The 43,039-nt window shown below is 42.0% G+C and carries 41 protein-coding genes and 1 pseudogene (1 of these 42 cut by a window edge); 24 read left to right on the top strand and 18 right to left on the bottom strand.

All coding sequences use genetic code 11. From position 1 onward, the window contains the following. The 4 genes from PROVRUST_RS08350 to PROVRUST_RS08335 all read left to right on the top strand — a co-directional run. On the top strand, positions 1-534 hold a 534-nt coding region (locus PROVRUST_RS08350), incomplete at its 5' end, for an FxsA family protein (protein ID WP_248696630.1). Between the two features lie 159 nt (positions 535-693). Continuing rightward, on the top strand, positions 694-984 hold the full coding sequence (locus PROVRUST_RS08345) for a co-chaperone GroES (protein WP_006814338.1): 291 nt from the start codon (positions 694-696) through the stop codon (positions 982-984). Positions 985-1,037: 53 nt separating this feature from the next. After that, entirely contained in the window at positions 1,038-2,681 is a 1,644-nt protein-coding gene (groL, locus tag PROVRUST_RS08340; protein WP_006814337.1) for a chaperonin GroEL, read from the top strand. 399 nt (positions 2,682-3,080) lie between these two features. Next, positions 3,081-3,425, top strand: a complete 345-nt coding sequence (locus tag PROVRUST_RS08335; protein ID WP_039854784.1) for a DUF4156 domain-containing protein — start codon at positions 3,081-3,083, stop codon at positions 3,423-3,425. Between the two features lie 51 nt (positions 3,426-3,476). On the opposite strand, the gene epmB is transcribed toward PROVRUST_RS08335, so the two are convergent. Then, complete coding sequence (gene epmB, locus PROVRUST_RS08330) at positions 3,477-4,505, bottom strand: EF-P beta-lysylation protein EpmB (protein WP_006814334.1); 1,029 nt, start codon at positions 4,503-4,505, stop codon at positions 3,477-3,479. Positions 4,506-4,547: 42 nt separating this feature from the next. Between epmB and efp the strand changes: the two genes are divergently transcribed. Then, entirely contained in the window at positions 4,548-5,114 is a 567-nt protein-coding gene (gene efp, locus PROVRUST_RS08325; RefSeq protein WP_006814333.1) for an elongation factor P, read from the top strand. A 100-nt stretch (positions 5,115-5,214) separates the two neighbouring features. Here the strand turns inward: efp and PROVRUST_RS08320 are convergent, their stop codons facing one another. From PROVRUST_RS08320 to PROVRUST_RS08310, 3 genes are all read right to left on the bottom strand, one after another. Continuing rightward, a complete protein-coding gene (locus PROVRUST_RS08320) occupies positions 5,215-5,418 on the bottom strand; it encodes a YbdD/YjiX family protein (protein ID WP_006814332.1) in 204 nt (67 codons plus the stop codon). Between the two features lie 232 nt (positions 5,419-5,650). Further along, positions 5,651-7,744 (bottom strand): pyruvate/proton symporter CstA, encoded by a 2,094-nt coding sequence (gene cstA / locus PROVRUST_RS08315; protein WP_392397985.1) that lies wholly within the window; start codon positions 7,742-7,744, stop codon positions 5,651-5,653. Positions 7,745-8,085: 341 nt separating this feature from the next. Next, positions 8,086-8,994, bottom strand: coding sequence for an EamA family transporter (locus PROVRUST_RS08310; RefSeq protein WP_006814330.1), 909 nt, complete (start codon positions 8,992-8,994; stop codon positions 8,086-8,088). Between the two features lie 266 nt (positions 8,995-9,260). On the opposite strand from PROVRUST_RS08310, the gene sugE reads away from it, so the two are divergent. Continuing rightward, the gene (gene sugE, locus PROVRUST_RS08305) at positions 9,261-9,575 is read left to right on the top strand and encodes a quaternary ammonium compound efflux SMR transporter SugE (RefSeq protein ID WP_039854780.1); all 315 of its coding nucleotides are present in this window, start codon (positions 9,261-9,263) and stop codon (positions 9,573-9,575) included. 86 nt (positions 9,576-9,661) lie between these two features. On the opposite strand, the gene PROVRUST_RS08300 is transcribed toward sugE, so the two are convergent. Further along, positions 9,662-9,913 carry a helix-turn-helix domain-containing protein gene (locus PROVRUST_RS08300; protein WP_006814328.1) on the bottom strand — a complete coding sequence of 84 codons (252 nt, stop codon included), beginning with the start codon at positions 9,911-9,913 and terminating at the stop codon, positions 9,662-9,664. Positions 9,914-10,131: 218 nt separating this feature from the next. Here PROVRUST_RS08300 and PROVRUST_RS08295 point away from each other — a divergent pair, with 218 nt between their 5' ends. Beyond that, positions 10,132-10,908: a hypothetical protein gene (locus PROVRUST_RS08295; RefSeq protein WP_006814327.1), complete on the top strand. Its 777-nt coding sequence runs from the start codon at positions 10,132-10,134 to the stop codon at positions 10,906-10,908. Positions 10,909-10,960: 52 nt separating this feature from the next. After that, positions 10,961-12,154 carry an MFS transporter gene (locus tag PROVRUST_RS08290; protein WP_006814326.1) on the top strand — a complete coding sequence of 398 codons (1,194 nt, stop codon included), beginning with the start codon at positions 10,961-10,963 and terminating at the stop codon, positions 12,152-12,154. 35 nt (positions 12,155-12,189) lie between these two features. Here the strand turns inward: PROVRUST_RS08290 and PROVRUST_RS08285 are convergent, their stop codons facing one another. The 5 genes from PROVRUST_RS08285 to frdA all read right to left on the bottom strand — a co-directional run bounded on the left by PROVRUST_RS08285 (position 12,190) and on the right by frdA (position 16,237). Then, a complete protein-coding gene (locus tag PROVRUST_RS08285; RefSeq protein WP_006814325.1) occupies positions 12,190-12,774 on the bottom strand; it encodes a TetR/AcrR family transcriptional regulator in 585 nt (194 codons plus the stop codon). A gap of 160 nt (positions 12,775-12,934) precedes the next feature. Further along, a complete protein-coding gene (frdD, locus tag PROVRUST_RS08280) occupies positions 12,935-13,288 on the bottom strand; it encodes a fumarate reductase subunit FrdD (protein ID WP_006814323.1) in 354 nt (117 codons plus the stop codon). Between the two features lie 15 nt (positions 13,289-13,303). Continuing rightward, a complete protein-coding gene (gene frdC / locus PROVRUST_RS08275) occupies positions 13,304-13,699 on the bottom strand; it encodes a fumarate reductase subunit FrdC (RefSeq protein WP_006814322.1) in 396 nt (131 codons plus the stop codon). Positions 13,700-13,713: 14 nt separating this feature from the next. Continuing rightward, positions 13,714-14,448 carry a succinate dehydrogenase/fumarate reductase iron-sulfur subunit gene (locus tag PROVRUST_RS08270; protein WP_006814321.1) on the bottom strand — a complete coding sequence of 245 codons (735 nt, stop codon included), beginning with the start codon at positions 14,446-14,448 and terminating at the stop codon, positions 13,714-13,716. After that, the gene (gene frdA, locus PROVRUST_RS08265; RefSeq protein ID WP_006814320.1) at positions 14,441-16,237 is read right to left on the bottom strand and encodes a fumarate reductase (quinol) flavoprotein subunit; all 1,797 of its coding nucleotides are present in this window, start codon (positions 16,235-16,237) and stop codon (positions 14,441-14,443) included. Before frdA ends, PROVRUST_RS08270 begins: the two co-directional genes overlap by 8 nt. 785 nt (positions 16,238-17,022) lie before the next feature. On the opposite strand from frdA, the gene epmA reads away from it, so the two are divergent. From epmA to PROVRUST_RS08225, 8 genes and pseudogenes are all read left to right on the top strand, one after another. Further along, complete coding sequence (gene epmA / locus PROVRUST_RS08260; protein ID WP_006814319.1) at positions 17,023-18,000, top strand: elongation factor P--(R)-beta-lysine ligase; 978 nt, start codon at positions 17,023-17,025, stop codon at positions 17,998-18,000. Between the two features lie 279 nt (positions 18,001-18,279). Beyond that, positions 18,280-19,650, top strand: a pseudogene (locus PROVRUST_RS08255) (type VI secretion system Vgr family protein); the annotation flags it as partial. A gap of 35 nt (positions 19,651-19,685) precedes the next feature. Beyond that, positions 19,686-20,225 carry a phospholipase D-like domain-containing protein gene (locus PROVRUST_RS08250; RefSeq protein WP_006814317.1) on the top strand — a complete coding sequence of 180 codons (540 nt, stop codon included), beginning with the start codon at positions 19,686-19,688 and terminating at the stop codon, positions 20,223-20,225. Positions 20,226-20,228: 3 nt separating this feature from the next. Then, positions 20,229-21,194, top strand: a complete 966-nt coding sequence (locus PROVRUST_RS08245) for an SEL1-like repeat protein (RefSeq protein WP_006814316.1) — start codon at positions 20,229-20,231, stop codon at positions 21,192-21,194. 107 nt (positions 21,195-21,301) lie between these two features. Then, a complete protein-coding gene (locus PROVRUST_RS08240) occupies positions 21,302-22,183 on the top strand; it encodes an SEL1-like repeat protein (protein ID WP_006814315.1) in 882 nt (293 codons plus the stop codon). A gap of 142 nt (positions 22,184-22,325) precedes the next feature. Next, entirely contained in the window at positions 22,326-23,744 is a 1,419-nt protein-coding gene (locus PROVRUST_RS08235; protein ID WP_006814314.1) for a hypothetical protein, read from the top strand. A gap of 23 nt (positions 23,745-23,767) precedes the next feature. Then, positions 23,768-24,031: a PAAR domain-containing protein gene (locus PROVRUST_RS08230; protein WP_006814313.1), complete on the top strand. Its 264-nt coding sequence runs from the start codon at positions 23,768-23,770 to the stop codon at positions 24,029-24,031. Next, a complete protein-coding gene (locus tag PROVRUST_RS08225) occupies positions 24,028-25,152 on the top strand; it encodes a hypothetical protein (protein ID WP_006814312.1) in 1,125 nt (374 codons plus the stop codon). Before PROVRUST_RS08230 ends, PROVRUST_RS08225 begins: the two co-directional genes overlap by 4 nt. Before the next feature lie 130 nt (positions 25,153-25,282). On the opposite strand, the gene glpQ is transcribed toward PROVRUST_RS08225, so the two are convergent. Both glpQ and glpT read right to left on the bottom strand, forming a co-directional pair. Continuing rightward, positions 25,283-26,356, bottom strand: coding sequence for a glycerophosphodiester phosphodiesterase (gene glpQ, locus PROVRUST_RS08220; RefSeq protein WP_006814311.1), 1,074 nt, complete (start codon positions 26,354-26,356; stop codon positions 25,283-25,285). A 166-nt stretch (positions 26,357-26,522) separates the two neighbouring features. Next, complete coding sequence (gene glpT, locus PROVRUST_RS08215) at positions 26,523-27,872, bottom strand: glycerol-3-phosphate transporter (RefSeq protein WP_006814310.1); 1,350 nt, start codon at positions 27,870-27,872, stop codon at positions 26,523-26,525. Between the two features lie 436 nt (positions 27,873-28,308). Here glpT and glpA point away from each other — a divergent pair, with 436 nt between their 5' ends. From glpA to glpC, 3 genes are read left to right on the top strand one after another with little or no spacing between them, the layout of a single operon-like run. Beyond that, entirely contained in the window at positions 28,309-29,964 is a 1,656-nt protein-coding gene (gene glpA / locus PROVRUST_RS08210; protein WP_006814309.1) for an anaerobic glycerol-3-phosphate dehydrogenase subunit A, read from the top strand. Beyond that, positions 29,954-31,249 carry a glycerol-3-phosphate dehydrogenase subunit GlpB gene (glpB, locus tag PROVRUST_RS08205; RefSeq protein WP_006814308.1) on the top strand — a complete coding sequence of 432 codons (1,296 nt, stop codon included), beginning with the start codon at positions 29,954-29,956 and terminating at the stop codon, positions 31,247-31,249. The genes glpA and glpB overlap by 11 nt, the downstream gene beginning before the upstream one ends. Beyond that, positions 31,246-32,442, top strand: a complete 1,197-nt coding sequence (gene glpC, locus PROVRUST_RS08200) for an anaerobic glycerol-3-phosphate dehydrogenase subunit GlpC (RefSeq protein ID WP_006814307.1) — start codon at positions 31,246-31,248, stop codon at positions 32,440-32,442. The genes glpB and glpC overlap by 4 nt, the downstream gene beginning before the upstream one ends. A gap of 96 nt (positions 32,443-32,538) precedes the next feature. Here the strand turns inward: glpC and PROVRUST_RS08195 are convergent, their stop codons facing one another. Then, a complete protein-coding gene (locus PROVRUST_RS08195) occupies positions 32,539-33,207 on the bottom strand; it encodes a 7-cyano-7-deazaguanine/7-aminomethyl-7-deazaguanine transporter (protein WP_039854962.1) in 669 nt (222 codons plus the stop codon). Between the two features lie 167 nt (positions 33,208-33,374). On the opposite strand from PROVRUST_RS08195, the gene tusA reads away from it, so the two are divergent. After that, complete coding sequence (gene tusA / locus PROVRUST_RS08190; RefSeq protein ID WP_006814305.1) at positions 33,375-33,629, top strand: sulfurtransferase TusA; 255 nt, start codon at positions 33,375-33,377, stop codon at positions 33,627-33,629. 311 nt (positions 33,630-33,940) lie between these two features. Here tusA and PROVRUST_RS08185 read toward each other — a convergent pair whose 3' ends face one another. From PROVRUST_RS08185 to PROVRUST_RS08175, 3 genes are all read right to left on the bottom strand, one after another. Then, a complete protein-coding gene (locus tag PROVRUST_RS08185; protein WP_006814303.1) occupies positions 33,941-34,843 on the bottom strand; it encodes an Rpn family recombination-promoting nuclease/putative transposase in 903 nt (300 codons plus the stop codon). A 195-nt stretch (positions 34,844-35,038) separates the two neighbouring features. After that, the gene (locus PROVRUST_RS08180) at positions 35,039-37,375 is read right to left on the bottom strand and encodes a zinc/cadmium/mercury/lead-transporting ATPase (protein ID WP_039854777.1); all 2,337 of its coding nucleotides are present in this window, start codon (positions 37,373-37,375) and stop codon (positions 35,039-35,041) included. A gap of 141 nt (positions 37,376-37,516) precedes the next feature. Next, positions 37,517-38,146 carry a lysoplasmalogenase gene (locus PROVRUST_RS08175; protein WP_006814300.1) on the bottom strand — a complete coding sequence of 210 codons (630 nt, stop codon included), beginning with the start codon at positions 38,144-38,146 and terminating at the stop codon, positions 37,517-37,519. Positions 38,147-38,306: 160 nt separating this feature from the next. Between PROVRUST_RS08175 and PROVRUST_RS08170 the strand changes: the two genes are divergently transcribed. Then, positions 38,307-38,660, top strand: a complete 354-nt coding sequence (locus tag PROVRUST_RS08170) for a DUF2500 domain-containing protein (RefSeq protein ID WP_006814299.1) — start codon at positions 38,307-38,309, stop codon at positions 38,658-38,660. A 3-nt stretch (positions 38,661-38,663) separates the two neighbouring features. Here PROVRUST_RS08170 and PROVRUST_RS08165 read toward each other — a convergent pair whose 3' ends face one another. Continuing rightward, a complete protein-coding gene (locus PROVRUST_RS08165) occupies positions 38,664-38,954 on the bottom strand; it encodes a DUF1145 family protein (RefSeq protein ID WP_006814298.1) in 291 nt (96 codons plus the stop codon). Positions 38,955-38,962: 8 nt separating this feature from the next. Next, entirely contained in the window at positions 38,963-39,544 is a 582-nt protein-coding gene (gene rsmD, locus PROVRUST_RS08160; protein ID WP_006814297.1) for a 16S rRNA (guanine(966)-N(2))-methyltransferase, read from the bottom strand. A gap of 216 nt (positions 39,545-39,760) precedes the next feature. Between rsmD and ftsY the strand changes: the two genes are divergently transcribed. The 3 genes in view from ftsY to ftsX are tightly spaced (at most 6 nt apart) and all read left to right on the top strand, a layout consistent with a single transcriptional unit that may run on beyond the window. After that, positions 39,761-41,866 carry a signal recognition particle-docking protein FtsY gene (ftsY, locus tag PROVRUST_RS08155; RefSeq protein ID WP_006814296.1) on the top strand — a complete coding sequence of 702 codons (2,106 nt, stop codon included), beginning with the start codon at positions 39,761-39,763 and terminating at the stop codon, positions 41,864-41,866. 6 nt (positions 41,867-41,872) lie between these two features. Continuing rightward, positions 41,873-42,538 carry a cell division ATP-binding protein FtsE gene (ftsE, locus tag PROVRUST_RS08150; protein WP_006814295.1) on the top strand — a complete coding sequence of 222 codons (666 nt, stop codon included), beginning with the start codon at positions 41,873-41,875 and terminating at the stop codon, positions 42,536-42,538. Further along, positions 42,531-43,039: the 5' portion of a permease-like cell division protein FtsX gene (gene ftsX / locus PROVRUST_RS08145; protein WP_006814294.1), read on the top strand. 469 nt of this gene lie beyond the right edge of the window; only the first 509 of its 978 coding nucleotides appear in the window; the start codon lies at positions 42,531-42,533; the stop codon falls past the right edge of the window. Before ftsE ends, ftsX begins: the two co-directional genes overlap by 8 nt.

Genomic DNA, 43,039 nt, shown 5'->3' with positions numbered 1-43,039 from the left:
GTGCGCTGGTTACCACTAATTTTGATAGGTGTTTTGGTCTATATAGAGTCGGTAATTTTTGTCCGAGTCGCTGATGAAATCGGTGTATTAATGACACTTATTTTAGTGGTGCTCACATCCTGTTTAGGGGTTTCACTTGTGAAAAACCAAGGGATGAAAAATGTAATGCAAATACAACAAAAATTAATGAATGGTGAAAGTCCCGCCGCTGAAATGATTAAAAGTGTGGCGTTGGTGTTAGCTGGATTTTTACTAATTGTTCCAGGATTCTTTACTGACTTTATTGGTCTACTTTTATTATTACCGCCAGTACAAAAATTATTTGTCATGCGTTTAATCCCGCATATTAAATTTTATCAACCGGGTAATGGCTTTCATGGTACAGGCCGTAATGGTTTTCAAGATGGCAATACTTTTGAAGGTGAATTTCAACGTAAGCAAGATGATGCATCTTATACGATAGATAGCCCTAATCAGGGTGATAAAGAGGATAAATCTGCCGAGTCTGATAAAGATGAGCGTCCGAAGTACTAATTCCATTGTTTTTGTAGGGAGATAAATAATGAAAAAATTTATCTCCCACCCCTTGAAGTCTGATAAACCAACCCCAATCTCCTGAATCATGGTACTGGTGAAGATCATCTTGGTATCGTCCTTTTACTCGTATGGACTTTATTTGTAGGAGAACTATTAATGAACATTCGTCCATTGCATGACCGCGTTATCGTTAAGCGTAAAGAAATCGAATCAAAATCTGCTGGTGGTATCGTTTTAACTGGCAGTGCTGCGGGCAAATCAACTCGTGGTGAAGTTATCGCTGTAGGCCAAGGCCGCATCCTGGAAAATGGTGAAATCAAAGCGCTGGATGTGAAAGTTGGCGACATCGTGATTTTTAACGACGGTTATGGCGTAAAAGCTGAAAAAATCGACAATGAAGAAGTGTTAATCATGTCCGAAAGCGACATCTTAGCAATTGTTGAATAATCATTTTCACTTAAAACTTTCATCAAACGAAAAGAATTTAAAGGAAAGAAATAATGGCAGCTAAAGACGTTAAATTTGGTAATGATGCACGAGTAAAAATGCTTCGTGGTGTCAATGTTCTTGCTGATGCAGTTAAAGTGACTTTAGGCCCTAAAGGTCGTAACGTTGTTTTAGACAAATCTTTTGGCTCACCAGTTATCACTAAAGACGGTGTTTCTGTAGCACGTGAAATCGAATTAGAAGATAAATTCGAGAACATGGGTGCTCAAATGGTGAAAGAAGTTGCTTCTAAAGCTAACGATGCTGCGGGTGACGGTACAACTACCGCAACAGTTCTGGCTCAATCTATCATCACTGAAGGTCTGAAAGCCGTTGCTGCGGGTATGAACCCAATGGATCTGAAACGTGGTATCGACAAAGCGGTTATCGCAGCTGTTGAAGAACTGAAAACACTGTCAGTTCCATGTTCAGACACTAAATCAATCGCACAGGTTGGTACTATTTCTGCAAACTCTGACGAAACTGTGGGTCGTTTAATCGCAGAAGCAATGGATAAAGTCGGTAAAGAAGGCGTTATCACCGTTGAAGAAGGTACTGGTCTGGAAGACGAATTAGACGTGGTTGAAGGTATGCAGTTTGACCGCGGTTATTTATCGCCTTACTTCATTAACAAACCAGAAACTGGTGTTATTGAACTGGAAAACCCATTCATTCTGTTAGTTGACAAAAAAGTTTCTAACATTCGTGAATTACTCCCAGTATTAGAAGGTGTTGCTAAAGCAAACAAACCACTGCTGATTATCGCGGAAGATGTTGAAGGTGAAGCACTGGCGACATTAGTGGTTAACACTATGCGCGGTATCGTGAAAGTGGCTGCGGTTAAAGCGCCTGGTTTCGGTGACCGTCGTAAAGCAATGCTGCAAGACATCGCTATCCTGACTAACGGTACTGTTATCTCTGAAGAGATCGGTATGGAGCTGGAAAAAGCAACGTTAGAAGATTTAGGTCAAGCAAAACGTATCGTGATCAACAAAGACACCACTATCATCATTGATGGTGTTGGTGACGAAGCCGCTATCGCGGGTCGTGTTGCTCAAATTCGTCAGCAAATCGAAGAATCTTCTTCAGATTATGACCGTGAAAAACTGCAAGAGCGCGTTGCTAAATTAGCTGGCGGTGTTGCAGTAATTAAAGTCGGTGCTGCGACAGAAGTTGAAATGAAAGAAAAACGTGCTCGTGTTGACGATGCTCTGCATGCAACTCGCGCTGCGGTTGAAGAAGGTGTGGTTGCTGGTGGTGGTACTGCTCTGGTTCGCGTTGCTGCGAAACTGGAAGGTATGAAAGGCGACAACGAAGATCAAACCGTTGGTATCCGTGTTGCACTGCGTGCAATGGAATCTCCAATGCGTCAAATCGTCACCAACGCAGGTGAAGAAGCTTCTGTAGTTGTTAACAAAGTTAAAGCGGTTAATGGTAACGAAGGTTACAACGCGGCAACGGATACTTATGGCGATATGATCGAAATGGGTATCTTGGATCCAACTAAAGTGACTCGTTCTGCACTGCAATTCGCTGCATCTATCGCAGGCCTGATGATCACTACTGAAGCAATGATCACTGATGCTCCTAAATCAGATGCACCAGACTTAGGTGGCGCTGGCATGGGCGGCATGGGTGGAATGGGCGGCATGATGTAAGCCATTCGGCAAACATCTTGCTCAAGTAGCCGTTAACTAAGTTAGCCGCTACCAGCCAATATAGACCGGCATTGTTAGTTTCTCTAGCAGTGCCGGTTTTTTATATGTATTAAATTGATATTTTTGCGATCTGCATTCATTGGGACTATCACTTATTTTTGCGTTTGCATGGCTCATCGGGTTATATTTAACGTAAGGTAAAAAATGGTTTAAATAAGTAAAGAACATCACGAGCGTCTTGATAGTTTTGTGATAAACTCTGAGCGATTGGTAGTTTTTAAAAAGTTTACCGCTGCATCTAGTAAGCGAATTCACTGCCATAAAACAGAATTTTGAGTGATTGGAGCGATAAAGGTTCTACAACCAGCTGCAAAAACACAATAAAAAATGAGGGAAAACATGCGAATTAAAGTCTTGCTTGGTGCTGCTGCATTACTAACTTTAGCAGGTTGTACATCAACCAATGATCTAACTGCGGCAGGCTCACAAGTTCGTTTTGTTGAAAATCAACCGGGAAGTGAGTGTCAACTTCTTGGTCAGGTAATTGGAACTCAAAGCAACTGGCTGAGCGGCGTTAATAATGAATCTAGCTCTATGCGTGGAGCAGCGAACGATTTACGTAACAAAGCAGCGGCAATGGGTGGCAATGTCATTTTTGGTGCGTCAAGCCCAAGCGAAACCGTCCTCTCTAGCTTTGTTCCCGTCGATAGCAAAATGGTTGGTCAGGTTTATAAGTGCCAATAATTTAAGTATCGTAAAGACCCGCTTAGTGAATAAGCGGGTTTTTTTATCTCTTTAGCTTTGTCGTAAATTCAAATCCAATAATGTTTTACTGGGTTCCCCGCCGATCTCTCGTGCTAATTTAGGTACCAAATAGCCCGAAACCTTGCTTAATAACTCACGAATTAATTCTCTTGCCTCGTTATCACTCACTAAAAAGTGGGCAGCACCTTGCACTTTATCCAAAACATGCAAATAGTAAGGCAGAATTCCGGCTTCAAATAATGCATTACTCAAGTTAGCTAATGCAGTGACATTATCGTTAACTTGGCGTAGTAACACGCTCTGGTTGAGCAGAGTAACCCCCGCACGTTTTAATTTTTGCATAGCATGAGTAAAAGAGTCGTCAATTTCGTTGGCATGGTTCACATGGGTGACCATAATCACGTGTAAACGCGACTGCTCCAAGCGCTTGCAGAGTGTGTTGGTGATCCTTTCTGGGATTACAACCGGCAAACGGGAGTGAATTCTCAAGCGTGTAATATGAGGAATATCCTCAAGTTGGCTAATAAGCCAATCAAGTTCGTGATCTTTAGCCATCAATGGATCACCACCAGAAAAGATGATTTCATTGAGTTCACTGTGGTTTTTTATATAATCCACCGCCATCAACCAGTTATTTTTATTTCCTTTGTTATCTTCATAAGGAAAATGCCGGCGAAAGCAGTAACGACAGTTCACCGCGCATCCCCCTTTAACCAGCATTAATGCTCGGTTGTGGTACTTGTGCAGTAAACTTGGAATTTCATTATCCTGCTCTTCTAGTGGATCAGTAGAAAAACCTGGATGTATATCAAACTCTGTCTTTGCGGTTAACACTTGCAATAACAGAGGGTCTGATGGATCGCCTTTTTTCATTCGAGAAATAAAAGGTCGAGGAACGCGTAAGGGGAATAATTTCCGAGCCTCGTTGCCTTCTCGCGATGGTAAATGGTCTTCCAAATTGAGTATTTGCAGCAATTCATCAGGATTAGTGACTGCTTCAGCAAGTTGTTGTATCCAGACTTCTCTGGATGAGGTATTTTGAGTTATAATATCGACCATTTTTTGGCTATGCCATTTTTAGTTTATAAATAGAGGATCTCCATGGCTACTTATAGTACCAATGAATTCCGCTCAGGTCTTAAAATCATGTTAGATGGTGAGCCGTGTGCAATTCTTGAAAGTGAATTCGTTAAACCGGGTAAAGGTCAAGCGTTCGCACGTGTGCGTCTCCGTAAACTGATTTCTAACAAACTGTTGGAAAAAACGTTTAAATCTACTGACTCTTGCGAAGGTGCAGATGTCATGGATATGAACTTAACTTACCTGTACAACGACGGTGAGTTCTGGCATTTCATGAACAATGAAACTTTCGAACAGCTAGCAGCTGATGAAAAAACAGTTGGTGACAACGCAAAATGGCTGGTCGACCAAGCTGAATGTATCTTAACCTTATGGGACGGTCGTCCAATCGCCGTAACACCACCGAATTTCGTTGAGTTAGAAATTACGGACACAGATCCAGGTCTGAAAGGTGATACTGCAGGTACTGGCGGTAAACCAGCAACACTGAGCACTGGCGCAGTGGTTAAAGTTCCTCTGTTCGTACAGGTCGGCGAAGTGATTAAAGTTGACACCCGTTCAGGTGAATACGTATCACGCGTAAAATAATTGCCGAGTAGATCAAGCGAGTCATTATAGTGAGTGACTCGATGAGATCAAGAAGAGCCGGATACAGTTTTGTGCTGTATTCGGCTTTTTTATTGAAGAGTTAACAGCACTTAAATCCACCTTTACCTTTGCCGCCATAACGCGCATCTTGCCGCTCTTTGAAAAATTCCTCATAAGTCATCGGCGTTTGATCAGGATGGGTTTGCTGTATGTGAGCAACGTAGTTGTCGTAGTCGGGGACGCCGACCATCATTTTGGCGGCTTGGCCCAAGTAACGGGCCGCCTTCCCTAAGTTCCCAAACATAAATCCTCGTCATATTTTGTGTTGTAGCGTTGTTAGCTTCACTTGGCTACCCTAGTCACATAGTTATCTATGTTCCCAGGGATATCCTCGCTTGCTGCCTAGCTACAACACAAACTATTTAGAGGATTGCATTGTAGCCAGTGATTTTGGAGAAAGAGAGTGAGTTTTGAAAAATATTTAAGAAAAATAAATGCTTAAAACAAAATTGCTCATCCCTCGATCTCCGTTGCTCTTAATGATGGCGGGTGTTCGCCACAATGTCTTGGTAGTTCTCTGGCATTGGCTCGTAAGGCACTTCGTTAGCCGTTGGCTCCTTAGATTTTAATGCTTTTAATGCGGTACGCAGAGAGAAAATAGCGAGAACCACGACGACAATCATGAAGAAAATCGTTAAGCCAGCATCTAAACGGTTATTAAAGATTAACTGAGTAAGCTGTGACTCCGTGTATTGTGGTGGAATGTTACCGCTGTCTAACATCGCTTGGAATTTATTGGCGACAGCTAAAAAGCCAACACGGGCATCTTCACTGAACGTCTTTTCCCAACCCGCAGTCATAGTACAAACTAGCAACCATGAGGTAGGTAATAGTGCGACCCACGCATAAGCTTGGCGCTTCATTTTGAACAGAACAACTGCACACAGCATCAATGCCATACCTGCTAGCATTTGGTTGGCGATACCAAATAGTGGCCACAATGTGTTGATACCACCCAATGGATCCACAACCCCTTGGTGTAAGAAATAACCCCATGCCAATACGCATAGTGCGGTGGCAATCAAGTTTGCCGGGAGTGAATCGGTTCTTTTCAACGATGGAGAAATTACACCCAATAAATCTTGCAGCATAAAGCGCGCAGCACGGGTTCCTGCATCCACTGCCGTCAGGATAAATAACGCTTCAAACAGGATGGCGAAGTGATACCAGAAAGCCACATTCATCAAGCCACCTAAAGCACCATGGAGAATGTACGCCATACCTACTGCAAGGGTTGGTGCTCCACCTGCACGGGAAATAATACTGGTTTCACCGACATCATTGGCAATTTGAGTGAGTTGTTCCGGTGTAATCTGGAAGCCCCAACTACTAACCACTTGAGCGGCTGACGCCACCACATCTGTAGTACCGGCTGGTGCCAACATAGCCATTGGGCTGTTCATCGCAAAATAAACACCGGGGTCAATCACACAAGCAGCCACTAATGCCATGATGGCAACGAATGACTCCATCAACATCCCACCATAACCAATAAAACATGCTTGATTTTCATTGGCTAACATCTTCGGTGTGGTACCCGATGAGATTAAGGCGTGGAAGCCTGATACGGCACCACAAGCAATGGTAATAAATAAGAATGGGAATAAATCACCCGCCCACACAGGACCCGTACCATCAATATATTTGGTTAGCGCTGGCATTTGTAGACTTGGATTTAAAATTAAAATACCAATAGCGAGACCAATAATGGTACCAATTTTCAGGAATGTAGACAGATAGTCACGAGGTGCTAACAATAACCAAACGGGTAATACGGCAGCTACAAAGCCATATCCCACGAGCATCCATGTTAATTGAACGCCGGTGTAGTCAAAATAAGGTGCCCATGTTTCACTTTCTGCAACCCAACCCCCAGAGATAATAGCAAAAACGAGAAAAACTAAGCCTATGACAGAAACTTCACCAATACGACCGGGGCGAATATAACGGGTATAAATCCCCATAAAAATAGCCAGTGGAATCGTGAAGGCGACGGTATAGGTTCCCCAAGGACTGTGTGTCAGCGCTTTCACCACAATCATCGCGAGAACAGCTAAGATAATCACCATGATCATAAAGCAGGCGATCAGGGCAATAACCCCAGCAGTATTCCCCATTTCCTCTTTAACCAATTCCCCCAAAGAGCGCCCATCACGGCGAGTGGACACAAATAGCACCATGAAATCTTGTACAGCACCGGCAAGCACAACCCCTGCCAGTAGCCATAACATTCCTGGTAAATATCCCATTTGAGCTGCTAGCACCGGTCCGACAAGTGGACCGGCCCCTGCGATAGCGGCAAAGTGGTGACCAAATAACACTTTTTTATCTGTCGGGACGTAATCCAGACCATCATTATGACGAATAGCTGGTGTCATACGTGTTGAATCGACTTGTAAGACCTTTTTCGCAATAAACAGTCCATAGTAGCGATATGCAATAAGATAAATACAGACAGCAGCAACAACAATCCACAAGGCATTTATTTGTTCACCACGGTTTAGTGCAATATAACCGAGTGAAAAAGCACCGAGCAGAGCGAGAGCAATCCAAATCAATTGTTTACCCATAGCCTTCCCCATCCATTTCATTAACGAGTCATTATTATTTATTTAAGTAAAACTGAAACAGGTATAGCGAGAGTAAATCAAAAGAAAAAGTAGCTAAAACGAGACACCTAATTGAAATTTTAAGTAAATTTCATTATTGCAATTGGCGTCACTAAAATATGAATGAATATTGGATTTTATCTTGTTTTTGTCTATGTGGCGTTTTTGTTTTGAATTTTTATTTCAATAATTATAAGTTTATTGGTTTAATAAACTTATAATTAGGGTGTGGCGAATAGTGGGAATATAAAATCGTAGGGAAAAAATACCGTATTAAACTTTCCGGTATTTTAATAGGTTAGCTATCGCTGTCTCAGCATTTGAATAATTTTCTTACCAAATAGCGTTGTTATCAGACCTATCATGATCAAAATCAGCCCAGCGACTTGTATGCCATTAATATGCTCACCAAGGAATAATGCGCTGCTACTGAGACCAAAAACGGGAACGAGCAGTGAGAATGGGGCAACTCGCCAAGCTTCATAACGGCCTAATAAAACGCCCCATAAACCGTAACCAACAAATGTTGATAAGTAAGCAAGATAAATAATCACGCCAAATATAGACCAATTAAACCCGGCTAAACCTTGGACGATGGCAGTTTCACCTTCGAAAATCCATGAGCTTAATAGAAAAGGGATAATGGGGATCAGAGCACTCCAACTAACCAGTGATAGAGCACTACATTTTTCATCACCTTGTTTTTGCATAATAATACGGTTGGTGATATTGCCTGTCGCCCAAGATAATCCTGCAATTAATATAAACACTAAGCCGATCAGTGGAATATCATCAATACCGCCGGCAGTTGCCCCATTGGCTAAAACGGCTAGACCAGCGATAGCAATGAACATCCCAATAAAATGATTGAGTTGTAAGGATTCTTTTAAGATGATGGCACCGAGTAGTAAGGTAAAAAAGGCCTGAGATTGTAAGATCACCGAGGCAATACCTGCTGGCATACCGACATGTAAAGCGCAGAATAGAAATGCAAATTGCCCAAAACTGATAGTGAGTCCATAAATCAGTAATAACCTAAATGGGATATTAGGGCGTTTAAACAGAAAAATTGCAGGAAATGCCACGAATACAAAGCGTAGTGCGCCAAGTAATAAAGGTGGTAGGGCGGTTACGCCAAGCTTTATGATCACAAAATTGACGCCCCAAATGACGACGACACAGAGTGCTAATAATATATCTTTGATATTCATGGATATTTCTCAGAGCATGATTCGAGAGTAGTGAATACTGTACCTGTGGATTTAAAATCATGCGATGGTATTGGTGCTAGTGGATAAAATATAGTAGGAATAAGTGCAATATTATTGTTAATTTGGTGTTAATTATTATTTATCATCGCTTGAATCTCATAAATTGAATGTTTATAATGCATTTCTAATCATCGGTGTTCAGGACGACCTGAAATTACACATTCAATTACTGGGGACGACCCCGTTAAGTTAACGGGAAAATGACCATGGCTTGGATCATCCTTTTATTTGCTGGTTTATTAGAAGTTGTATGGGCAGTGGGCTTAAAATATACTCACGGTTTTACGCGCTTAACGCCAAGCATCATTACCATTCTTGCCATTATTGCAAGTATGGGCTTATTGGCTTATGCCATGCGAGATCTTCCAGCAGGAACCGCTTATGCTATCTGGACGGGGATCGGGGCAGTGGGTACCGCAATTGTCGGTATTATCTTTCTGGGTGAATCGGCGAATATCTTCCGCTTATTAAGCTTAGGGTTGATAGTACTGGGGTTGATTGGTTTAAAAGTCTCAAGTTAATCAATTGAAACAAAAATGGGAGAATGAATATTCTCCCACTTTTTTACTCAAAGAAAATATTATTATAAGTGACATAATAAGAGTTTTTACTTTTTCAAGACGATATTAGAAATGTTTTTTCTCTGAATCTGATAGTTAATATAACGTGAAGGCCAGATTTTTTCTGGGGTTGTCTCTAAAAAATCAGCAATAATTCTTTCACCCTTAGGCCAGCGTCGCGATAAAGCATTGTTTAATGTTGAGGAGTTTAGTCCAACAGATCTAGATATTGCTGATAATGTCGAACCTTTCTTTCTGATTGCGGCAATAATATCCGCAGGATGCCAATCTTCTTTCATATTACCCTCCGATAATTAAATAATAATTAATTTTAAAATTTAATTATGTATATTTTAATTGATATATATTTTGTGATTGAAGAGATATTAAGTTAGATAAATAAATTTCATTTTCAAATGCGTATTAATTTAATCTTTTGTTGTTAATTTTTTTATGTTAAAGATATTGGCGATTTAAAATATGAATATTTCATGTGTAATTTAAAAAGGAAGATTAAATGAATATTGAAAGTGATTTTTTGGAGAAATCATGTAATGGATTAAGAAATATATTTTCTAGTCAGTTTAATTGGGATGATATGGATTTATCCTTCAGTAGGGTTGATTTGTCAGAGAGGAAAATATTCACTATATCAAGTAATTATGAGTGGGTTTTAATCTATTGGAGCGATGATCTCGACCTTTTAATCAGTGAGCGACTATCATCGGGAATTCAATATTGGGATAATTACTCTAAGGCATATACAGATACTTTAGTAAAAGTAGATAAGAAAAAAATTAAAGTTGATCTCTGTACGAAATATGGGAATGTTTTTGAATTAGCATCAATTAATTCGAAAAGTAAATTATCGATAAAGGAAATTAATGCAATATATAAATATAGGGCTATTGTTTCAGACTATGCACAAAGTATTTGGCAGAAAGATGATGATTCTTTTTTACCACAAAGAGAAAATATTATTTTATCAACCGGGGGTAATGGTTCCAAAAATGAAGTAGATAATGATTTACTCGACATACATCAATATATGCGTTTCGGTAACATTCGTTTCACACGTAAAGAAATGATCACTATTCGTTTATTACTTTCCCACTGTAAGGTAAAAGAAATTAGTTATATTCAAGGCTGTTCGGAAGCAAATGAGCATAAGCGCATTCAGCGTATTAAAGAAAAATTAAATTGCCCACATGTTTCCTCAAGTGGATTATTTACGGTTCTTAAAGATCATGGAATTACATTAGCCTGTTTAGAAATGCTAGTGAGTTATCCCTAATTTTTTCATGAATATGTATTAAGGATAAAAATCTTACAACAAGGATGACACAATGAAATGGAAATATCGATTTGGTGCAGCTGCAGGAAATGCGCTGGAATATTATGATATTGCAGTATTTGCAGCAATATCTGTTTACCTGAGTGCCGAACTGGAGAAACTAGGTTATTCCCAATCAACATTAATGGTATGGGGTATTTTTGCATTACGTTTTTTAATTCGACCTATTGGTGGTGTAGTTATAGGGCGTTATGCCGATACTGCGGGGAAAAAGGCAGCATTAGTCCTAACAAGTTCAATCACGGGGATAGCGACATTATGTATGGCATTGTTGCCGATTCAATTACTAGGGGTCTATACGCCCCTTGCTATTCTAATTTTTCAGCTTGCTCTATCCTTTAGTTTTGGAGGGGAATATCCATCCTTGGTAACGTATTTATTCTCTGATGTGCAAGAAGATGAGCGAGCTAAAATTGCTGCGCTGATTTCTGGAAGCATAGTTGTAGGTGTTATTATTTCTACAGGATTAGTGTTTTTTTTACAGCAAGTTCTTGATAAAGAAACAATGCATAGCATTGGTTGGCGGATCCCTCTATTGGTAGGCTTGTTCAATATAGGAATGAGTTTTTGGTTTAGAACGAAGCTACCAGAAAAACGGGCAAACAGACCAGTAAAGCGAGCGTTTAATTGGCTAGGCATTATTTACTTATTCTTGTTAACAGCGCCAGCTTCAGTTGCTTTTTATTCACAAAACTTGTCTGGTTCTGTTATTGTGAGGCATTTGAAGCATGATGTATTAAAGGATATTTTTCCTCTAATATCTTCCGGGCTTTTGTTAGCACTGATTATTTTAAGTTGTTGGTGGACAACAAAATATAGCACGCCATTGAGAATATACCGGATTGGAGTCGCTGCACTAGTGCTATTAGCAGCCCCGGTTTATTTTACGCTTCAGCTTGATAACCTAATGTTAGTTTGCCTTGCACAGCTCTCGATTGCAGGGTGTTCTTCAATGATATTGGCAAATTTACCTGCTGTACTTGCAAGAGTTGTTCATGGTAATACCGCAATGTTAGGTGCTGGCTATAATGGAGCTTCTGTATGTATTGGGGGAGTAACACCGCTGGTCATTACTTATTTGAGTGATTTTCACTTAGGGTATGCTGGATGTTTTATTGCATTGTGCGGCGCATTATTCTTCCTGACTCGTTGGTTACCCAAATCAAAAGAATTAGAGTTTAATTAAATGATTAACCCCGTAGCGAATCTGCGGGGTATTTCTTATTTACTAAGTAATTTTAAGAAGCAGTTATAAAGCAGCTTATTCAAAGTATCTTGGTTATATTCATGTGAAGTTGCTAGGTTATCCACCGCAGCATGCATTGAATGATAAATCATTGTGGCGATAAGTTCAGGTGGTGATGCCTGCCACTCTTGTTGCTGCTCACCAAGGGCTAATATTTGTTTAATTTGCTCGATGGCTCGTTGTTCATGGTTGTTTGTATGTCCATGATATTCATCGTGAAATAGCATATCGTGGAGCGATTGTTTTTCAACATAGTATTTAACGCTGTTTTCGCACCATGATTTTAACTGTGAAGAAGCTGATTGATACTGTGAAAACGCCTCCGCAATGTGCCCTAAATACCAATCCATATAACGGGTGCGCAAGGCATCCATAATTTCGTTTTTAGATTGAAAATAATGATAAAAAGTCCCTTTTGCCACATCAGCTGCTGCGACAATATCACTCACCGTTGTTGCCACAAAACCTTTCGACAGAAATAATTGCTCAGCTGCATTCATTAGCTCATTCAAACGCTCTTCAGCGGGCTTAGTTCTTGGTTTCTTCGGTTGAGTGTCCATCTTGGTTATCTCTTAGCATTATTTCAGCGAATAGCCGCATCATAGCATTCAATAAAGTAATTCTAAATGTAGGGAACAATATTCTGAAGATAAAAAAATACCCCAGCACTCAATGAGTTGATGGGGTATTTATTCGTAACTTATATTATCGACTTAATGATTATAGAGTGAATACACCGATAATCGCGATAACACTAATGATTGCAGAGCTGCCGTAGAACACCCATTTTGTTGCAGGAACATGCACTTTAAAATCGTGCAGGGTGTGGTGGATACGGTGCATACCACACCATACAGGCAAAATAATCATCAGTAATAAGAAAATACGACCGATAAAGCTTTGGCTAAATGCCATAATGCGCTCATAGCTCAGCATTTCTGGTGCAACACCTAATGGGATTAAAATACCCAGTAAGATGATGACTGCAGGGCCAATAACGGCGCTCCACATACCACCTGCACCAAATAATCCCCAGAAAATCGGCTCATCGGAACGTTTAGGCGTTAGATTCATCAGATTCTCCTTCGATTAAAATAGTAATGCGATTGCTAAAATAGCCGCAGTGACGACGATAGTCAGAGCCCAGAAGCCTTTAACGATAGGCTCATCTGGCATTTTATTATCTTTCACAATAATAGAGACAGCTTTCGGTGCTAACTTAAACCACGTTGTGGTGTGTAGCAGTGTGGCAGCCAATGTCACTAAGTTAATGATCAGAATGATTGGATTACTTAAGAATCCAACAAAGCCAGCCCATGATTCTGGACCACTTTTCAGAGCAAAGACTCCGTACAGGACTAAAATACTAAACCAGACCTGAAGAACGGAAGTGCTTTCGCGCATGATGTAAAAACGGTAAAAACCGAGTTTTTGCCACCAGTCGCCTTTCATTTCCCGTACATAGGGTTTACGTTTTGTTGTCATGACTTCAATTCTCCTTATCGTGGCTTCAGCATGGCGATAACAAAGTCTTGCGCGCTGGCAACTTTACCTTGCTGGATAGCGGCCGCAGGGTCGACATGCTTAGGACAGACTTCAGAGCAGTAGCCTACAAACGTACAGCTCCAAACACCGTTGTCACCATTTAACAGTGGCATACGCTCTTTTGCACCGTGGTCACGGTTATCGAGGTTGTAGCGCTCTGCTAATGTGATAGCCGCAGGGCCTAAGAACTCAGGGTTCAGACCAAATTGCGGGCAAGCTGCATAGCACAGACCGCAGTTAATACAGCCAGAGAACTGGTGATATTTCGCCATCTGAGCAGGAGTTTGCTTATTCGGACCTTCAGACAGTTTACGATCATTACCAATAATATACGGTTTGATCGCTTCTAAACGTTCGATAAAGCTAGTCATATCAACAACAAGGTCGCGCTCGATAGGGAAGTTACCCAGTGGCTCAACTTTCATTCCTTGTGGGTATTCACGGAGGAATGTTTTACAAGCCAGCTTCGGTACATTATCAACCATCATGCCGCAAGAACCGCAGATAGCCATACGGCAAGACCAGCGATAAGACAGATCCGGCGCTAAGTTATCTTTGATATAACCCAATGCATCTAACAAAGACGTTTGCGCATCGTAAGGGACATCATAAGTCACTAAATGGGGCTCACTATCCGTTTCTGGATTGAAGCGCATGATCTCCATTTTTAAGTGTTGCATCTCACCCATTAGCCTGCTCCTTATTCGCCTTGTCTTGAGCTGCCCCTTCAGCACCATACACACGTTTCGCTGGTTGTGATTTAGTAATTTTCACATCAGAATACTCAAGGCGTGGTGCGCCTTCTGGATTATAGAATGCCAGCGTGTGTTTCAGGAAGTTTACATCATCACGTTCAGTGCAACCTTCGTCGAGACGTTGGTGAGCACCGCGGGACTCTTTACGATTAATCGCAGAGTGAGCCATACATTCCGCGACGTCTAAGCCGAAGCCCAGCTCGATGGTGTACAGTAAGTCAGTATTGAATACGCTGCTATGGTCAGTGATTTCGACTTTCTTGAAACGCTCTTTCAGTTCTGCAATCTTATCAACTGTTTTTTGCATCAATTCAGGGGTACGGTAGATACCGCAACCTTCTTCCATTGATAACCCTAATTCATCACGAATTTTCGCCCAGCTCTCATTACCTTTTTGGTTTAAGAGTTTATGTAGGTCGTTGTCAATATCACGAGTACGAGCTTCGATAGCACTTGCATTTGCTGGAGTTGCTTCCGCTGCATGACGTGCAGCTTCTTCACCGGCTAAGCGACCGAATACCACTAATTCTGCGAGTGAGTTAGAGCCTAAACGGTTTGCACCATGTAAACCAACAGACGAACATTCACCCACAGCAAATAGACCTTTAATGCGAGTTTCTGTACGTTGGTCGGTTTCGATACCGCCCATGGTGTAGTGCGCTGTTGGACGAACTGGAATTGGCTCGTTAACAGGGTCAACACCGACGTAAGCTTTTGCTAATTCACAAATGAATGGTAGGCGTTCATGTAGTTTTTCAGCACCGAGGTGACGCAGATCCAGATACACAACATCACCACGAGGAGTGCTGATAGTGCGACCTGCACGCCATTCGTGCCAGAATGCTTGAGAAACTTTGTCACGAGGACCCAGTTCCATATATTTATTTTCTGGTTTGCCCAGTGGGGTTTCTGGACCCATTCCGTAATCTTGCAGATAGCGGTAACCATCTTTATTGACAAGAATACCACCTTCACCACGGCAACCTTCAGTCATCAGGATACCTGAACCTGGCAGACCTGTTGGGTGATACTGAACGAATTCCATATCACGTAGTGGTACGCCATGGCGAAGTGCCATACCCATACCATCACCTGTTACGATACCGCCGTTGGTGTTATAACGATACACACGACCCGCACCACCAGTAGCCATAACGATAGCATTTGCACGGATTTGTACTTTAGTACCTTCCATCATGTTCAGAGCAACTAAACCACGAGCTTGACCTTCATCGACAATAATATCGAGAACGAAATGCTCATCGAAACGTTGGATCTGAGGATATTTCAATGATGTCTGGAACAAGGTGTGCAGCATATGGAAGCCGGTTTTATCCGCGGCAAACCATGTACGCTCAATTTTCATCCCACCGAAACGGCGAACGTTAACTGAACCATCTGGTTTACGGCTCCACGGGCAGCCCCATTGTTCTAGTTGGGTCATTTCTGTTGGGCAGTGCTCGACGAAATAATCGACGACATCTTGCTCACACAGCCAGTCACCACCAGAAACAGTATCATTGAAATGATAGTCAAAGGAGTCATGGGCTTGAGTAACTGCGGCTGATCCTCCCTCTGCTGCCACGGTATGGCTACGCATTGGGTAAACTTTTGAGATCAGAGCAATCTTGATATTGGGATTTGCTTCAGCAGCAGCAATTGCTGCTCGTAAGCCTGCGCCCCCGGCCCCGATAATCGCTAAATCGGCATTGAAGGTTTGCACTGCGCTTCTCCATTGTTCAAGTGTAAATTAGTAAATTAATAAATTCTTTTAAATACTTTTAGTGCTTAGCTATCTCAATTCCAGCTTGCCTTTAGGCTAAACTGCAAAAAATCTTTTTCTAATCGTAGATATATAATAGCTAATAACGACTTATTATGTTGGTAATTATAGCGAATAGTGTCTGGGATAAATTTGATATAGAAAGGTGTTTTGGGTGATATTACCTACAAAATGTGATCTGCGTCTTCTTTTTGTAAATTGTTTCTCTCTCTAAGACGTTTAGAGAGGAAATGGAAATAATAAAAAGAAATATCAAATAATTATCATTAATCTTACACGAATTCCTAGCATGAAAAACCAACTAAAATCGTCGGGTTTAACCTGTTTGTAGTCGATAATAGGGTGCTTTTGGGGAAAATTCTAAATTCATATCGAATAGAAAATTGCGAATGAGTTCACTATTTTAAAAACGGTTTAACTTTTTTACTGAGAAATCATTTTTTAAATGTGCCAAGTAAGTAACGGGGGATTGTTTTTTTTAACAATCACATCACAAGTTATAAGAAAAAATCATGTTTTTGTTTTTTTTTAATCAATTGTTAAAAGTTGATGGGAAAGCTTTTTGCCTAATCGTATAAAGCAGGAGATAATCCCTCCATCTTTCTCACCTTACTTCGCTATTATCTATCGGTACTCAAATAGGGCGTTTTATCCACAATATTCCATTGTGTGTTGGGTATGAGGTGAGTACACTGCACGACTATGTTTATTTTGGAGTCATTTTAATGAGTGAAGTAGCGAATTGGCAGCCAACTGCCCCCATCGCTAACCTGTTACAGCGCGCAAAAATTATTGCGGAAATTAGACGCTTTTTTGCTGATCGCTGTGTACTTGAGGTAGATACACCCGCCATGAGTCAGGCAACCGTGACTGACATTCATCTTGTTCCATTTGAAACTCGCTTTGTGGGACCCGGCGCTGCTCAGGGCATTAACTTATATTTAATGACCAGCCCTGAATACCATATGAAGAGATTACTGGCAGCGGGGAGCGGTCCTATCTATCAAATGTCCCGCAGCTTCCGTAATGAAGAAGCTGGAAGACACCATAATCCTGAATTTACAATGCTAGAATGGTATCGTCCTCATTTTGATATGTACCGTTTAATCAATGAAGTGGATGACCTTCTACAGCAAGTTCTCGAATGTGACAGTGCTGAATTATTATCCTATCAGCAAGCTTTCTTACGCCATTTGAATATTGATCCGTTATCAGCAGAAAAAAGTGAACTGAGAGACGTGGCCGCACGCTTAGATTTAAGCAATATTGCGGATCAAGAAGAGGATCGTGATACGTTATTGCAGTTGCTATTTACGATGGGCGTTGAACCTCATATAGGTAAAGATAAGCCAGCAGTGGTCTACCATTTCCCAGCGACTCAAGCATCATTAGCCGTTATTAGTACTGAAGACCATCGTGTCGCAGAACGCTTTGAAGTCTATTATAAAGGTATGGAACTGGCGAATGGCTTCCACGAGTTGACGGATGTACATGAACAGCGCCAGCGTTTTGAACAAGATAATCGTAAGCGTGCAGCGATGGGATTACCTATCCAGCCGATTGATGAGCATCTACTTGCCGCTCTTGAACATGGTCTTCCTGACTGTTCTGGTGTCGCAGTGGGGGTTGACCGTTTAATGATGCTAGCGCTCAATGCCGAACGGATCAGTGATGTAATTGCGTTCCCTGTGACGATTGCATAGTTACTAATTAAAATTGTTATTGAAAATAAATGCACCCCAAAAGTTGAATATCAACAGACTAAGGTGCATTTTTATTGTTTGCATCGCCTACCTCAAATTGATTAGATTGCTTCAGATAATTCTTCTATATATCCCATTAGTAAGAATTATGATTGCTTTTAGTTTCATTTGCTGCTTTTCTGTCTCTACTTAAGTTAAATGCATTGAATTTGCATTGGTGACCTTCTGTCTTGATCTCTGTTGCGGGTTACCACGAAACTCATAGAGAAGGAATACAGAATGAGCTTGCTGGATGCTGCACAACGGTCACTTCAATCCCACAATCGCTATCAACTGGCTATTCAAGACTGCCAGACGCCATTAGATGTTGAGTCGTTCATTGGACGAGAAGCCATTAGTGAGACTTATCGTTACCAGATTACCTTTACGTCCCCAGACAAAAACCTGCAAGCCCAACGGCTTCTTCGTCGCAGCACTCACTTTACCTTTTCATCCCCGACTATCCCATTGGCCGCCTTAAGTTCGTTGAATGAACCTCAAAAACGGGTACATGGTGTGATCACGCATTTTAAGCGGTTGTCCGGTTCAGTGGATGAAGCTCTGTACCAAATTGTTATCGAACCATTTGTGTCGCTGCTACGCCATCAAATACGTTCGCATCGGTTTTTCCTCAATCAATCTGTGCCTGAAGTCATTGAGCTTATCTTGCGTGAACACCAAATGCAGGGCTGGGAATTTGAGTTTCACTTACAGCGCCAATACCCCAAGCGGGAGCAAATCAACCAAATCAATGAAAGCGACTGGCAATTTATTGAGCGTTTACTCAGTGAAGTGGGGATTTTCTATTCCTTTAGTCTTCAAGCTGACACGAAGACTGAGATAATTCACTTTGGCGATAGCCAACGCGCCTATGTGTATGATTTACAACTGCCACTCAATAGTCCCTCTGGCATGAGTGATAATGGCGTGGAGAGTGTGTGGGGATTATCACTGCGTCACCAAGTGGTCGAGCGCAGTGTCACCGCCAAAGATTATAATCACCGCCAAGCGATGCTAACCCTGCAATCCATTGAGACGGACATGACTCGAGGTGAAGGTGAGAATATCAACTATGGTGACGTTTACCACTACAAACCCCGCCACCTTGAGCGCGGTGAAAAATACCAACCCGAAACAGAAACGGCGCATTTTTGGTCACGACTTGACCATGAACGCTTTCTCGCACGTCAAACGGTACTGCGAGGAAAAAGTAATTCCCCTCGCCTGACGCCATTAATGGTTTTCAAAATCATCGACAGCCAATTGCCGTCCACGTTGCCCACGGATTTTCAATCGGAAATCTTAATCACGAGATTGCGTTTTTCAGGCAGTCGCAGCAGCGCGTTAGTGATTCAGTTTGATGCGGCGCCGTACACCGAAGCCTTGTGTTGGCGCCCGATCCTTAAGCCACGTCCGGTGATTGCAGGCACGTTAACGGCACGGATTACCAGTGTTAAAACCAACGATATCTACGCCCATCAAGATGAGCATGGCTTTTATTGGGTCAAATTTGATGCAGACCGTGATGAAAAACCGACGGGCTATGAAAGTATGCCCGTGCGGCTGGCGAAACCCTATGCGGGAGATACCTACGGAATACACTTCCCCTTAACTCGAATGAAGTCGGAGGGTATCAAACCTACAAGATGCTGGAAACGCTAGGTCGCCGTGATTTGATGCGGGAGCATGCTGCGTATCGAGATACGGTAAATAATGTCATGGCATCGACCCGAAACGGTCAGGTGTTAGCCCCAATTGATGTCGTTAACCCTGATGATATTCAGGAAGAAACCATTGAGGGGTTTAAGAGCGTGATTTGCACGTTAGTTTCCCCTGATTCTGACCGCTGGCAATCGGTGTATGTCCACAGCAAGCTAACCTTAGTGGATGACACCTTTTTAATTCAAGGCTCTGCCAATATCAATTTACGCAGTATGGCATTTGACACTGAAATTGCGGTGATACTGCAAGATACGGATATTTTTCCGATTGTTAAGCCATTGCGGGAAAATTTGTGGGGGCTACATAAAGGAACGGGAAGTGTTTCTGGTGATTTAGATACGGAGTTTAAAAACTGGGTTTTAATTAGTAAAAACAATGCAAAAATTAAAAATAGTAATCAAAAACCAATAAGTTCACTCATTCCCTTTGAGGATAAAACGATTGGGCTAGAAAATACGGATTAAATAATGTCATTAACTAAATATTGCGTATTACTGTGTAGCTTACTGGTACTTGTTAGTTGTAAACCGATAGATAAAAAGGATGTCATTGTGGCTCAAAAAAACGAACCCGATTTAACGTTCACCTGTGTGTATGAAAAAAACACGCTACCTCCCGTTGATCCTGAAGCCGATATTTGGTTTAAACAAGCCCGTGAACTTGAAAAGGCCAATAAATCTCAACGGGATTATGCTCAAATTGGTGCACTTTACCGTAAAGCCGCAGAACGTAATCACCCTAAAGCCATGCTTAACTTAAGCAACTTAATCAGTTATGGCAAAGTTCCCCCCATTGAAGGTAAAGGCCCTGCTCAAGAGGTGTGGGACATTATTCAAAAAATGGCTAAATTGGATATCAGCTATGGTTATTACCAAATGGGGCACTACCTCGATACGGGTTATGGAGTCGTCGCTGATCGTACTAAAGCTTTAGCTTACTTTCGTCAAGCTGCGGATTTAGGCAGTCCCGAAGCCCAATATGTGATTGGCGATATTTTTGTATCTCAACGTTTATCGGACAGAGATAATCCAGCTTATCGCCCTGATATTGGGAAAAAAATGTTGGATTGCTCTGCAAATCAAGGTAATGGAGAAGCCGCATATCGTCTGGCAAATTACTTATGGAATGTTGAAGAAGATACTGGTGGAACATTAAAATATTATCAGCTATCTACAAAAAATGGGTATCGACATTCAGCGTCAACTTTAACTGGTGCTTTTGACCCAAAAACAATATTAGGAAGTATTGATTATCTTGGCGTAAAACCTGATAAAGAACGTTCATTACGTTATTATGCAATAGTCAAAGAAATCGACGCTTCTGATGAAATAGCCAAATTCCCCGATATTGATAAAATCGTTCCACTTCCCCCTGCTGAACTCCCTGAATGGGATGGCACGTTTGAATATAAAAAACAGGCAGAGGGGCAATAACCAAGATGAATCGTTCCTTTTTATTTCATCATCAATACGTCACTCGTCGCATATTTAAATGCGGTGCATTGATTTGTAGCATATTGATGCTGAGCGCTTGCAATCCGATGGATAAAAAGGAAGAGCCGCCGGCTCAAAAAACCGAACCGGATTTAACTTTTACCTGTGTACAAGAAAAAGACAGTTTTCCACCATTAGATCCCGAAGCTGATGCTTGGTTTAAAGAAGCACGTCGCTTAGAAATTAAAAAAGGTCCTAAAGATTTTGGTCATATTGCTACATTGTATCGTCAAGCGGCTGAAAAAAAACATTACAAAGCTATAGGTAACTTACAGAATATGATAGCAACAGGTCAAGCTGAACCTATGATAGGTAAAAAACGCTCTGAAGAGGTGATTGATTTAGTTGAGCAACTGATACAAATGGATATTCCCTTTGGTTATTACATTATGGGGACTTATCTCCAAAGAGGTTTCGGAGTAAAACAAGACTCAGATGCAGCGATGCGTTATTTTTTAAAAGCCGCAATAATGGGGAATCCAGAAGGACAACTTGCCATTTCGGAGCAATTCCTTAATGCGAGAACTCCGTTGTATCGTTTGGACTTAGGCAGAAAACTACTCGATTGTGCGGCTAAACAAGGTAATACAGACGCAGCTTATTCTCTTGCGATGAATTATGAAGTTCGTGATAAAAATTATAGTCAGGCACTGAAATACTATCAATTAGCTATCCGATATGGTAGCGATCAATCAGCGTATAAGTTATCTGAAAGTTTTAACACATCAGACCCTAAGAATGAAATATACTATATGGAACAACATGTTGATCCTGAAAGGGTTCGTCGTTATAAATTGATAGAAAAAGAGCTTTCACTTAATCCTAGAGCCAAATTCCCCGATATCGATAAAATCGTTCCTCTCCCACCTGCCGAACTCCCTGAATGGGATGGCACCTTTGAATATAAAAAACAGGCTGAGGGGCAATAACCAAGATGAATCTTTTTTTTATCTCACAATAAAATGCTTAGCAAATTTTAAAAGCGGGGAGGGGAGTACGGTTTATTTTTTTAGTAGATAAAAAAATTTTAATTTATCAATAGAAATATCACATTGAATATAAAGGAACTATATGAAATACAAAACGAAATTATTTAAACTATTACTTAAACCTATCGGTATTTTGTCACTTGCTCTGTTAAGTGTTTTTTCTTCACAAGCAAAAGAAAAAGACACCCCTTTCTTACTTGTATCTATTGATAGAAGTGAAAATATTCCATATCAACTAATGAAAAATGGTCATATTATCGAATCAGGGAAGACTGATTATAAAGGGCGAATATTCACAAAGTCACATGATAATAATAAAAGTGAATCTTGGTTGATCCGTACATCAACGGGGGTTTATGGTGCCTATTTACCGAATAAAAGTGAACAAGGTGAACTTTATGCATTTTATTCACCTCATACGTATTTTGATATGGAAGAAGTTGATAACCCACCTTCAAAAAATAATTATGTAGCGTTCACTTTTTTTGGCAAAAATTCAAGCCATTATGAATCAGAACCTTATTGGATTTATCAGAATAATAAATTAATCGATACTGGTGTCACTGCTCATGAAAATAACGGTGGAGTTTCTGAGATATTAACAGTCCCTACGGTAATAAACACCTTCAAAATATTAACATGTTCAAATACGGTATTTTCAGTTGAGAGAAAAAATGAATCTGAAAGTCTTTACGCTCTGACTAATTATTTTGATATTACCTATGATAATTCAGGGAAAATTAAGCTAACTGAAGCAATGAAGCAGCAATGCCAATTGAAAAAAAGTTGGCAATTTAATATGGCATCAACAAGCTCTGAATATAATCAAAATAAGCCTTTTTTGAGTATTGGTATTGTTCCTTATAAATCAGAGGAACAGCGTACACAGATTATCGATGCAAAATATGAAGCCGAAAGAATTTCTGCGAAAAAACATCAAAACTTAAAAGAGCAAAATTATCTTTCTGGAAATAAACGTTTCTCAGGTAATGGGGGGATCATGCCAACTGGCGAATGCCCAGCAGACCTAATTGGTATTTTTGGTATTCCTGCTAATTTACCCGAAAGCCACATTATAGATATTGCCCATGAGCTTTATTTTTCAGATGAAACATTGGCGGGCGATGCGGCTTTTAAGCTTTATTCAGAGTCAGGTATTTTTTATCGTAAAGGAATGAAAAGTGGTTCTGTAAGCGAGATAACAATAACTAAAGGAAATAATGATGAAAGAGGGATCATCAGTGCTTTAATGGAAGGTAAGCCTTATTGCTATGCAAATATTGGCTCCGATGGCGATAACTCTTATGTTTATCTAATGGATTACAGTCAAATGTCACCGAATAGTTTTGAAAAACTTCGACAATATTTAGGTCGGATTTGGGGGGTAACACCATCAGAAGAAGATCTAAGAAATATACATTATCTTTATGGGCGTACTATTAGTGAACCAGGGATAGGCGGTGCCTCTTTTCTGATCCCACTTCAACGTATGGAAAAATAATTTATCAATAAAAGGATTTTAACATGCGCGCACTTGTTCGATTAGGTGACAAAACCACTCATGGCGGCGAAGTGATCACGGCTTCTGGTTCGGTGATGTACGGCAAACCGATAGCTTTAGTGGGAGACAAAGTGAATTGTCCGAAAAAAGGTCATGGAGTTAATGCGATTTTACCTGGTTCAACGCGCATTTTAATATCCGGTCGTCAGGCGGCACTGAATGGTTTTCAAACCGAATGTGGCTGTACCCTTATTGCAAGCCTGTCATCGTCGGGTGAACAATCATGATGAGCTGGAAAACTCCCTCTTTAGAGCATCCACGTGAGCCTAAATTACCTCGCTTGATGCTTTGGTTGTTCTTGGTCGTGATTATTGGTGTTATCGGATTTGGCATAGGCATTTATTTATCTTCAATTGGGGTATTGTCTAGTGAAGTCAGTAATAATCAAATAATCGCTTTATTTGGTGTTCTTCCAGTGGTTGTTATGCTGTTTATTCGCCTATTGGTTTATTCGATAACGTCATATGACCATCGGCAGTTTACCAATATGTTAGATGATGCCCGTCAAGAATGGCATTATTGGGCTGGCAAGCACATTGGGATACTAACGGATACCCGGTTAACTCAAGTCGATGAAGAGAATCAAGAGGGGGTTTCTTTATCTTCATTGCCACCTAATAAAGACAATATATTGCAATTAAGCGCCTTCAAATCACTTTCTTTATGGGAGAAACAAGAAATGGCGGTGCGAAAGTTACTTGCCCCCATTGCCGAATATTACCATCAACATGCCCTCACTCAGCCGATTACCCTATATTGGCAAACAGAAGAAAACGAGGCTGATTGGCCAGCACTCATTCAGCAGGAAGCCATGCGCTTATCATTAGAGCTTGAATCCGTTGAAACATTGCCATATGACTCATTAAGTGAATGGTTGTTAGCACTGTATGAAAATTCATTTGAACCCAAGTTATACGCGATTTTAGCGTTTCAATTAGATTCGGCAGCAAGTGAAGAAGCCGCGAGTTTATTACTTGCACCCCAAGGGTTCTTCGAGCGTTTACGCGCTCCTATCAAAGCGAAACTTCTGCGCCCTATATCCACGGATATAGAGTCATTCCCTGACGCATTGAAAACACAGTGTGAATTCCAGTATTCGGGTGAACAATTAGATGGAATTTGGCACAGTGGTGTAGAGGATAACGATAAAGGAAAGTGTATCGAAAACTATGCCCGACAGAATGTGCCTCATTTATCAGAACGCCTTTATGACATTGATACACTTTTAGGCAAAGGCGGTATTGCGCGTCATGTGGTGGCTTTGTCTCTGGTGTGTGAATATTCCCATTGCGGTCTTATTGTTCATCAAAACGGGACGCAATTTTTACTGCAACAAATTCAGGCTTAAAGGTTAATTTGACGCATAAAATTGTATTAAAATGTGCATGAACTACAGTCTTACGATAGCCGCGTTATTTTAGTTGAATAAACTCCCCCGAGTCATTGGATTGCAATTGACAAGGGGGAGTGAAAGAAAATTATTTCTGTTTTTGCTGCTCTAAAAATTTCACGCCTAAATCAGGGAAGTCGGTAAAGGCGCCATCAACATCCGCTTGGTTGTAGATGATTTCATACAACTGCTGACCATCTTTGGCATATTTAGGCAGTTTGTCGACGCGAATTGTGAATGGATGAACCGCCATGTTATTTTCATGAGCTTCCTTCACCATACCGTTAATTTTGATATTGGTTGGTGTGGAATCTTCACTCACCAGCATATGGTAGTCAGGGCCAATGCCATCTGCGTAGGTTGCAATCTCTTTCATCGCACCCGGCTTCATCATCCAATCATAATTATAGTTTACCCAAGTCCCATCAGGTTTCTTCTCTTGAGTTTCTTCCCAATCGGTATAAGCAATTAACTGAACCAGTTTTAAATCCATGCCCATTTTAGGCATCAATTCAGTTTTAATGCGCTTCAGATCATTCGGATCAAATGATTGCAGATAAACATTAGAGTCTTTCGTGGTGTAGCCATACTCTTTCAGGACTTCTAAGGTTTTCTTGGTGATATCCTTGCCTTCTTGCTGGTGGAACCAAGGCGCTTTGATTTCTGGATAAATACCAATGTTTTTACCTGTTGATTTGTTCAAACCTTGAATAAATTCAATTTCTTCTTGGAAAGTGTGAACACGAAAGTCAGATTTACCCATTGGGAAACGATTTGGGTAGCTCTGAACTTTTTTACCATCAACAATGTCGAAACCTTCAGTAAATTGCAGGGATTTGATTTCAGGTAAAGTAAAGTCAATCGCGTAATAACGTCCGTCTTTACGTGCGCGATTTGGGAATTTATCCGCGACATCAGTAACACGATCCAGATAATGGTCATGCAGGACAACTAGTTCATTGTCTTTAGTCATCACTAAATCTTGTTCTAAGAAATCAGCGCCTTGTGCATAAGCCATCGCTTTAGCTGGTAATGTATGTTCCGGTAAGTAGCCGCTTGCACCACGATGCGCAATAACCACTTTACCCGCTGTTTCGGCAGCGGCGGATACAGACATCACTAAGACCATACTTGCAACTAATGTTTTTAATTGAAAATTCATCAGTAAATCTCCTTGGTACTCATTGTTTATAGGTAAACAGCTTTATAGGTAAATAGTTTGTAGGTATATAAGCTCGAGGTAACAAATTTTGGGTAAAAAAATGGGCTATATCCTTTTATTGATATAACCCATCAATTCAGTGAGTTAGTACAACTTAAGCTGAGGCTTAACGGTTGTTAGCTAATTCGCGTTTATGCTTGCTTTCGCTCAGCATAACGATGAACAGTAAGACAACTGCTAGTGCTGAACCACCGATCATGACAGCGAAACCACCGTCCCAACCGAAGTAGTCAACGGTATAACCAACAATGGCGCTTGCTGCGACTGAACCACCGAGGTAACCGAATAATCCGGTGAAACCTGCCGCAGTACCTGCCGCTTTTTTAGGTGCAAGTTCAAGAGCGTGTAGACCAATCAGCATTACTGGACCGTAGATTAAGAAACCGATGATCAGCATACATGCCATATCAATACCAGGGTTACCCGGAGGGTTCATCCAGAATACGATAGTTGCAATAGTCACTAAGGTCATGAAGAACACGCCTGTAGCACCACGGTTTCCGCGGAAGACTTTATCCGACATCCAACCACATAACAGCGTTCCTGGGATACCCGCGTACTCATACATGAAGTAAGCCCATGAGGATTTATCCATGGTGAAGTGTTTCACTTCACGCAGGTAAGTTGGTGACCAGTCAAGAACACCGTAACGCAGTAAGTAAACAAATACGTTAGCAATGGCGATCATCCACAGAAGTTTGTTAGGGAACACATACTTCATGAAGATAGCTTTTGCAGTTAATTCTTCTTCATCAGACGCTTTATAGTCTGTTGGATAATCGTTTTTGTACTCTTCAATTGGTGGAAGACCACAAGATTGTGGAGTATCGCGCATTAATGCGAAAGCGATCAGTGCGACTAAAATCGCAGCCAATGCAGGCATATACAGCGCCGCTTTCCAGTCGTTAAACCATGCCATACCTAACAGGAACAGTAGTGGAGGAAGACCACCACCTACGTTATGCGCACAGTTCCAAACAGATACGATACCGCCACGTTCTTTTTGTGACCACCAGTGAACCATGGTACGTCCGCAAGGAGGCCAACCCATACCTTGGAACCAACCACATAAGAACAGCAGCACGAACATCACCATGATGCTAGAGGTTGCCCATGGTACGAAGCCCATGAATAGCATGACGAGGGAGGCGAGAATCAAACCTGCTGGTAAGAAGTAGCGAGGGTTTGCTCGGTCAGAGAATGAACCCATGATGAACTTAGAAAAACCATAGGCGATTGAAATTCCTGATAATGCAAAACCAAGGTCACCTTTAGAGAAACCTTGTTCTACAAGGTAAGGCATTGCAAGGGCGAAGTTTTTTCTAACTAAATAGTATGCTGCGTAACCGAAGAAAATCCCCAGAAAAATCTGCCAGCGTAATTTACGATAGACAGGGTCTATCTTATCAGCGGGCAACCGCTCGATATGAGGAGCTGGTTTAAACATGCGTAACATAAAGCCTCCGATGGCATGCTAATTATTTATTTACGCCTCATTTCACATTTGTTGTCGAAATGTTGAGCGTTTATTATTGGTGAAGTAACAAAAACGAAAATAATCGAGTTTTATAAAGCGCTTTTATTTTCTTAATTGCGCTCAATGGTAATCGTTAAAAAACATTTTATCTGTAATCTAACGCACAATTATTGTTTTTGTTTATCTGGCTGCATAGTAAATGCGATTTGTGAATGGAATGGAACTAGAAATGTAAATTATTTTGTGAGAGGAATCACGAATTCGCGCTTTTTTATGCTCGAAATGGACTAATAGTTTTCGTTTTTGTTCCTTATCAAACATCGGTTGCATTTTTGAGCTTATATTAACTATAGACTATAAAAATAGAAACTATACTTATCGGATAGTGAAGATTGATTAATGTGAGGAATGCGACATGAATGGCTCATCTGTGACTGAAACGGATGTCATCATTATCGGTGGTGGCGCAACAGGTGCAGGTGTCGCTCGTGACTGCGCTCGTCGTGGATTAAAGACAATTTTACTCGAGCGACATGATATTGCGACAGGTGCAACGGGGCGCAACCATGGCCTATTACACAGTGGTGCTCGTTATGCAGTGACAGATAGCGAATCAGCGCGTGAGTGTATAGAAGAAAACAAAATCCTAAAGCGTATCGCCCACCATTGTATTGAGAAAACGGATGGGCTGTTTATCACGTTACCTGAAGATAGCCTTGAGTATCAGCAGCAATTTATTACCGCTTGCCAATCTGCGGGTATTGATGCTCAAGCGATTGATCCTGCGGAAGCTATTCGCCTAGAACCTTCAGTGAATCCACGTTTGATTGGTGCAGTCAGGGTACCTGATGGTACGGTGGATCCTTTCCGCTTAACGGCGGCAAACATGCTTGATGCACGGGAACATGGTGCGAAAGTATTAACTTATCATGAAGTTATTGGTTTGATCCGCCAAGGTGATAAGGTTCGTGGCGTGACAGTCTATGACCATCAAGCCAAAAGGCAATATGACATTCATGCTCAAATTGTGGTGAACGCGGGGGGAATTTGGGGGCAAAAAATTGCCGAATATGCGGATCTGAAAATTAAAATGTTCCCAGCAAAAGGGGCGTTATTAATTTTAGGCCATCGCCTTAATAACATGGTGATCAACCGCTGCCGTAAGCCTGCCGATGCCGATATTCTTGTTCCCGGTGATACTATTTCTTTGATTGGCACCACGTCCACACATATTGAATATGACCAAATCGATAATATGTATGTCACCCCGGAAGAGGTGGATATTTTAATTCGTGAAGGTTCAATGCTATCTCCAGCATTGGCGACAACGCGCATCCTGCGTGCTTATGCAGGGGTTCGCCCACTCGTGGCAAGTGATGATGACCCATCCGGTCGTAACGTGAGCCGCGGTATTGTGTTACTTGACCATGCGAAACGCGACAGTTTAGAGGGCTTTATTACCATCACTGGCGGTAAGTTAATGACTTATCGCTTAATGGCTGAATGGGCGACCAATAAAGTGTGTGAAAAACTTGGAGTAACGACGCCATGTACCACTGCTGAAGCGCCACTTCCGGGATCTCAACACAGTGCTGAAGAAGCACTGCGCAATGTGGTTTCTATTCCGGCACCCATTCGAGGCTCTGCCGTTTATCGTCATGGCGACCGGGCATCTTCAATCTTGAGTGCGAATCGACTTGATAAAAGTCTGGTGTGCGAATGTGAAGCTGTCACCGCTGGAGAAGTGCGTTATGCGGTTGAATCTCTCACCGTGAACAATTTACTCGATTTACGCCGCCGTACTCGTGTTGGTATGGGAACTTGCCAAGGTGAACTGTGTGCATGCCGCGCTGCTGGATTACTCAATCGTTTTAACGTCACCACACCACACGAGACAGAACAGCAACTGGGGCACTTCTTGAATGAGCGTTGGAAAGGGGTGAGACCGATTGCTTGGGGCGATGCGTTACGAGAAAGTGAATTTACTAGCTGGGTGTACCATGGTTTATGTGGAATGAATGAAAATACACTTGGCAAGGAAGCGCAGAAGGAGACTGATAATGAAATATGATGTGGTCGTGATGGGCGGAGGCCTTGCCGGTCTTATCTGTGGAATTCATTTAACGCAATCGGGATTATCTTGCGCGATAGTGAGTGCAGGGCAAAACGCATTGCATTTCTCCTCTGGTTCCTTGGATTTGTTAACGCATCTACCTGATGGACGTATGGTTGAAAAACCGCTTTCTATGCTAGATGAATTAAAACAGCAAGCCCCAAATCACCCTTATAGCCTTATTGGTTCTGCGAAAGTGACTGAGTTGGCTCAGTTAGCACAAGCTACCTTGCAGCAGGCGGGGGTAAATTTGAAAGGTTCATGGGAAGAAAATCACTATCGCGTGACGCCATTGGGTCATAAGCGAATGACATGGTTAAGCCCTGAATCTGTGCCAACGGTGGGTCTTCATCAATCAATGAATCTGGGCAAAATTGCGGTTCTAGGTATTGAGGGTTTTCTCGATTTTCAACCACAAATGGTCGCCGATGAGCTAGACCGTGAAGGGTTAGAGGCAGAAGCCTGCTATGTCCATTTACCGTTATTAGATCGCTTAAGAGAAAACCCAAGTGAGTTTCGTGCGATTAACGTCGCTCGGTGGTTAGATAGACCTGAAAACATGGCACAAATGGTGGAAGAAATTGCACCATTGGTGGCTAATGCTGACACGGTATTTATGCCAGCCTGTATTGGCTTAGATAGCGAAGAACCCATGTTGGAGCTACAGAAGCAACTCGGTAAACCTCTATTTTTATTGCCAACATTACCGCCATCTTTATTAGGTATTCGATTACACGAAACGCTATTGCGCCAATTTCGTCGTCAAGGTGGCGTGATGATGCCGGGTGATAAAGTGACATCCGTAAATTTTGTGGGGTCACGCATTGAATCGGTACAAACACGCAATCACGGTAATATTTCATTGAAAGCTAAACATTTTGTTCTGGCAACGGGAAGCTTCTTTAACAATGGATTAGTGGCGAAATTTGACCGTGTGTATGAGCCATTAATGAACTTAGATCTTTGCGATATCGCAGAGCGATCAACGTGGACGAATAAAGAATTCTTTGCATCCCAACCCTATATGGCATTTGGGGTACAAACCGACCATACCCTGCGTGGGAAAAAACAGGGTGATACTATCGAAAACTTGTATGTGGCGGGGGCAGTATTAGGTGGATTTGATCCGCTAACCCAAGGCTGCGGAGCAGGTGTATCACTCATCAGCGGTTTATATGCCGCGAATGAAATTGTTAATGAATTTGCGCAAGATAAAGCCATGCAGGCGGAGGTGGCACAATGAGTATTCATGATGCAAGCTTTGAAAGCTGTATAAAATGCACGGTTTGTACCACATATTGTCCAGTAGCCAAGGCGAATCCGTTATATCCAGGTCCTAAGCAAGCGGGTCCAGATGGTGAGCGTTTACGCTTAAAAGATCCGATGATGTATGACGATGCACTGAAATTCTGTACCAACTGCAAGCGTTGTGAAGTGGCTTGTCCATCGGATGTTAAAATTGGCGATATTATTGCTCGTGCACGTAGTACTTATAGCCAGCAGAAACCAAAATTGCGGGATGCAATCCTGAGCCATACCGATATTATGGGAACGCTATCCACTCCATTTGCACCGGTGATTAATACCATCACGGGTTTAAAACCTGTTCGTCAAATTCTGGATAAAGCGCTCAAAATTGACCATCGTCGTGAACTACCAAAATACTCTTTTGGAACCTTCCGTCGCTGGTACGGTAAACAGGCTGCGGAGCAAGCAAAATTTGAAGAGCAAGTGGCATTTTTCCACGGTTGCTATGTGAACTATAACCATCCACAGCTCGGCAAAGATTTAATTAAAGTCTTTAATGGGATGAATATTGGTGTTCAATTGCTTAAACGCGAAAAGTGTTGCGGTGTGGCACTGATTGCCAATGGTTTTATGAAACAAGCGAAACGCCAAGCGAATGTTAACTTAGAGTCGCTTCAAGATGCGATCCTTGAGAAACATATTCCGGTGGTAGCAACGTCATCAACTTGTACGTTTACTATTCGCGATGAATATACTCATGTTCTGGATGTTGATACATCAGAATTACGTGACAATATCGAACTAGCGACTCGCTATATTTATCGTCTATTGGAAGAAGGCCGTGAGCTAAAACTCAAACATACGCCATTGAAAGTGGTGTATCACACCCCTTGTCATATGGAAAAAATGGGCTGGACGTCGTATACCCTTGAATTGATTAAACGAGTTCCTGGCGTAGAGTTAATTGTTTTAGATTCACAATGTTGCGGTATTGCGGGTACCTACGGGTTCAAAAAAGAGAACTATGAGGTATCTCAAGGCATTGGTGCAGGACTATTCCGTCAGATCGAAGAGAGTGGTGCGGATATGGTGATCACCGATTGTGAAACCTGTAAATGGCAGATTGAAATGTCGACCAGTAAGAAATGTGAACATCCAATTTCATTGCTGGCTCGCGCGCTCGAATAATCAATTTTTGTGTCGAATGATGTGAAAAGTTGTTAGGTATTAATCAAGTTAACCCTTTGGGAGATAAGTTTTTGCTTATCTCCCTTTTTTAGGTCTCTAGTGCTGAGTCGCTAACTGTTTTTTACTGTGGCTATCGAAGAAATATTTCAAAATAACGTTCAGTAATACACCATAAGCAGGCAAGAAAAATAGCATGCAAATGAGCAGTTTGAATACATAATCGACTAACGCAATTTCCATCCAATTGGCGGCCATAAAGGGATCGCTGCTGCGATAAAACGCGATAAAGAAGAATGCGATTGTATCAATCAGGTTTCCAAAAAACATGGCGCAAGCTGGAGCGACAAACCAACGTTTATTTTGACGCAGACGGTTAAACACACTCACATCAAGAATTTGTCCAAGTACATACGCCATAAAACTTGCAGCGGCAATACGTGCAACAAACACGTTGAATATCATGAGAGAAGCAAAACCTTGCCATTCTCCTTGGAAAAATAAGGCAGAAATCACATAGGAAATTAGAAGTGCAGGTAGCATGACCGCCGTAATGATTCGGCGAGCTAAAGGTGCCCCATAGATCCTGACGGTGAGATCTGTTGCAAGGAAAATAAAGGGAAAGGTAAATGCACCCCAAGTGGTATGAAACCCAAAAATATTGATGGGTAACTGCACCAAGTAGTTGCTGGATGTAATAATTAAAATATGGAATAACGATAGCCAAATTAACGCAGTGGCTTTTTGCTGCGGAGTAAACGTAAACATATTGTACCTTTTTAGTCGCAATGGGGTGAGGGAACCCATGAAAAATATCCCTAAAATCGGGAAGAGCGCATCATACTCTTGTTGCGCAACAAAATCAAAACTGTTCATCCTATATCATCAATTTTACGATATAATCACCAAATTGATCCCAACGAGAATGCAGTATTATGTCTGACTTATTTTCTAACCCAACGAAAACCCTTGATACATTGGGACTCCGTTGTCCTGAGCCTGTCATGCTGGTGCGTAAAACGGTACGTAATATGGCTGACGGCGATACGTTGTTGATTATTGCTGATGACCCTGCAACTACCCGCGATATTCCTGGCTTTTGCCGTTTTATGGAGCATGAACTCCTAGCCGTTGAAGCCGAGCATGCGCCGTATCGCTATTTATTGCGCAAAAAATCCAGCAGCTTGTAATTGCCCGATTGGCATATAGGTTGATGGGTAGCCTCTTTGTTTATCAAGGGGCTATTATTGTTAATGGTCGGTTGCTTAGCACTTGAATTTCCGCTAAGGATAAACCTGTGAGCGTGCTGATAATGTCGATGCTTAAGCCAAGTTGTAAGCTCTTTAATACAACCTGTTGTAGTGTTTCTTTTCTCTCTTCCTGCCATCCTTTCAACCATCCTTCTACAAATTCTTGTGAGAATTTTTTTTGTATTCTTCATATCTTAAACGTGTCGCAAGATTTATGACTGTTTATTTCCGATGCTTACATAGTTTGTTGTTTAATTAAGTGATTGAATTTCACTGACTGATAACCCAGTGAGCGTGCTGATAAGGTCGATCTTTAAACCAAGTTGTAAACTTTTTAAAGCAATTTCTTGTAGAGTTTCATCTCTTCCTTCTTCTTTTCCTTCTATTTTTCCTTCATTTTTTAACCGTTGTGCAATATTCATAATAAGCCCTCGATGGTTTTCGGCCTGGTTGATTAACGTCTCGACAATATGGGTGTAATAAGGTGAATCCATGATGATAAATAAGTAATTCAATATGGTGATCACATCATTTTTGTCATTATAGTGGCTGTTTAATATTTGGATGAAGTACTCAGTGACTTTTTGGTGGTTATTTCGCAGCTTTTTATGTTTCATTGCGAGTTCCATCACGGCGATTCTGCGATGACTAACTATTTCGTGATCATCAACAACGGTGATATCTACCAAAGGAAACGGATTGCTATACAGCTCATGAGCTATTTCAGGGTGCGGTAAGCACTGTGTCCACGGACTAACATATGGATAAGGAGATGTTTCTCCGTGATAAAACAGTATCGGAACAACCAGTGGCAAGGCTTTATGCCCTTGTTGTAAATGCTGATTCATTGCGAGGAAAGCATAGTGCATTAAACGCCAGCTTATGAGTTTGTCAGGTGTGGATTGATGTTCGACTAACAAATATATATAGCTATCACCTGCTTTTGTTTGTACTGAATAAATCACATCGGAAAAACGTGTTCTTAGTTTGCTATCAACAAAAGCGGAGTTCATGAGTGTTAACGTGTCAAAATCACACAAATGCTTAATATGTTCAGGTAGATGAATTTCAAAAAAATCGCGTGCATTACTCTGTTTAGTCATGAAACCTTTAAAAGCGGCATCATGGGGGGCTGAACTTAAATGATTTGCCATAAACTCGCTCACCAATAGTTGTCGATGACCGAGATATTACTCAATATTTTTGTGTGCAGGAGAAAAGTTACTCCTAAATTCACGAAGTGAATGATTTGTTTAACTCATTGCTCTAATTGGTTATTTTAATTTTTTCTATATAAAAACGCCGCAATTAAGATAACTGCGGCGTAGATAAATCAATCTAGATAAAGGTTATTTTTTCACTTCTGGCAGCTTAACTCGAAGCAAGCGGATAGCATTGGCAGTGACTAAGGCTGTAGCTCCGGAATCGGCTAAAACTGCAACCCATAAACCGGTAATACCCAGCAAGCTCGTGACTAAAAATACCCCTTTTAAGCCCAGAGCAATCGCAATATTTTCGCGAATAATTTTGCGAGTCGCTCGGGAAAGCGCAATGATCTCAGCCAATCCAGTTAGACGGTTATGGGTTAATGCTGCATCCGCAGTTTCTAGGGCGACATCGGTACCACTTCCCATGGCAACTCCAATACTCGAGGCTTTCATCGCCGGAGCATCGTTGATCCCGTCGCCTACCATCATAGTGCTATGGTTACGGTTAAGTTCCATGACCGCAGTGACTTTATCTTCAGGCAATAAACCTGCACGATATTCCATGCCTAGTTGACCTGCAATGGCACTGGCTGCACGAGGGTTATCACCGGTTAGCATCACGGCATTGACATTCAACGCTTTCAGCATAGTCATGGCATCAATAGCATCGTTACGTAGCGTATCTTGCAGTGCGGTTAAACCAATGACGCGGTTATCTTCCAACGTAACAACGACTGTTTTACCTTGAGCTTCTAACTCTTCGACTTTGAGTTGCCACTGATTTTCTAGTGGAGGATTGAGTCTTGCTGGCGCACTAACTAAAATGTGTTTCCCATTGAGAAGTCCTTCGACACCTTTACCCGCTAATGCTTTACGTTCTTCAGCTTCCTCAACCTTGATAGACAAAGTTTCAGCTTTATTGATAACGGCTTTAGCTAATGGGTGATGAGAGCCAGCTTCGACCGATGCCGTAATTCGGATTAGCTCATCTTCAGTCATACCCTCAACAGGGACGATATCCGTAACATGAGGCTTACCTTCAGTCAGCGTACCCGTTTTATCCAGTGCAATCGTGGTAACGGTACCTAACTGTTCCAGAGCTGCACCGCCTTTGATTAAGGCGCCACGACGGGTTGCTGTAGCCAGTGCAGATGTTATGGCTGCTGGTGTCGAAATAACTAAGGCACATGGACACCCAATGAGCAGTAACGTTAAGCCGCGGTAGATCCATGTTTCCCAAGGTGCGCTAAAGAATACCGGCGGGATCACAATCACGAGTGCTGAAATTAGCATGATGATTGGGGTATAAATCCGGCTAAAGCGGTCAATAAAGCGCTCAATTGGCGCACGACGTTCTTCTGCTTCTTCAATTAATTGCAGAATTCGGTCAATCGCATTTTGCCCTTGTTCTGAAACCACTTCCATTTGGACGGCTTTATCGACGGATAAACATCCTGCGGCCACTTTTTCGCCAGCATTACGTTCTACGGGCACCGATTCACCGGTTAATGCACTTTCATCGAAACTGGCAAATCCGGAAACCAGCACAGCATCAGTGGGTAATCTACCCCCAGGCGCGATTTCAATTACATCACCGGGACGGAGTTGGGCGACAGGGACAGTGGTTTTTTGTCCATTCTTAATGAGTATGGCATCTTCGGGTACCAACGCCATTAAGGCACTAACACCACGTCTAGCTCGACCTGCGGAATAGGCTTCCAGCATCTCACCGAGCATAAACAGTAAAATCACCATTGCAGCTTCTTCAGTTGCTTGAATAAAAATGGCACCGACAGCGGCAACAGTCATTAATGTTTCAATAGCAAACGGTGAACCGGTACGCATTAAACGCAGCGATTTACGGGCAATGGGGTATAACCCAAATAAAGTGGTTAGAATAAATGCAATATTACCTAATTGTGGATTAACAAATTCTAATCCCCAGCTTAGGGCCATTAATATGGCGAGAATAATGACGGGTTTAGCTTCGCTGAGTAAGCTTTGAGGTTGAACAGATGATGCGTTATTACTCCCTACATCATGGAGTTCATAGCCAGCAGCTTCCACAGTTGTGCGTACCGCTGCACTGATATCGCTATCTGCATCAACGACTAATTTTTCTGTCGTAAATAAAACCTTAGCTTGAGATACTTCGCGAATTTGCGATACGGCAGTTTCTATTTTTGCTGCACAACTCGGGCAGTCCATACCCCGAATAATCCAACTAAAACGCTTTTTACTAGTTTGAGTGGGTTCGATATCATCATTTGCTGCGGATGATGAGCTACAGCAGTGAGTATGATGATGAGCACTATCTTCATCATCATGATTTTTTTCATCCTCATGATGATGTTCATGAGCTTGTGAGTCATGACTAATATTTGTATTCGTTTCAGTGGTTGCTGATGAGCAAGACTGACCTCCTGAGCAACAAGAGGTTGTATGATTATGTGTATCTTTATGAGAGTGTGAGTGCATATGCGCCCCCTTTTATCCTAACCCGTTTCTTTATTATGGTTAAGTCTACACTTTGGAGTTGACTCCAGAGTCAAATAAAAAGGCAGGCGCCAATTGATAAAATTCTCAAATAGCACTTTTTATCAATTGGCGAAAAGCGAGTTATAAATAAATTGCGCGGATAATAAAGAATTGTCCAAGGAAATAGAAGGCCGCGATTACTGCTTTTGATGCCTTGAATGGGAAGCGGAAATGCGCAATTAACCAGATGCAATGAGAAATAAATAGCATGCTGGCGCCTACCATGATTGAGAAGTTAAACTCGCGCGCCAGACCGAAATATTGGTCACCTGCGACCCAAGCCATAATCATACTCATAATCAGTGATGCAAAAACGATAGGCTGTAGGTTATCTAGTTTTCCCCAAATCAAGACCAATGTCACCGCAGCTATCGCCAACGGTACGATTAGCCAAGGGAGATATAGGCCAAAATTAAATTGCATTCCAAAGCTAATGGCATAAACCAAATAGCTCAAAAACATCAGACCCAAAGATGCAAGTAAGCGCTCACTTGAAAGCATCCTTGAAAGGTCAGCAACCAAGGAAATCAACAGAGCGCCTAAGATAAGATAGGTTTGAATATTTAAGTCGTCAGAGCTCCATCCCCAGAATAATAAAAGCAATAAGGTAATTGGGCGGAACAACCAACGTTGCCACTCAGGACCGCGGTAAGCTGCATCAACATACAACCAACCAGAAAATAAGACTGCGAGGAATGGCCAACTAATCATACACATATCCTTATAAATTTCTGGAAAAAAAAGATTATACCGCTATTTTAGCTGAATAAATAAACTATACACGGGTGAAGTAAAATTGTCTGAGTTTCATCTGCAATTTAAACCAGACAGGGGTTATACTTACAGCAATTCTAAGCGAAATATATAAATTATGAATAAGCCAATTCTTTTAATTATTGTTTTAGCCATTATCGCAGTGTTTGCGACCAAACGCTTTTTTGACCAAAAAAAGCAGAATGAGATTAACGATAACGCATTAACGGTTGGCTACTTAGTCCACGTTAAAGATAAAAAAGATTATCCGTATCCGAATATGCGATCTCGAGAGCGGGATGTAGTATCGCCTGAAACTTTTCGCTATGAAATCTACTTTCAGCCCCTCTCTTCAGGGGAGGTAATGAAAGTGATTGTGAGTGAACAACAGTACCGAGATGTAGAACTTGGTGCTAAAGGCAAACTCTACATGCAGGGTACTCGGTTTATCCGCTTTGAACCGTCAGAGTAACGTTTATTTCTTTTTGGCTTTAGCTGCATCTAATGCAGCTTTGGTTTTTTTATGCATCGCAAGCATCTCAAATACACCAAAGAAGAAGATTTTAGTCTGCTGTGCCCCCGTGAGTTTCTGATCTTTCGGTAGACTTGCTTTGAGAAAAATAGTTTGCAATGCATGCATGAAAATCATAAACACCATCGCTATATCCATAAAATATTTCAATGGCTTAGGGAATGGGTGAATCAAATTAAATACCATAAAACCCCAAACACAAATCATCAATAAACGCCCAATATTAATCAGCATTTTTTCCCCTAAATTACGTGACGAATAAAAAGACGGTAAGCCACTTGGCCTGCAACTTTTTCACGATGTAGCTGCCAATTGGCAGGAATGTCAGTAAGTGGTAACTCCGCTTCTGACTCAACATAAATCCAGCTCTCATCCGCTAGCCATTGGTTTTTTTCGAGTAATTGAACAGTTTCACTGAGTAGCCCTTTACGAAATGGTGGGTCGATGAAAACCACATCATAGGGGGTTCCATTCTGGCTTAAAAAGCTGAGGCTGTTACTGTTAATTACTGTTGCGTTATCGGCTTGTAAACGGTCTTTATTTTCATTTAAAAGCTGAGCATTTGATTTCTCTAATTCAATAAATGTTACATGGTTGGCAAAACGCGATAAGGCTTCAAATCCTAAAGAGCCACTCCCCGCAAAACAATCGAGACAGCGGGCATCACGGATCACTGGCATCAACCAATTAAAAAGAGTTTCTTTGATTCTATCCGTGGTGGGACGTAAGCCCTCACTATCGCGTACAGGCAGTTTTCGCCCTCGCCATTTACCACCAATCACACGAATTTGCCCTAAAGAGGCTGTTTGTGGTTTTTTTGCCATAATATGTATTGTTGCTTAGCTCATTGAGAAATGTATAAATTAATGGGGGCTATTGTAGCGCTTCATTTTCACGGTTTTAACATAAAATAAGAATAAATTGTCATGATTTTTCTTTCAGATATGTGTTGCCGCGCGATGAAATGATAGACTGCATGTAATTTTATTGCGATTTAATTTTTAAACGCCATGTTTTTACCGCGAGGAGTGTAGTGGCAGATGGCTAAAGATAAGAAAAAAGGCTTTTTCTCATGGCTGGGTTTTGGTCGTAAAAATGAAGAAGAAACTCAACAGCAGGAACTAGAGCAAAAAAATGATGTAACCCAAGAGGTTGAACATCAAGATGCTATCGATGTAGAAATCGAACGTCAGCATCAAGCTGAGCAAGATGCGATTAAAGCGGCAGAAGATGAAGCAGAGCGTCAATATCAAGCTGAGCAAGCTGCAATAACCGCAGCAGCTGAAGAAGCTGAACGCCAGCGTAAAGCTCAAATTGAAGCATTGCAGATTGCGGCGGAAAAATCTGAGCAAGAGCGACAATCGGCGGAAGAGGCGCGTGTTGCAGCAGAAAAAGCCGCAAGAGATGCCTTAGAAGCAGAAGCATTACGTCGAGCTGAAGAAGAGACTGAGCGCCAAAATCAAATTGAGCAAGCAGCAATCAAAGCGGCGGAAGAAGATGCTCAGCGTCAGCATCAAGCTGAATTAGCGGCAATCAAAGCTGCAGAAGAAAAGGCTGAGCAAGAATATCAAGCTGCGGAAGCTGTCCGTTTAGCGGAAGAGCAAGCAGAACGTGAACGCCAAGCTGCGGAAGCTGCCCGTTTAGCGGAAGAGCAAGCAGAACGCGAACGCCAAGCCGTGGAAGCTGCCCGTTTAGCGGAAGAGCAAGCAGAACGCGAACGCCAAGCCGTGGAAGCTGCCCGTTTAGCGGAAGAGCAAGCAGAACGCGAACGTCAAGCCGCAGAAGCTGCTCGTTTAGCGGAAGAGCAAGCCGAACGCGAACGCCAAGCCGCGGAAGCTGCCCGTTTAGCGGAAGAGCAAGCAGAACGTGAACGCCAAGCTGCGGAAGCTGCCCGTTTAGCGGAAGAACAAGCCGAACACGAACGTCAAGCTGCGGAAGCTGCCCGTTTAGCGGAAGAAGAAGCCGAACGTGAACGCCAAACTGCGGAAGCTGCCCGTTTAGCGGAACAGCAAGCCGAACGCGAACGTCAAGCCGCGGAAGCTGCCCGTTTAGCGGAAGAGCAAGCAGAACGTGAACGCCAAGCTGCGGAAGCTGCCCGTTTAGCGGAAGAGCAAGCGGAACACGAACGCCAAGTTGCGGAAGCCGCACGTTTAGCGGAGGAAGAAGCCCAACGCCAAGCAGAAGAAGACGCGAAATCACCGTCAGTGGAACAAGAAAAGCCGAAAAAAGAAGGCTTTTTTAGTCGTCTGAAAAAAGGTCTCTTAAAAACGCGTCAAAACTTAGGATTGGGTTTCTTCAGCTTATTTAGTGGCAAAAAAATTGATGATGATTTATTTGAGGAACTCGAAGAGCAGTTATTAATTGCAGATGTTGGGGTAGATACTACCCGTAAAATTATCAATAATTTAACTGCTCATGCCAGTCGTAAAGAGCTAAAGGACGCCGAAGCGCTCTATGGAAAGCTGCGAGAAGAAATGTCTGATATTCTCGCTACCGTGGATAAACCATTAGTGATCGAAGGTAAAAAACCTTATGTTATTCTTATGGTTGGCGTCAATGGTGTCGGTAAAACGACCACAATCGGTAAATTAGCTCGCCAATATCAGTCTGAAGGTAAGTCTGTCATGCTAGCGGCAGGGGACACATTCCGTGCTGCGGCGGTAGAACAGTTACAAGTTTGGGGTGAGCGTAATAAAATTTCTGTGGTCGCTCAACATACTGGTGCGGATCCTGCGTCAGTGATCTTTGATGCCATTCAGTCAGCCCAAGCAAAAGGTGTTGATGTACTACTCGCAGATACTGCGGGACGCTTACAAAATAAAGCGCACTTAATGGAAGAGCTGAAAAAAATTGTCCGCGTAATGAGAAAGTTGGATGACACTGCGCCTCATGAAATCATGCTGACATTAGATGCAAGTACCGGACAAAATGCGGTAAGTCAGGCTAAACTTTTTAATGACGCCGTAGGTTTGACCGGAATTACACTGACAAAACTCGATGGTACTGCAAAAGGTGGCGTCATTTTCTCTATTGCTGATCAATTTGGTATTCCGATTCGTTATATCGGGATCGGTGAAGGCATTGAGGATCTACGTCCATTTAAAGCCGATGACTTTATCGAGGCTCTATTTGCCCGAGAGGAATAATTTTCGATGATTCGCTTTGAACACGTTAGTAAAGCTTATCGCGGTGGCCGCCAAGCACTTCAAGGGGTAGATTTTCATCTACAGCCTGGAGAAATGTCATTTTTAACCGGTCACTCAGGTGCAGGTAAAAGTACATTACTGAAACTGATTTGCGGTATTGAGCGCCCAAGTGCAGGTCACATATTATTTAATGGCCATGATATCAGCCGATTAAAAAATCGTGAGATCCCTTTCTTACGTAGACAGATCGGTATGATTTTTCAAGACCATCATTTGTTATATGACAGAACGGTATACGATAACGTGGCGATGCCACTGATTATTTCCGGGGCAAGCGGTGAAGATATTCGCCGTCGTGTTTCCGCCGCATTGGATAAAGTCGGGCTGTTGGATAAAGCCAGAAACTTTCCTATCCAACTGTCTGGCGGTGAACAGCAACGTGTCGGTATCGCTCGTGCAGTAGTCAATAAGCCAACCATGCTCTTAGCGGATGAACCAACGGGTAACCTTGATAACGAGTTATCAGAAGGAATTATGCGTTTATTTGAAGAGTTTAACCGTGTTGGGGTCACTGTGCTGATGGCAACTCATGATCTCGCGTTAATTGAACGTCGTCACTATCGGGTATTGACGTTAAGCGAAGGTCGGATGCTGGGAGGTCAACATGGCTAAGAATGTCCGTAAAGCGAGACCTGAACGTGCCATGCAATCAAAAAGCAAGGCATTAAAAGGTGGATGGCGCGAACAGTGGCGTTACTCTTGGCTGAATGCTTTGGCTGACATGCTAAGACAACCTCTGGCAACATTTTTAATCGTGATGGTCATTGCCATTTCATTAGCCTTGCCAAGTTTGTGTTATGTCGTTTGGAAAAACGTTTCCCAAGCGGCAACTCAATGGTATCCAACGCCACAGTTGACGGTTTATCTCGATAAGTCCCTTGATGAGCAAGGGGGACAAAATGTGGTGACTCAGTTGCAAGCGTTGGATGGTGTTGCTCATGTCAATTATTTGTCTCGTGACCAAGCCATGAGTGAGTTTCGCAGCTGGTCTGGGTTCAGTACTGCATTAGATATGCTAGAAGAAAATCCATTACCGGCAGTAGCTATCATTACGCCGAAGCTCGATTTTGAAGGTTCCAACGCATTGACGACCTTGCGTGATAGGGTCAGCCA

It is taken from the genome of Providencia rustigianii DSM 4541 (genome assembly GCF_000156395.1).
GTDB lineage: Bacteria > Pseudomonadota > Gammaproteobacteria > Enterobacterales > Enterobacteriaceae > Providencia > Providencia rustigianii.
The sequence above is the reverse complement of the archived record's forward strand: the minus strand, read 5'-3'. Positions and strand labels throughout refer to the sequence as shown.

Excerpts from the sequence above, each read along its gene's own strand:
- frdC (WP_006814322.1), bottom strand. The coding sequence starts at position 13,699 with ATGACAACAAAACGTAAACCCTATGTACGGGAAATGAAAGGCGACTGG.
- glpQ (WP_006814311.1), bottom strand. The coding sequence starts at position 26,356 with ATGAATTTTCAATTAAAAACATTAGTTGCAAGTATGGTCTTAGTGATG.
- ftsE (WP_006814295.1), top strand. The coding sequence starts at position 41,873 with ATGATTCGCTTTGAACACGTTAGTAAAGCTTATCGCGGTGGCCGCCAA.
- PROVRUST_RS08185 (WP_006814303.1), bottom strand. The coding sequence starts at position 34,843 with ATGGCAAATCATTTAAGTTCAGCCCCCCATGATGCCGCTTTTAAAGGT.
- rsmD (WP_006814297.1), bottom strand. The coding sequence starts at position 39,544 with ATGGCAAAAAAACCACAAACAGCCTCTTTAGGGCAAATTCGTGTGATT.
- PROVRUST_RS08175 (WP_006814300.1), bottom strand. The coding sequence starts at position 38,146 with ATGATTAGTTGGCCATTCCTCGCAGTCTTATTTTCTGGTTGGTTGTAT.
- ftsY (WP_006814296.1), top strand. The coding sequence starts at position 39,761 with ATGGCTAAAGATAAGAAAAAAGGCTTTTTCTCATGGCTGGGTTTTGGT.
- PROVRUST_RS08165 (WP_006814298.1), bottom strand. The coding sequence starts at position 38,954 with ATGCTGATTAATATTGGGCGTTTATTGATGATTTGTGTTTGGGGTTTT.
- PROVRUST_RS08335 (WP_039854784.1), top strand. The coding sequence starts at position 3,081 with ATGCGAATTAAAGTCTTGCTTGGTGCTGCTGCATTACTAACTTTAGCA.
- epmA (WP_006814319.1), top strand. The coding sequence starts at position 17,023 with ATGAGTGAAGTAGCGAATTGGCAGCCAACTGCCCCCATCGCTAACCTG.
- PROVRUST_RS08195 (WP_039854962.1), bottom strand. The coding sequence starts at position 33,207 with ATGTTTACGTTTACTCCGCAGCAAAAAGCCACTGCGTTAATTTGGCTA.
- PROVRUST_RS08310 (WP_006814330.1), bottom strand. The coding sequence starts at position 8,994 with ATGAATATCAAAGATATATTATTAGCACTCTGTGTCGTCGTCATTTGG.
- PROVRUST_RS08250 (WP_006814317.1), top strand. The coding sequence starts at position 19,686 with ATGCTGGAAACGCTAGGTCGCCGTGATTTGATGCGGGAGCATGCTGCG.
- PROVRUST_RS08285 (WP_006814325.1), bottom strand. The coding sequence starts at position 12,774 with ATGGACACTCAACCGAAGAAACCAAGAACTAAGCCCGCTGAAGAGCGT.
- glpT (WP_006814310.1), bottom strand. The coding sequence starts at position 27,872 with ATGTTACGCATGTTTAAACCAGCTCCTCATATCGAGCGGTTGCCCGCT.
- glpC (WP_006814307.1), top strand. The coding sequence starts at position 31,246 with ATGAGTATTCATGATGCAAGCTTTGAAAGCTGTATAAAATGCACGGTT.
- PROVRUST_RS08180 (WP_039854777.1), bottom strand. The coding sequence starts at position 37,375 with ATGCACTCACACTCTCATAAAGATACACATAATCATACAACCTCTTGT.
- PROVRUST_RS08240 (WP_006814315.1), top strand. The coding sequence starts at position 21,302 with ATGGATAAAAAGGAAGAGCCGCCGGCTCAAAAAACCGAACCGGATTTA.
- PROVRUST_RS08230 (WP_006814313.1), top strand. The coding sequence starts at position 23,768 with ATGCGCGCACTTGTTCGATTAGGTGACAAAACCACTCATGGCGGCGAA.
- PROVRUST_RS08320 (WP_006814332.1), bottom strand. The coding sequence starts at position 5,418 with ATGTTTGGGAACTTAGGGAAGGCGGCCCGTTACTTGGGCCAAGCCGCC.
- efp (WP_006814333.1), top strand. The coding sequence starts at position 4,548 with ATGGCTACTTATAGTACCAATGAATTCCGCTCAGGTCTTAAAATCATG.
- PROVRUST_RS08295 (WP_006814327.1), top strand. The coding sequence starts at position 10,132 with ATGAATATTGAAAGTGATTTTTTGGAGAAATCATGTAATGGATTAAGA.
- PROVRUST_RS08300 (WP_006814328.1), bottom strand. The coding sequence starts at position 9,913 with ATGAAAGAAGATTGGCATCCTGCGGATATTATTGCCGCAATCAGAAAG.
- PROVRUST_RS08245 (WP_006814316.1), top strand. The coding sequence starts at position 20,229 with ATGTCATTAACTAAATATTGCGTATTACTGTGTAGCTTACTGGTACTT.
- glpB (WP_006814308.1), top strand. The coding sequence starts at position 29,954 with ATGAAATATGATGTGGTCGTGATGGGCGGAGGCCTTGCCGGTCTTATC.
- PROVRUST_RS08225 (WP_006814312.1), top strand. The coding sequence starts at position 24,028 with ATGATGAGCTGGAAAACTCCCTCTTTAGAGCATCCACGTGAGCCTAAA.
- PROVRUST_RS08170 (WP_006814299.1), top strand. The coding sequence starts at position 38,307 with ATGAATAAGCCAATTCTTTTAATTATTGTTTTAGCCATTATCGCAGTG.
- PROVRUST_RS08345 (WP_006814338.1), top strand. The coding sequence starts at position 694 with ATGAACATTCGTCCATTGCATGACCGCGTTATCGTTAAGCGTAAAGAA.
- sugE (WP_039854780.1), top strand. The coding sequence starts at position 9,261 with ATGGCTTGGATCATCCTTTTATTTGCTGGTTTATTAGAAGTTGTATGG.
- PROVRUST_RS08290 (WP_006814326.1), top strand. The coding sequence starts at position 10,961 with ATGAAATGGAAATATCGATTTGGTGCAGCTGCAGGAAATGCGCTGGAA.
- frdD (WP_006814323.1), bottom strand. The coding sequence starts at position 13,288 with ATGAATCTAACGCCTAAACGTTCCGATGAGCCGATTTTCTGGGGATTA.
- glpA (WP_006814309.1), top strand. The coding sequence starts at position 28,309 with ATGAATGGCTCATCTGTGACTGAAACGGATGTCATCATTATCGGTGGT.
- tusA (WP_006814305.1), top strand. The coding sequence starts at position 33,375 with ATGTCTGACTTATTTTCTAACCCAACGAAAACCCTTGATACATTGGGA.
- cstA (WP_392397985.1), bottom strand. The coding sequence starts at position 7,744 with ATGGGTAAACAATTGATTTGGATTGCTCTCGCTCTGCTCGGTGCTTTT.
- PROVRUST_RS08235 (WP_006814314.1), top strand. The coding sequence starts at position 22,326 with ATGAAATACAAAACGAAATTATTTAAACTATTACTTAAACCTATCGGT.
- groL (WP_006814337.1), top strand. The coding sequence starts at position 1,038 with ATGGCAGCTAAAGACGTTAAATTTGGTAATGATGCACGAGTAAAAATG.
- PROVRUST_RS08270 (WP_006814321.1), bottom strand. The coding sequence starts at position 14,448 with ATGGGTGAGATGCAACACTTAAAAATGGAGATCATGCGCTTCAATCCA.
- epmB (WP_006814334.1), bottom strand. The coding sequence starts at position 4,505 with ATGGTCGATATTATAACTCAAAATACCTCATCCAGAGAAGTCTGGATA.